Here is a 57671-nt window from a genome sequence, read left to right on the forward strand (position 1 = left end):
AGGCCCGAAGGTCCCCCTCTTTGGTCTTGCGACGTTATGCGGTATTAGCTACCGTTTCCAGTAGTTATCCCCCTCCATCAGGCAGTTTCCCAGACATTACTCACCCGTCCGCCACTCGTCACCCGAGAGCAAGCTCTCTGTGCTACCGTTCGACTTGCATGTGTTAGGCCTGCCGCCAGCGTTCAATCTGAGCCATGATCAAACTCTTCAATTTAAGTTTGATGCTCGTGAATTAAACTTCGTAATGAATTACGTATGTTCACTCAGAGACTTGGTATTCATTTATTGTCCGAAGACATTAAGAATCCATGTCACTTTGAGTGCCCACACAGATTGTCTGATAAATTGTTAAAGAGCAGTGCAACGCGGCTTTCGCTCACCGTTGCGAGGTGGCGTATATTACGCCTTCCTCTTTCAGAGTCAACCCTGAATCTCAGGATTTTTTCTCTTCAACCGACCGGTTGTTGTGTGAAGTGATTCACATCTGCCGTGTCGATGGAGGCGCATTATAGGGAGCCGCCGTGGAATGACAAGCGGAAAAATGCATTTTTATTTCAACCGCTCACCTTTTCGCCAAAAAGCCTATTTCTGATGCTTTTTTATCTCTTTTGGCAGCTCGGCCAGACTATTAATTACCCAGTCGGCTGCGTTTTCTGCTTCGGGGGTAACAGGTTTGCCGGTGCGCACTAATATTTTGGTCCCCACACCCGCCGCCGTTGCCGCCTGCATATCTTCCAGCTTGTCGCCCACCATATAAGAGGCGGCCATATCGATATTCAGAAATTCCTGCGCAGAGATAAACATCCCCGGGTGCGGCTTACGGCAATCACACGTCTGGCGATACTCTTCTACTGTTCCCTGGGGATGATGCGGACAATAGTAGATACCATCAAGGTCAACGCCCCGATCCGCCAGCGACCAGTCCATCCATTCTGTTAACGTCTCGAACTGTGCTTCGGTAAATTTTCCACGCGCAATACCAGACTGGTTGGTGACAACCACCAGCGCATAGCCCATCTCTTTCAGCTGGCGCATGGCCTCTATTACACCCTCGATAAACTCGAACTCATCAATCTCATGAACGTAACCGTGATCCACATTAATGGTGCCATCACGATCGAGAAAAATTGCGGGTACTGATTTTGCCACCGGTTTGCTCCTGAAAAAGGCATGTTCGGCTAGTATCTCATGAATCGCAGCGCAATAAAGTGCTCATCGCACAGAGTTGGATTGATTTAGACGTCTGGATGCCTTAACATCCGTTTTGTTTACGGTCATCACCCGTATCTGGCAGAACAAAATGCCACGGCTAACTTACATACGATAAAAATAATCTAATGATTAAACTTTCCAATATCACCAAAGTGTTCCAGCAGGGGAACCGAACCATTCAGGCGCTGAACAACGTCAGCCTGCATGTTCCTGCTGGTCAAATTTATGGCGTCATTGGCGCATCGGGTGCAGGTAAAAGTACGCTGATCCGTTGTGTTAACCTGCTTGAACGCCCAACCCAGGGCAATGTAGAAGTTGGCGGTCAGGAACTTACCGCGCTCTCAGAGAAAGAACTCACTAAAGCACGCCGCCAGATCGGCATGATCTTCCAGCACTTTAATCTGTTGGCCTCCCGCACCGTTTTTGGCAACGTCGCATTGCCGCTGGAGCTGGACAATACGCCGAAAGAAGAAGTGAAGCGTCGCGTGACCGAGCTGCTCGACCTCGTAGGTCTGGGCGATAAACATGATAGCTATCCGGCTAACCTGTCCGGCGGTCAAAAGCAGCGCGTCGCCATTGCCCGAGCCCTGGCAAGCAACCCAAAAGTGCTGCTGTGCGATGAAGCCACCAGCGCATTAGACCCGGCCACAACCCGTTCGATTCTCGAACTCCTGAAAGACATCAACCGTCGTCTGGGGCTGACCATCCTTCTTATTACGCACGAGATGGATGTGGTGAAACGCATCTGTGATTGTGTGGCAGTGATCAGCAATGGTGAATTGATTGAGCAGGATACGGTGAGCGAAGTGTTCTCTCACCCGAAAACGCCGCTGGCGCAGCAGTTTATCCAGTCAACGCTGCACCTGGATATTCCCGAAGATTATCTGGAACGTTTAAAAACAGACGCAACGCCTGACAGCGTCCCGATGCTGCGCATGGAGTTTACCGGCCAGTCGGTCGATGCGCCGCTGCTTTCGGAAACCGCGCGCCGCTTCAACGTGAATAACAACATTATCAGCGCGCAGATGGATTACGCCGGTGGCGTGAAGTTCGGCATCATGCTGACGGAAATGCACGGCACACAGGAAGAAACCCAGGCGGCAATTGCCTGGCTGCAAGAACATCATGTAAAAGTAGAGGTACTGGGTTATGTCTGAGCCGATGATTTGGCTGCTGGTTCGCGGCGTTTGGGAAACGCTGGCAATGACCTTCGTATCGGGTTTCTTTGGCTTTGTGATTGGCCTGCCGGTCGGCGTGCTGCTGTACGTGACGCGCCCGGGGCAAATCATTGAGAACGCGAAGCTCTACCGTACGCTCTCCGCATTAGTGAACATCTTCCGTTCTATCCCGTTCATCATTCTGCTGGTCTGGATGATTCCGTTTACCCGCGTGATCGTCGGCACCTCTATCGGTCTGCAGGCGGCTATCGTGCCATTGACCGTCGGTGCGGCACCGTTTATCGCCCGAATGGTGGAAAACGCCCTGCTTGAAATCCCAACGGGCCTGATTGAAGCGTCCCGCGCAATGGGTGCCACGCCAATGCAGATCGTACGTAAAGTCCTGCTGCCTGAAGCATTGCCGGGCCTGGTAAACGCAGCCACCATTACGCTGATTACCCTGGTGGGCTATTCTGCGATGGGTGGTGCAGTCGGTGCCGGCGGTTTAGGCCAGATTGGCTACCAGTACGGTTATATTGGTTATAACGCTACCGTAATGAATACCGTTCTGGTATTGCTGGTTGTTCTGGTTTATTTAATTCAGTTCTCTGGCGATCGCATCGTCCGGGCTGTTACGCATAAATAACGTTACACACAACACAAACTCGATGAGTTAAGGATAAAACATGGCGTTTAAATTAAAGACCTTTGCAGCGGTTGGCGCGCTAATTGGCTCTCTGGCACTGGTGGGTTGCGGTCAGGACGAAAAAGATCCAAACCACATTAAAGTGGGCGTTATTGTCGGTGCTGAGCAGCAGGTTGCAGAAGCCGCCCAGAAAGTGGCGAAAGAGAAATATGGCCTGGACGTTGAGCTGGTGACCTTCAACGATTACGTTCTGCCAAACGAAGCGCTGAGCAAAGGCGATATCGACGCCAACGCCTTCCAGCACAAACCGTACCTGGATCAGCAGATCAAAGACCGTGGCTACAAGCTGGTTGCAGCGGGCAATACTTTTGTTTACCCGATTGCCGGTTACTCCAAGAAGATTAAATCGCTGGACGAACTGCAGCCAGGCTCTCAGGTGGCCATTCCAAACGATCCAACCAACCTTGGCCGTTCCCTGCTGCTGCTTCAAAAAGTGGGTCTGATCAAACTGAAAGAGGGTGTAGGTCTGCTGCCGACCGTACTGGACGTGACCGAGAATCCGAAAAATCTGAAACTGGTTGAGCTGGAAGCCCCTCAGCTGCCGCGTTCACTGGACGATGCGCAGATTGCGCTGGCCGTGATCAACACCACCTACGCCAGCCAGATTGGCCTGACGCCAGCGAAAGACGGTATCTTTGTTGAAGACAAAGACTCCCCGTACGTTAACCTGATCGTTACCCGTGAAGATAACAAAGACGCGGAAAACGTGAAGAAATTCGTGCAGGCATACCAGTCAGAAGAAGTTTACCAGGAAGCGAATAAAGTGTTTAACGGCGGCGCTGTTAAAGGCTGGTAATCTGACTTCAGTGTAATATCATCAAGACGGGCTTATGCCCGTCTTGTCATTTGTGCGGGCAACTGATTCAATATCTGACGTTTTGATTATCCACTGAGGAACTATTATGCGTGCTTTACCGATCTGTCTTTTAGCACTCATGCTGAGCGGCTGTTCTATGCTAAGCAGATCTCCTGTTGAACCTGTTCAAAGCACTGCAACCCCGCCAAAAGCGGAGCCAGCGAAACCAAAAGCCCCTCGACCTGCCCCGGTTCGCATTATTACCAAAGCAGACGATCTCGTCGGAAAACCATTCCGTGAGCTGGGTGAAGTCAGCGGCGAATCCTGCCAGGCAACGAACCAGGACTCTCCACCGAATATCCCGACAGCTCGTAAACGTATGCAGATTAACGCGTCAAAAATGAAAGCCAACGCGGTGCTGCTGCACAGCTGTGAAGTGACCAGCGGTACGCCAGGCTGCTACCGTCAGGCGGTTTGCATCGGTTCTGCGCTGAACATTACGGCGAAATGAGTTCGTTTCAGTTCGAGCAGATAGGCGTTATCCGCTCCCCCTATAAAGAGAAGTTCGCCGTCCCGCGCCAGCCTGGTCTGGTGACCAGCGGCAGCGGCGAGCTTCACTTAATCGCGCCTTATAATCAGGCCGATGCGGTACGCGGACTTGAGGCGTTCAGCCACCTGTGGGTTGTCTTTGTCTTTCACCAGACAATGGATGGCGGCTGGCGTCCTACCGTTCGCCCTCCTCGTCTGGGCGGAAATGCGAGAATGGGCGTGTTCGCGACCCGCTCAACCTTCCGTCCAAACCCGGTTGGCATGTCGCTGGTCGAACTGAAAGGCATACGCTGTGAAAAGGATCGGGTGATACTGGCGTTAGGCAGTCTCGACCTGGTGGATGGCACACCGGTTATCGACATCAAGCCGTATCTGCCTTTTGCTGAGGCCCTGCCGGAGGCCCGTGCGAGCTATGCACAGGACGCGCCTCATGCGGACATGCCCGTCTCTTTCACACCGGCGTTGACGGACACGCTCAATCAGCTTGAAAAACGCTATCCTCGTCTGCGGGACTTTATCACGGAAGTGCTGGCTCAGGACCCCCGTCCCGCCTACCGCAAAGAAGAGGAGTCAGGGAAAACGTACGCCGTCTGGCTGCTGGATTTTAACGTTCGCTGGCGCGTCACCGAGGCCGGTTTTGAAGTGTTTGCCCTGGAACCCAGGTAATTTTAATCTCCTCTCTTTTGGCATCTTTGCCACACTGGTAAACTAAACCACTTTTTTTGTGTCAGGCTGGCGTTTCAGCCTGTTCCAATAGTCGAAATGGAACCGTAACAACATGCGTACTAGCCAATATCTGCTCTCCACTCTGAAGGAGACACCTGCCGACGCCGAGGTGATCAGCCACCAGCTGATGCTGCGCGCCGGGATGATCCGCAAGCTGGCCTCCGGGTTGTACACCTGGTTGCCGACCGGCGTGCGCGTCCTGAAAAAAGTCGAAAACATCGTGCGTGAAGAGATGAACAACGCCGGTGCAATCGAGGTGTTAATGCCCGTGGTTCAGCCCTCTGAACTGTGGCAGGAGAGTGGTCGCTGGGAGCAGTACGGTCCCGAACTGCTGCGTATTGCCGATCGCGGCGATCGTCCGTTTGTTCTCGGTCCAACGCATGAAGAGGTCATTACCGATCTGATCCGCAACGAGCTGAGCTCTTACAAGCAGTTGCCGTTGAACTTCTTCCAGATCCAGACCAAGTTCCGTGACGAAGTGCGTCCACGTTTTGGCGTTATGCGCTCCCGCGAATTCCTGATGAAAGATGCTTACTCTTTCCACACCTCTCAGGGATCTCTGCAGGAGACCTACGACAAAATGTATGAGGCTTACAGCAAAATCTTCTCCCGTATGGGTCTGGATTTCCGTGCTGTACAGGCTGATACCGGTTCAATCGGCGGTAGCGCATCCCACGAGTTCCAGGTTCTGGCGCAGAGCGGCGAAGACGATGTGATCTTCTCTGACTCCTCTGATTACGCCGCTAACATCGAGTTTGCAGAAGCTCTGGCACCAAAAGCGCCACGCGCCGCCGCAACCGAAGAGATGACGCTGGTTGATACGCCGAACGCCAAAACCATCGCCGAGCTGGTTGAGCAGTTCAATCTGCCGATTGAGAAAACGGTTAAAACGCTGCTGGTTAAATCGGCCGAAGGCAGCGCATACCCGCTGGTTGCCCTTCTGGTGCGCGGCGATCACGAGCTGAACGAAGTGAAAGCAGAAAAACTGCCACAGGTTGCCAGCCCGCTGACGTTTGCTACGGAAGCGGAAATCCGTGCCGTCGTGAACGCCGGTCCTGGCTCGCTGGGTCCAGTAAATATGCCCGTTCCCGTGGTTGTTGACCGTACGGTTGCTGCAATGAGCGACTTCTCTGCAGGTGCCAACATCGACGGCAAGCACTACTTTGGCATTAACTGGGATCGCGACGTCGCAACACCAGAAGTTGCGGACATCCGTAACGTGGTGGCGGGCGATCCAAGCCCGGACGGCCAGGGTACGCTGATGATTAAACGCGGTATCGAAGTGGGCCATATCTTCCAGCTGGGCGATAAGTACTCCCGCGCCATGAATGCGGCTGTTCAGGGCGAAGACGGTCGTAACCAGGTGCTGACCATGGGTTGCTACGGTATCGGGGTCACGCGCGTGGTTGCCGCCGCTATCGAGCAGAACTTCGACGAGCGCGGTATCGTCTGGCCGGACAACATTGCGCCGTTCCAGGTAGCCATCCTGCCAATGAACATGCACAAGTCTTACCGCGTTCAGGAGCTGGCCGAGAAGCTGTACGCTGAGCTGCGCGCGCAGGGCGTTGACGTGCTGATGGACGACCGTAAAGAGCGTCCGGGCGTGATGTTCGCCGATATGGAACTGATCGGCATTCCGCACACCATCGTTATTGGCGATCGTAACCTCGACAGCGACGAAATCGAATACAAATACCGTCGTAGCGGCGAAAAACAGATGATCAAGACCGGCGACATCCTTGATTACCTGATGAAAGCCATCAAAGGCTAAAAAACAAAAACCCCGCTCAGGCGGGGTTTTTTATTGGCTCACGAAGACGCTATTTACTGCTACAGTCTTTACCCGCAGCAAAGCTCGCGTCTTTATCAACCACCAGCGTTTTCACCATCTCACCGCTATCCGGGTTAGGCTCCAGCGTAAAGTGACCGTCAACCGTCAGTAAAACCGGCTTACTGTCATTCCCGCGCGCGACGGCATAATCCCGCTCCAGCTGAGCATTGTTTGCCACGCTGACTTTCTTACCGGTGGCGCAGTCGGTGAAGATCGCCGCATCCGCCATATAGAAGTACATTCCCCGCATCGCCATTGGCGTAGCAGGCAGCGCCGCTTTCACCGGCGCGAGCGTGTAATTAAATTGCGACTCAATCGGGTTGCCCTCGCGATCGAGCATCTCCATCCCCTCACCTTTAGCGCGGAAATAGGTTTTATCACCCGTGGTATCGGTCAGCACCAGCTTCTCGGCGGTACGTGCCCATTTTCCGTAGCTCGCAAAAGAAGATGGCTCCTTTGCGCCCTGATAGCGCTGGTTCATGACCCAGGTGCCATCTTTTTCCAGGAAGAGCGTGGTTTCGATTCCTTCGCAATCCGCACACGGCAGTACGCCGCGCCAGCTCTGCTGCATCGGTTTTAACGCTTCAGTAGGCGCGGCCTGCAAGGCCTGCGTTTCCGAACGGTTGTTACACCCGAAGAGTGCGAACAGCGTGCTGACGGCTAATGCTGAAAATAGTGCTTTTTTCACGATGGATCCCTTATGAAAAGTGTGTTCCTTTTCGTCACTCCACAGGGCGACGAACTTTTCCGCGTAGTGCTTTTACCGAGGATTTTTGCGACTTCGTTGATAACCGGCGCTCTTTCGACGCGCGGGTTGGTCGCGTAGCCCGACGGCTTTTTTGCTCTGCGGTTAACTCTTTTATGACGGCCACCAGCCGGGAAAGCGCCGCTTCGCGGTTCAGTTCCTGACTGCGATATTCCTGCGCTTTGATAATTATCACGCCATCGCTGGTAATCAGATGATGGCTGGCGGCAAGCAAACGTTCTTTGTAATACTCTGGCAGGCTGGAGGCCCGAATGTCAAAGCGCAAATGGATAGCGGTTGAAGCCTTGTTAACATGCTGTCCGCCCGCGCCCTGCGCGCGGATCGCCGTGATCTCCAGCTCGTTATCAGGAATGCTGACGTTTCGGGACAAATCAATCATGACGCTGGTTGCCACGCGGTTAAATGGATTTCCAGATTATTCTGAGAATCAGAGAGCCAGATCGCACCATCCTGAATAGTTGCCTGCAACACCATGGTCCTGCTGGCGAACGCGCTCAGCTGCGCCAGCTGCTCGTCATCCAGATACCAGACGGTGAGATTGGCAAACTGCGCACATTTTTTCTTGTTCTGCTGCCACCAAATCTCCGCAGCACGTTGATTATACGCAAATAACGCCACTTCCGCTGACTGCGTACACGCTTTTTTTATCCGACGTTCATCCGGCAGACCGAGTTCGATCCACAAATCAATGCCCAGATGATCGTTGCGCAGCCAGGCTTCTGGTTCATCTTCCGCGCTTAGGCCACGGGTAAATTGCAAACGGTCATCAGCATACTTCACCCACGCCAGCAGGCGAAGCATCATGCGCTCCTGGGTTTCAGACGGATGACGCGCCAGCGTCAGTGACGCATCCAGAAACTGGTTGCGGTCGAGATCCGCCACGTTAACCACAGCTTTATAAATTGTCGCTTTCAGCGCCATGAGAGAACTCCTTTCGTATAAGGCGCACAGTGTAGCGAAAATAGCGGCAAAAGGCTGTTACGAGGTGATGAACAGGCCGCTATCAAGGCTCTGATATTGCTTAAATGAGTATGGTATAGTCACCTTGCTAAACCGAGTTTATCTTCGTAGGCTTAATGTTATCTCACAGTAAGCCAGTGCGCTGGCAGGAGGGGATGTGAACAATTATTGTGAGCTAATTCGCAAACGGTATGCGGAAATTGCCAGCGGCGATCTGGGCTATATCCCGGATGCGTTGGGTTGTGTACTCAAAGTGCTAAATGAAGTGGCCTCTGATGAGAGTCTTTCAGAATCGGTCAGGGAAAAAGCAGCGTATGCTGCAGCGAATCTACTGGTGAGCGATTATGTCGATGAATGAAACTTATCAACCCATCAATTGTGATGACTATGACAACCTCGAACTCGCCTGCCAGCATCATTTAATACTGACGCTGGAACTCAAAGATGGCGAAGTGCTGAAGGCGAAAGCCAGCGACCTGGTTTCACGTAAGAACGTGGAATACCTGGTAGTGGAAGATGCCGGCGCGACGCGCGAGCTTCGCCTGGATAAAATCGCCAGCTTCAGTCACCCGGAAATAGGCACCGTTGTGGTGAGCGAATCCTGATGAACATTAACGGGCAGCCCCGCTGCCCGTTACACCGTCCACTGAAAACCACCCCCCTCTTCTGCCCACCCGTCTTTCGTCACGAATACGCCCGCCGCCGCAATCAACGTCTCGCCGTAAAACAGTAGCGGTGTGGTATCGCGCAGCCAGGGCGGCACGTTGTTCTCCTGCCAGATTTTCTTCAGCTTACGCCCGCCGTTGCGCCCGACAATGTGCAGCACACCGCTGGCCTTAAAGCGCACGGTAACAGGTTCATCGGCATTGGGTAGCCGCACGTGGCCCGACGCGGTCAACGAAACGGTTCCCCTCTGATAAGGCAGTTCCAGCGCGTCATGGGGTGACGGCCAGGCCAGCACCACATCGGTAAGCGAAGGGGTGGATTTTACCCACCACAGCCGGCCTTTGTAGCGCCTGACCTCAAAGCCATTGAGATACACACACGGGGCGGCATCTTCCCGCGCCTGAGCAACCTCCTCCCAAATACGGTGTAGCATGGCGCGCGACGGCATAGCCGCATTGTGCATGGCCAGCCAGCGGCGCAGAAGCGCCGCGCGCCGCACTGGGGTCATCGACTCAAGCGGCGTAATCGCCAGCGCCCCGTCACCGGATGTCAGGTCGGATAGCGCGTCGCTCAGCAACTCATCCAGCAGCGTTTCCTGCTCAGCGCAGAGTGCTGCGCTGCGGGCGGTTGCTTCAGCAAAGTGCCCCCATCGCTGCGTCAACAGCGGCAAGACGTGCAGACGCAGGAAATTGCGATCGTAGCTGTCGTCCTGATTGCTCTCATCTTCAATCCAGCTCAGCTGATGCTGCTGCGCCCAGGTTTCAAGAGACGCGCGCGTTTCGCCCAGCAGAGGGCGAAGTAATTCTGTGCCGTCAAACGCGGTACGCTCAGGCATGGCGGATAGCCCTGCCGGGCCACTCCCCCGCTTGAGCGCCAGCAGGAATGTCTCACACTGATCATCAAGGTGTTGCGCCGTCACCAGCGCCTCGCCGGGCTTTAACGCGCGGGCAAACGCGGCATAGCGGGCTTTACGCGCCTGCGCCTCAATGCCCAGCCCTTCATTTTCGAGTACGACACGCTCCACGTGCAGCGGGATCCCCCACGCCGCGCACAGGGCGTCGCAGTGCGCAACCCACTCATCTGCATAAGGACTCAACCCATGATGAACATGAATAGCCCGAATCTGAACGTCGGGCTCTCGATCGCGCCAGTGCATCAGGCGATGAAGTAACACCGTGGAATCCAGCCCACCGCTAAACCCCACCAGCAGCTGGCGGTACGGCGAAACGGCTTGCGCAATATCAGATGAGATCATAAGCAATTACACGTAAAAAAATGCCCGAACTGGTCGGGCATTATCACACATACCGGCGTTTACTGCTGGTAAAGCTCCAGCGGCAGACCGTCCGGGTCGTTGAAAAAGGTGAAACGTTTACCGGTAAACGGATCGACACGTATGGCTTCGCATGCCACACCGTGCGCCTCCAGATGCATCACCGCGCTATCAATGTCCTCTACGCTGAAAGCAAGATGGCGCAGGCCACAGGCTTCCGGACGAGAAGGACGCGCAGGCGGGAAAGGAAAGGAGAACAGCTCAATGACATACTGGCCGTTTAACGCCAAATCGCCTTTCCAGGAATCACGCTCTTCACGGTACGCCTCGCTTAACAGCTCAAAGCCGAGAATGTCACAATAGAAAGCCTTACTTTGCGCGTAATCGGTGGCAATGATCGCAATATGGTGAACCTGTTTTAAACCCAGCATAGCTTCTCCTTTTCATGATGCCTGAACGTTACAACCGGGAACCTGCGCCTGGCAAGCGGCCAGCTTCATTTTAGGACCCGTACCCAGTACACGCCGTTTTCATCCCGTTTGGCACCGTGAATGTCGGTCTCAAAACCAGGGTAGTGTCGCCCAACCGAACACAGCATCAGCAGGAAATCGAGAACCGCCCGGCTCTCTTCGACAATCATCTCACCCGGCATCAGCAGCGGCACGCCCGGCGGATACGGCAGGATCATATTGGCCGACACGCGCCCGACCAGGTTTTCCAGCTCGACGGTCTCTACCTCGCCTTTCACCTGATGCTGCCAGGCCTTGTGCGGCGTCAGCTTCATTTCAGGCAGAACGTCGAACGCCTGCAGCATCAGACGCGGCAGATCGTGCTGGCGGATCAATTTGTGGATCCCCTGCGCCAAATCCTGAATGCGCATGTTGCGATAGAAATCAGGATCTTCCGCGTAGAGATCCGGCAGCATGTTCTTCACCCGCAGGTTCAGATCGTAGGCGCGTTTAAACTCCATCAGACCACGCAGCAGCCCCATTGCGCGGGTTTTATCGATCCCGATGCTGAACAGGAACAGCAGGTTGTACGGCCCGGTTTTCTCCACCACGACGCCACGCTCATCGAGGAACTTCGCCACCAGCGCGGCGGGGATCCCTTCATCGCTCATCACCCCCTTCTCGTCCATGCCCGGCGTCAGGATCGTCACTTTCACCGGATCGAGGAACATATGCTCCGGGTCGGCATCCCGAAAGCCGTGCCAGCTTTCGCCGGGCGCGACCTGCCAGCACTCGGCCTCATCAATCTGTTCAGGCTGCCAGATGTCGAAGAACCAGCCGTCCGCTTCATCTTTTAGCCGCTGAACTTCTTTGCGGAAATGCAGCGCCCGTTCCACTGAACGATTGATGAGACGCTTGCCGGGATTACCCCGCAGCATCGCCGCCGCCGTTTCAATCGAGGCCACCAGCGGATAACTTGGCGAGGTGGTGGTGTGCATCATAAAGGCTTCGTTGAAGGTGTCCTCGTCGTATTCGCCTTTAATGTGGATCAGCGAGGCCTGAGAAAACGCCGCCAGCATCTTGTGCGTCGACTGCGTTTCGAAAAACACTTTGCCCGGCACCCGCTCGCCGCTCATCCCGCTTTTCCCTTCGTAAATCGGGTGGAAATTGGTGTACGGCACCCACGCGGAGTCAAAGTGGATCGACGGCACGTCCAGGGTCTGCTTGATCCAGTTGGTGTTGTAGAGCAGACCGTCATAGGTGGAGTTAGTGATCACCGCGTGGATCGGCCAGCTTGCCTGCGGGACGGACGCCACTTTGGTTTCAATCGCCGCATGCGTAAACTCACGGCGCGGAATACCGCCCAGAATGCCGAGCGCGTTGCGCGTCGGCGACAGCCAGATCGGCACCACATCGCTCATCATCAGCAAATGCGCCAGAGATTTATGGCAGTTACGGTCGATGAGCAGCGTGCTTCCGGCTGGGGCCGCGTACATCCCGACGATTTTATTTGATGTCGAGGTACCGTTGGTCACCATGTAGCTCTGCTCGGCACCAAACGTGCGGGCGATATACTCTTCGGCTTCCAGATGCGGGCCGGTGTGGTCGAGCAAAGAGCCCAGCTCGGTGACCGAAATCGATACATCCGCTTTAAGCGTGTTGCCGCCGAAGAAATCATAGAACAGGCAGCCGACCGGGCTTTTCTGATACGCCGTGCCCGCCATATGCCCCGGCGTACAGAAGGTATATTTGCCTTCTTTCACGTAGGTAAAAAGCGCGCAGGTAAACGGCGGGGTGATGTTATCGAGATACTCTCCCGCGTACTGCTGAATGCGGGTGGCAATGTCTTCCGCCACGCCAAGCGAGTATTCAAAGAACCACAGCGCCATGCGCATATCGTGGGCGCTGACGTCCATTGTCGAATGCGTATTGATAAAAGCGTACAGCGGAAGATACTCGTTCAACCTGTTGATGTCGCTGCACAGCTCCAGGTCGTATTCGTCCCAGTCAAAAATGACGCCGCAGATGCGCGGGTTATGTTCAATGAACTTCAGCAAATCCGCACTGTTATGCGGCCAGATAAGCTGGTATCCGCGGGACTGCAGGGCTTGCTCCAGCTCCTTGATGGGCTCGTCTTTATAAAAGACGCCGTGCGGCCCCATAATGGCAATGATATTCACGGGCTACCTCCTTGAAAAACATTAGGTAAGCATAGCCCGGCTAAACCGCAGGTATAAAAAAAGCCGCAACACTGTGCGGCTTTTCAGATAAATGTCGCGCTTACGCGTAACCGTAGGTCATCAGACGCTGGTAACGACGGTCGAGCAATTCTTCTTTGCTCAACACGTCCAGATCGGCCAGATCGGCCAGCAGCTGTGCTTTCAGGGACGCGGCCATCGCTTCAGGCTTACGGTGCGCACCGCCCAACGGCTCTGGGATCACGGAGTCGATAAGCTTCAGCTCTTTCAGACGCGGGGCAATGATGCCCATCGCTTCTGCTGCCAGCGGCGCTTTATCGGCGCTTTTCCACAGAATGGACGCACAGCCTTCCGGGGAGATAACGGAATAGGTGCTGTACTGCAGCATATTCACTTTATCGCCCACGCCAATCGCCAGCGCACCACCAGAACCCCCTTCACCGATAACGGTGCAGATGACCGGTACGCGCAGGCGAGACATCTCACGCAGGTTGCGTGCGATGGCTTCAGACTGACCGCGCTCTTCCGCGCCAACACCCGGGTATGCCCCCGGAGTGTCGATGAAGGTGATGATAGGCATATTAAAACGCTCAGCCATCTCCATCAGACGCAGGGCCTTACGGTAGCCTTCTGGAGCAGGCATACCAAAGTTACGACGGATTTTCTCTTTGGTTTCGCGACCTTTTTGATGACCAATGATCATCACCGGACGCCCGTCGAGACGCGCAATCCCGCCGACGATAGCTTTATCGTCTGCGTAAGCGCGATCGCCTGCCAGTTCGTCAAATTCATCAAACGCCAGGCGGACATAATCCAGGGTGTACGGGCGCTGAGGATGACGCGCCAGCTGGGCAATCTGCCATGCGCCAAGATCGGCGAAGATTTTGCGCGTCAGCTCTACGCTTTTTTCGCGCAGACGATGCACTTCCTCGTCGATGTTTATATCCAGTTTTTCATCCTGACGGCTTACGGCTGTCAGAGAATCGATTTTCGCTTCCAGCTCTGCAATCGGCTGTTCGAAATCAAGGAAATTCAGACTCATAGTATTCCTGTATTAGTCAAACTCCAGTTCCACCTGCTCCGAACCAATGAGGCCACGGAGATCGTTCAGTAAACGATCGCTCGGAGAGACACGCCACGCTGCACCAAAGCGCAACCGCGCGCGTGCATCCGCCCTCTGATAGTAGAGATGTACTGGAATTGTCCCCGAGCGGTGGGGTTCCAGAGACTGACGGAGTCGGTTTAAAAGCTGGTCATCAATTTGCCTGTCCGTCAGCGAGATAGCAAGCCCGCGAGCATATTTTTCACGGGCTTCGTCAATATCCATCACTTCGCGGGCGGTCATTTTAAGCCCCCCACTGAAGTCATCAAAGCTGACCTGTCCGCTGACGATAAGTATGCGGTCTTTTTCCAGCAATTGCTGGTATTTATCCAGCGCGTCGGTGAACAACATCACCTCCAGACGCCCGGAACGGTCATCCAATGTACAGATGCCAATACGATTGCCGCGCTTGGTGACCATTACCCTTGCAGCAATCACGAGCCCCGCAGCCGTGGTGATTTTACCACGATCTGTCGGATGCATGTCTTTTAGCCTGTTGCCTCCGACATAGCGCTCAATTTCTTTAATGTACTGGTTGATCGGGTGCCCCGTCAGGTACAAGCCTAACGTTTCACGCTCGCCATCCAGCACCACCTGTTCTGGCCAGGGCTGGCAGTTGGAATACGACTGCTCAATCTGCTCTGGCTCTTCCGCCAGGACGCCAAACATATCGGCCTGGCCTATCGCTTCTGCTTTCGCGTGCTGATCGGCCGCTTTCAACGCATCGCCCAGCGAGTTCATCAGCGCGGCGCGGTGCGGCCCCAGCCTGTCGAACGCCCCGGACATTATCAGTTTTTCGAGCACGCGGCGGTTAAGCTTTTTAGTGTCAGTCCGGGCGCAGAGGTCGAACAGCTCGCGGAAATAGCCGCCATTGTTACGCGCCTCGATGATCGCCTCGATTGGACCTTCACCGACACCTTTGATCGCGCCGATCCCGTAGACAATCTCCCCGTGCTCGTTCACGTGGAAATGGTAAAGCCCGGAGTTGATATCCGGCGGCAGGATCTTAAGCCCCATGCGCCAGCACTCGTCGACCAGGCCAACCACCTTCTCGGTGTTGTCCATATCGGCCGTCATCACCGCCGCCATAAACTCAGCCGGATAGTGGGCCTTCAGCCACAGCGTCTGATAGGAGACCAGTGCATAGGCAGCGGAGTGGGATTTGTTGAACCCGTACCCGGCGAATTTCTCCACCAGGTCGAAGATTTTCATCGCCAGTTCGCCGTCAACGCCGTTCTTTTTCGCCCCGTCCTCAAAGATAGAACGCTGCTTGGCCATCTCTTCAGGCTTTTTCTTACCCATTGCACGACGCAGCATGTCCGCGCCGCCAAGGGTGTAACCCGACAGGACCTGGGCAATCTGCATGACCTGTTCCTGGTACAGGATGATGCCGTAGGTAGGCTCCAGTACCGGTTTCAGGCTTTCATGCTGCCACTGCACGTCAGGGTAGGAAATCTCTTCGCGCCCGTGCTTACGGTCGATAAAGTTATCCACCATCCCTGACTGCAGCGGCCCCGGACGGAACAACGCCACCAGCGCGATCATATCTTCGAAGCAGTCGGGCTGCAGGCGCTTAATCAGGTCTTTCATGCCGCGGGATTCAAGCTGGAAGACGGCGGTGGTCTCCGAGCGCTGCAGCATGTCGAAACTTTTTTTATCATCCAGCGGGATGGCGGCGATGTCTATCGGCTCCAGCCCCTGCTTCTCGCGGCGCGGGTTAATCATCTTCAGCGCCCAGTCGATGATCGTCAGGGTGCGCAGGCCAAGGAAGTCGAACTTCACCAGCCCGGCGTATTCCACGTCGTTTTTATCGAACTGTGTGACCGGGTGATGGCCCGCCTCATCGCAATAGAGCGGCGCAAAATCGGTAATTTTCGTCGGGGCAATCACCACCCCGCCCGCATGTTTACCGGCGTTACGCGTGACGCCTTCGAGCTTACGCGCCATGTCGATCAGCGCTTTAACTTCTTCATCTGCTTCGTAGATTTCCGGCAGCTGCGGCTCGGCTTCAAAGGCTTTTGCCAGCGTCATACCGGGATCGGGCGGCACCAGCTTGGAGATGCGATCGACGAAGCCGTACGGATGCCCCAGCACGCGGCCAACGTCGCGGATAACCGCTTTCGCCGCCATCGTACCGAAGGTAATAATCTGCGATACCGCATCGCGGCCATACATGTCTGCAACGTGCTCAATCACCTGGTCACGTTTCTCCATGCAGAAGTCGACGTCGAAGTCGGGCATGGAGACACGTTCAGGGTTAAGGAAACGTTCGAACAGCAGGTCAAACTCCAGCGGATCGAGGTCAGTGATTTTGAGCGCGTACGCCACCAGCGAACCAGCACCGGAACCACGGCCCGGGCCTACCGGCACGCCGTTATCCTTCGACCACTGGATAAACTCCATCACGATCAGGAAGTAGCCGGGGAACCCCATCTGGTTGATAACCTGCAGCTCAATATCCAGACGTTCGTCGTAGGGTGGGCGCTTCTCTTTACGTTCCGCTTCATCCGGGAAGAGAAATTCCAGGCGTTCTTCCAGCCCTTCTTTCGATTTCACAACCAGGAAATCTTCCGTGGTCATGTCGCCCGTCGGGAACTGCGGCAGGAAGTACTCGCCGAGACGCACGGTCACGTTACAGCGTTTGGCAATCTCTACGCTGTTTTCCAGCGCTTCCGGGATATCAGAGAAGAGTTCACACATCTCCTCTTCCGTGCGCATGTACTGCTGCGGGGAATAATTACGCGGACGTTTCGGATCGTCGAGCGTGAAGCCGTCATGAATAGCGACGCGGATCTCGTGCGCGTCAAAATCGCCTGATTCCAGGAAACGCACATCGTTGGTTGCCACAACGGGCAGCCCGCGCTGTTCCGCCAGGGCCACGGCGGCATGCAGATAGCTCTCTTCGTCCGCGCGACCGGTGCGGATCAGCTCAAGGTAATAGCGATCCGGGAAATGTTCTTCGTAGAACGACACGCACTGGTCCACCAGTGCGCTGTTGCCGCGCAGCAGGCATTTGCCGACGTCACCCACGCGGCCGCCGGAGATCAGCAGCAGGCCTTCATTCAGCTCGGCCAGCCAGTCTCTGTCGATCCACGGCCCCTGCGCGCCATAGCCGCGCTGATAGGCTTTTGAGATAAGCAGGGTAAGGTTCTGATAACCCGTGTTGTTCATCGCCAGCACGGAGATTTGCGTCATCTCATCGCCAAGCAGTTCGCTTTGCACATGAAAATCCGCGCCGACAATAGGTTTCATTCCCACGCCATGCGCCGTTCCGTAGAACTTCACCAGGCCACACAGGTTGGTAAAATCGGTGATCGCCAGCGCAGGCATGCCAAGCGCGGCCGCCTTTTTTACCAGCGGCCCGGTCTTTGCCAGCCCATCGATCATGGAGTAGTCGCTATGCACCCGCAGGTGTACGAAACGTGGTTCAGCCATCTTCAGATTCCGCGTTACTTAATTGCTTGCGTCTTGATTCAGGACACCCGTGCCAGCGCACGTTTTACCGGACCAAAACTACGACGGTGGTGTTCGGTGGCGCCATGTTCAGCCAGCTTTTCCAGATGGAAAGGCGTAGGATATCCCTTGTGCTGAGCGAAACCATACAGGGGATAAGTGAGATCCAGCGCAGCCATTTCGGCATCGCGCGTCACTTTAGCAATGATTGACGCCGCGCTAATTTCCGGGACCCGGCTATCCCCTTTCACTACCGCCATTGAAGGCACAGGCAGTGCCGGACAACGGTTGCCGTCAATCAGGACGTATTCAGGGGTTATTTTCAGCCCCGCCACCGCCCGCTGCATCGCCAGCATGGTGGCATGAAGAATGTTCAGCTCGTCAATTTCATGCGGTTCAGCACGCCCCAGACTCCAGGCCAGCGCCTTTTCCTGAATCTCATCAAAGAGCGCCAGTCGGCGCTTTTCAGATAATTTTTTTGAATCATTCAGCCCAACAATCGGGCGAGCAGGGTCGAGTATTACCGCTGCAGTAACCACAGCACCGACGAGCGGGCCCCGCCCCACTTCATCCACGCCCGCCACGAGGTGCGTGTGTGGATAAACAAATTCCATCATTTTGCTAACTCCAGCACCGCTTCAGCCGCTTGCTCATCGGCATTACAGCGGATCTGCTGATGCAGTTCACGGAACATCTCGTGCATAAGATGGCTGGTCTTGCCATTCGCCAGCAGCGGAAGTAGCGCATCGGCTAATGCCTGCGGCTGACACTCATCTTGCAGCAGCTCTTTTACCAGCTCGCGCCCGGCGAGTAAATTAGGCAAGGAGACATAGTCGGTTTTCACCAGACGTTTCGCCAGCCAGAAGGTGAAGGGCTTCATGCGGTAACCCACTACCATCGGGCATTTCGCCAGCATACACTCCAGCGCGGCCGTACCGGAGGCCAGCAGAGCGGCATCGCTCGCGACCATCGCCTCACGGCCCTTTCCATCCAGAAGATGAATGTGCAGATCCGGCGCAACCTCCGCTTTGATGCGTTCAAACTGCTCGCGGCGTTTCGCATTAACCAGCGGCACCACCACTTCAAGATCGGGATAGGTCTGGCGTAGGATCTGCGCCGTTTTCAGGAAATCGGCGCTCAGCATCTCAACTTCTGCGCCACGGCTGCCCGGCAGCAGAGCCAGACAGTGGGCATCATGGGGGATGCCCAGCACGTCACGCGCCGCGTTTTTATCCGGGTCCAGCGGCATGGCATCTGCCATTGTGTGACCTATAAAACGGCATGGCACGTTGAATCTGTCGTAAAACGCCTTTTCGAAAGGCAGGAAAGCCAGTACCAGGTTGGTAGACCGTCCGATTTTGAAAACGCGTTTCTGTCGCCACGCCCAAACGGACGGACTGACGTAGTGAATGGTTTTGATGCCCTGTTTTTTCAGGTTCCCTTCGAGGGTAATATTGAAATCGGGCGCATCGATACCGACAAACACATCGGGTTTGAGATCGGTAAAACGGCGAGTGAGATCGGCACGAATATGTAACAGGCGACGCAGGCGGCCCAGCACCTCAACGATGCCCATCACGGCCAGCTCTTCCATCTCATACCAGGCTTCGCAGCCTTCGGCCTGCATCAGCGGGCCTGCCACACCCACAAAGCGCGCATTGGGTACACGAGCCTTGAGGGCACGGATGAGACCTGCACCAAGAATATCGCCGGAGGTTTCTCCGGCGACCAGGGCTATCGTAAGCGGACGACTGTCGACCATTAACGAATCAGACCCCTTGTTGAACGGTCAAAGAATTCCATGAACGCGTTCACTTCCGGGTGCTTATTCGCCAGCTCGGCAATTTCCGGCTTCGCCTCTTCCAGCGTTTTACCGTTACGGTACAACTGTTTGTACGCGTTGCGGATCGCTGTAATCGCTTCGCGGCTAAAGCCACGACGCTTGAGGCCTTCGATGTTCACGCCAAACGGCGTAGCATGGTTGCCCTGCGCAATCACGTAAGGTGGGACGTCCTGCGCCACACCGGAGCATCCGCCGACCATCACGTGTGCACCAATGATGCAGAACTGATGGACAGCCGTCATGCCGCCAATGATTGCGAAATCATCAACCGATACGTGTCCCGCCAGCGTTGCGTTGTTGGCGAGAATACAGCGATTACCCACGGTACAGTCATGCGCAATATGTGCATTCACCATAAAGAGGTTGTCGCTGCCCACCTTCGTCAATCCACCGCCCTGAGTTGTTCCACGATGAATGGTGACGCTTTCGCGAATGCGGTTACGATCGCCGATTTCCACACGGGTCGGCTCACCAGCATATTTAAGATCCTGGTTTACTTCGCCGATGGAGGCGAACTGATAGATCTCGTTTTTGCAGCCAATAGTCGTATGACCATTCACCACGACATGAGATTTCAGTACTGTACCCTCACCAATTTCGACATGGGGTCCAACAACACAAAACGGGCCAATGTGAACGTTAGCACCAATAATGGCGCCGGTTTCCACAATCGCGGTAGGATGAATAAAGGCGGATTTATCAATCACGTATCAGGCCTCCCGGCTACGCGCGCACATCATAGTCGCTTCACAAACAACTTTGCCGTCAACCGTTGCAACGCCTTTAAAGCGAGTCAGGCCACGACGCGTTTTTTCAAAAGTGACTTCCATGATCATCTGATCGCCAGGCACAACCGGACGCTTGAATCGCGCTTCGTCGATGCCGGCGAAGTAATAGAGTTCACCCGGCTCCAGTTTACCTACGCTTTTAAACGCAAGGATACCGGTAGCCTGCGCCATGGCTTCCAGGATCAACACACCCGGGAAGATAGGCTTACCAGGGAAGTGCCCCTGGAAGAACGGCTCGTTAACGGAGACATTTTTCACTGCGCGCAGAAAACGACCTTCTTCAAAATCCAGCACACGGTCTACCAGCAAAAACGGGTAGCGGTGCGGCAGAAGTTCTAAAATCTCTTCAATATGCAGAGTATGAGTGTCAGTAGTCAAAATACTCTTCCTGTCAAATGTACTAAGTAGCAATAATAACACGGCCTGCCGGTTTATAAAAAAGCCGACAGGCCGAGAAAATGAGCGTTAAACGGGTGAACGCTTAGTCTTGTTGATCGATCTTGCGCTCAATAGCCTTGAGTCGCTTGCTCATATCATCAATATTCATCACCAGTGCTGCTGTTTTACGCCATACCTTGTTCGGTTGCAGCGGAATGCCAGAGGAATAGACGCCGGGTTCAGTAATAGGACGCATCACCATGCCCATTCCCGTTACCGTTACCTTGTCGCATATTTCCATATGGCCATTGATCACGCTGGCACCGCCAATCATGCAGTAGCGACCAATTTTCAGGCTGCCAGCCATGATCACGCCGCCCGCAACGGCAGTATTGTCGCCAATCACAACGTTATGTGCAATCTGACACTGGTTATCAATGATAACACCGTTGCCAATGATGGTGTCGTCCAGCGCGCCGCGGTCGATGGTCGTACATGCACCGATCTCAACACGATCGCCAATAATAACGCGACCAAGCTGCGGGATCTTAACCCAATTGCCACGATCGTTGGCATAGCCGAAACCGTCAGAGCCAATCACCGTGCTGGATTGAACGAGGCAATTCTCGCCCATCTCAACGTCATGATAAATGGACACATTGGCCCAAAGACGGGAGCCTGCGCCAATTTTGGTATTTTTTCCAACGAAGCAGCCCGGACCAATGGCCACGTTATCGCCCAGCACAACGCCAGATTCGATAACGGCATTTGCGCCAACTGCCACGTTGTTACCCAGCTGAGCCGTCGGGTCGATCGCTGCGCTGGCAGCAATGTTTTGCGCCGGCTGCGGCGTGGTATCAAGAATTTGGGCCATGCGTGCGTAAGTCAGGTAGGGATTTTTAACTACCAGTGCAGCGCCTGTGGCAAACGGAAGATCGTCCTGCGTCATCACAACGGCGGACGCCTGGCACTGGGCCAGATGTTCACGGTACTTAGGGCTTACTATAAAGGTAATGTTGCCCGCTTTAGCAGATTGCATGGACGCAACAGCGGTGATGACGATATCGCCATCACCGTGTAATTCTGCATCCAACTGCTGAGCTAAATCAGCCAGTCGAATTGAAGGCATTACTTATTTAACCTGTTTCAGAACATCAGCGGTGATGTCTTTAACATCGCTGCTGTTGAAAGCGACGGCATTCGCATCCACAACCAGATCGATGCTCTGATCGGCTGCTACTGCTTTGACAGCAGACTGAATACGAGTAACCAGTTTACCGCGCTCTTCGTTAGAACGACGCTGACGATCCTGCTCGAAAGCCTGCGCTTTCTGGGAGAAAGTCTGGCGCTGTGCCATTACGTCTTTTTCCAGCTTGCTACGGTCGCTCGCTTTCATGGTAGAACCATCACGCTGCAGACGCTGCATTTTAGTCTGGAGGTCGCCTTCCATACGTTGCAGTTCGCCAGCACGGCCTTTAAATTCGTTTTCCAGAGTCGCAGAAACACCCGTTTTCTGTGCAACCTGCTGGAACAAATTACCCATGTTGACGATTGCAATTTTGTCTGCTGCCTGAGCAGAGGTTGCCATCGCTAAACCGAGACCTGCAGCTAATAACCACTTTTTCACAATTAACTCCTTACCATCCCATTGGCACCCGAAGGTACCGTTCTTTGCGTGGCAAGGCGATCGTTTTACCGATCGCCGGTTGTCAGCGCTACACTGCCAACGCATTCCATTGCAGCGGATTATTACCAGGTTTTACCAATGTTAAACTGGAACTGTTCCGCTTTATCTCCATCATATTTCTTAAACGGCTGGGCGTAGGAGAAGACCAACGGCCCCAGCGGTGACATCCATTGTAATGCGATACCTGCAGACATGCGAATATTGCTCGGATCGCTGTAGTCCGGAACACCTGCTGCACGCATCTGGGCAGTGTTCTCCCAGTTGGTATCCCACACCGTACCGGCATCCCAGAAGATGGAGGTACGAACAGAGTTCGCATACTTGTCACTGATGAACGGCGTCGGCGTGATGAACTCGAGGCTGGCGACGCCCATGGCGTTACCGCCCACTGCATCATCAGAGCTACATACTTCGGAAGATGACGATTTGTAGCAGTTATCCTTATCGTTCCCACCGTAGTAAACCGCTTTCGGACCAATGTTATTGGACTGGAAGCCACGAACGGTGCTTGAACCACCGGCGTAGAAGTTTTCATAGAACGGCAGTTCTTTGCCGCCCAGACCATCACCGTAGCCCCAGCGGGTACGACCCAGAACCACCCATTTGTGATCGTCATCAATTGGGAAGTAGGATGCGGTATCCAGCGTCACCTTGTAGAACTCGTTATCGGAACCCGGAACGGTCACTTTACCGTTCAGGTTAACGCGGGAGCCCTGCGTCGGGAAGAAGCCACGGTCCAGACGGTTGTACGTCCAGCCATAGTTGAACGTGAAGTCATCGGCGGCAAAGCCGTTGTTATCGCTGCTCTTACTCGCTGACTGACCGATGGAGTCCAGATAACGCCACATCGCCACCTGCGGTTGCATATTGGACAGGTCGTTATGCACATAACCTAAGCCCGCACGCAGGGTGTTGTATTCGTTGACCGGGAAGCCGAGCGTACCGTCTACACCATAACTTTTGTTGGTATAGGAGGACAGATCCGCGTCGTCTGCTTTAAAGTCGTTATAGAAGATACGACCGCCCAGACTCACACCGTCAACGGTGAAGTATGGGTTGGTAACAGAGAACTCAGAGTAGGTCTGGTAGTCGTTTTTGGTACCGTTGATGCCGACAGAGTAACCAGTACCCAGCCAGTTATCCTGCTGGACACCGACCTGGAAGCTGACGCCACTTTCGGTACCGTAGCCAACACCGAAGTTGAAGCTACCGGTGTTACGCTCTTTAACCTTGTAAACGACATCCACCTGGTCCGGGCTTCCTGGTACACGCTGCGTATCGGTATCAACCGTTTCGAAGTAACCCAGACGGTTCAGACGCTCTTTACCCTGGTCGACCAGGTCGCTGCCCAGCCAAGCCCCTTCCATCTGGCGCATTTCGCGACGCAGAACGGAATCTTTAGAGGTGTCGTTCCCTTCAAAGCGGATCTTACGCACGTAGAAACGGTTGCCCGCATCAACGTTGACGTGAAGCTTAACGGTTTTCTCAGCATCGTTAATTTCTGGCTGAGTCTGCACGCGTGGATAAGCATAACCATAACGGCCGAGCAGCTTCTTAATGCTGTCTTCCATTTTGGTCACTTTAGACCCGCTGTACAGATCGCCTGGCTGAATCTTCGTCAGTGATTCGATTTCAGCAGAATGTCCCGCCAGGTTGCCACTGACTTCAACACCTGAAAGCTTGTACTGCTCGCCTTCAGTGATGTTAACCGTAATGTAGATCCCTTTCTTGTCCGGCGTCAGACTGACCTGGGTCGAATCAATGTTGAAACGCGCGTAGCCGCGATCCAGGTAGTAGCTGCGCAGGGTTTCGAGATCGCCCGCCAGCTTCTGCTTCTGGTATTTACGATCGCCAACGACGTTCCACCACGGCACTTCGTCACGCAACTGGAACGTTGAGATCAGTTCATCAGTGCTGAACGCGTGGTTGCCCACGATGTTGATCTGCTGGATCTTCGCAGAAACACCTTCCTGGAAGACCAGCTTCAGGTCAACACGGTTACGCGGCAGCGGTGTCACAACCGCTTTCACGCTGGCGCTGTATTTACCGACGCTGTAATAGAAATCTTCCAGACCTTTTTCAATGTCTGAAAGGGTTGTGCGGTCCAGAGATTCCCCCACACGAACGCCGGATGCTTCAAGGTTTTGCTTGAGCATGTCATCTTTCACCGACTTGTTGCCGGAGAAAGTGATACTGGCGATCGTTGGACGTTCTTTTACCTGAACCAGCAGCGTATCACCATCGCGCAGGACGCGGACGTCCTCAAAGTTGCCAGTGGCAAACAGAGCGCGGATGGTGTTACTGATGTCTTCATCATTAACCGTATCGCCGGGGCGCACAGGCATACTGAGGAGGGCCGCACCAACGGCGACACGCTGAAGGCCTTCGAAATGAATATCTTTCACTACGAACCCGTCAGCACCGTATACGGTGGCGCTGCTAAACAGCAGCGACGCTATGAGCAACTTTTTCATCGCCATCGTTATTATGCGTTCTTCCTAACTAACTCTCTTACAACCGAGAGAAATCATTGAAAAGTGCAAGCCCCATTAACAGCACCAGCAAAATCGAGCCAATGCGGTAACTAAAGTCTTGAACTCGCTCGGATACCGGTCCGCCTTTTAGCTTTTCAATCGCTAAAAACAGCAGATGGCCCCCGTCTAAAACGGGAAGCGGGAACAGGTTGATTATCCCGAGGTTCACGCTAATGAGCGCGAGAAACATGAGATAGTAAATCACCCCGAACTCCGCTGACATTCCAGCCCCCTGAGCAATCGAAATAGGCCCACTGAGGTTGTTCAGTTTGACATCACCGGTTATCAATTTCCCCAACATGTTGACCGTTAGCTTCATCAGTTGCCATGTTTTATCCGTGGCTTCAAGGATGGCGCTAAACGGCCCATACTGGCGTATTGTCTTGTACTCGTCTGGCAGTGGGATCACTTTCGGCACGACGCCAGCAAACCCTTCCGCCTTTCCGCTACCTGATTTGGTATCCGGAATCAGCGTCAGTGAGAGCGGACTCCCCTGCCTTTCCACGTCCAGCGCGAGCGATGTACCTGGATTATCGCGCACCAGAGTAACAAAGGTCATCCACTCTGTTAATGGCTGACCATTGACTTTAACGATCCTGTCACCCGCTTGCAAACCCGCTTTACTTGCCGCCGAATGCGCTTGTACTTCGGCTAATACCGGCTCGATCTGCGCGCCACGCGGGCGAATCCCCAGTGCAGCGACCGGATCTTCTTTGTCAGGCTCGAAACTCCAGTGGCGTAAATCCAGCACTTTTTTCTGCCGCTGGTCAGATCCAAAATCCGAGACGCTGAGCGTTGTCTGCTCATCGCCAATTTTGGAAACCAGTTGCAGTCGCACAGCATCCCAATCAGGGGTTTCGATACCATCAATGGCTTTAAGTTCCATCCCCGACGTAATTTGCGCATTTGCCGCGATGGAGTGAGGGGCAATTTCCCCCACAACCGGACGCACGCCAGGCACACCGATGATAAACACCAGCCAATACGCGAAGATAGCAAAGATGAAGTTAGCTACCGGACCGGCAGCAATGATGGCAGCACGTTGCCCAACCGTTTTGTTGTTGAACGCGCTGTGGCGAAGTTCCGGGGCAACAGGCTCAACACGTTCGTCGAGCATTTTGACATAGCCGCCCAGCGGAATAAGCGCGATGACAAACTCGGTACCATGGCGGTCGGTGCGCTTCCAGAGCGACTTACCGAAACCGATCGAGAATCGCTCTACCCGCACTCCGCAGCGACGAGCAACCCAGAAATGGCCAAATTCATGCACGGTAATCAGTACACCCAGTGCAACTATGAACGCCGCCAGATTCCAGAGAATGCTCAGCATAAAACCTTCCGTTAAATCGTCCCGAATACCAGTAAAAGCAGGCAAGCAAACACTGGAACAGCTGCCGTCAGGCTGTCAATACGGTCCAGTATACCGCCGTGTCCTGGAATAAGGTGACCACTGTCTTTTATCCCTGCTTCACGCTTGAACATACTTTCGGTGAGATCGCCCAGTACCGAGGCCAGCGCAGCAAAAATAGAGCACACCAGCAGCGTTGACGGCGCAACCTCAAGATTCGCCCAGACGCCGTAGCCCCAGGAGATGATTGCTGCGGTAAACAGACCGCCAATAAAGCCCTGCCAGGTTTTGCCCGGCGACACTTTCGGTGCCAGCTTATGTTTGCCGAACAGTTTACCAAACATATAGGCCCCAGAGTCAGCCCCCCACACGAGAATCATCACATAAAGCAGCCATAACGCGCCGCTGTAGTGGTTTTCGTCGTAGTGCCAGGCGCGAAGGGCAATCATACCCCAGAAAAAAGGCACGATGGTGAGCAGACCAAAAATCAGGCGCAGCACTTTAGAATGACGCCATATGGCCGCCGAACCGGGATAGAATAGCACCAGTAACAGCGCAGCCACCCACCAGGCCAGCGATATCCACAGGGATCCGGCCACCAGCGGCTGATGAATATCATGGTGATACTCAGGCAACGTAAACAGCATCAGAGCCAGCACAAAGCCACAGAGCACCGCCAGCCAGACTCGCTGAGTGCGCGAGGTAAAGCCGCTAAGCTGTCCCCATTCCCACGCGGCCAGCATGCACACGACCAGCGTCACAATAGCAAATCCCACCGGTGGCAGTAAAAACAGTGCCGCAATGACAATGGGTATTAATACAAAAGCGGAAATCAGGCGATACTTCAGCAAAAGCTACCCCCATCAGGCTTTGTCGCCACCAGGCTCGGTGCCGCCGAAGCGACGCTCTCGATTGGCAAAGGCATGCAGCGCACCTTCAAAGTCTTGTTCATCAAAATCGGGCCAAAGAACATCAGTAAAGTAAAGTTCGGCGTAGGCTATTTGCCAAAGCAAAAAGTTACTTATGCGATGTTCTCCCCCTGTCCTAATTACTAAATCTACAGGTGCCAGTTCATTCATGCAGATTTGCTTATTCAGCGCCTCTTCATCAATTTGGTCCGGTCTCAGTAACCCTTCCTGAACCTGTTCGGCCAAATGCCGAACGCCCTGGATAATATCCCAGCGTCCGCCGTAATTCGCCGCGATGTTGAGCGTCAGGCCGGTGTTATTTTCCGTCAGCGCTTCTGCTTTGCGAATCCGTTCTTGCAAACGTGAGTTAAAACGACTGGTCTCACCGATAATCCGCAGACGGACGTTGTGGCGGTGCAGGCTTTTTACTTCGCTGTCGAGCGCCCACACGAACAGTTCCATCAACGCAGTCACTTCCTGCGCGGGTCGATTCCAGTTTTCACTGCTAAAAGCATAGAGCGTTAACGCATCAATGCCGTTGTTGGCGGCAAAAGAAACGGCGCGGCGAACAGATTTCGCCCCGGCTTTATGCCCAAAGGCTCGTATCTTCCCTTGTCTTTTCGCCCAGCGGCCATTGCCATCCATAATGATTGCAACATGGCGACAGCCATGCGCTGGCAAGTTCTCGCTTATTGGTTGGTTCGCAGACAACATAACGCGTTTTTAGTCCCTGAAAAGGATGTAACGGTACTCAGGAATACTGAAGCCTGTACATAAAAAAGCCGTGTCAAACCACGGCTTACCTGACCACATAAAGTCAAATGCCTGCGATCAGGTGGCGCTGACTATATCACTGAAGCCCAACGCTAACAAATGGCACAGCCACTACCGCTTGCTTTATCACCAGCTTGCGAGACGTGTCACCTGTTTACGCGCAATAATACGCGCTTGTGCATCGACCGCCAGCACCTCCTCCACGCTTTGTGGCTCGCGCAAATCCATCATCTCCAGCACCGTCAAATTAAGCGAGGCGATGTCGGTAAAACGAATCTGCTGATTGAGGAAGGCATCAACGGTAATTTCATTGGCCGCATTGAGCGCCGTTGTCGCAGCTTGCCCTTGATCGAAGGCCGTCATCGCCAGCCTGAGGCAGGGATAACGCTCATAGTCAGGCTCGCTAAAGGTCAGTGCGCTCAGCTTACAAAAATCGAGCGGTTTAACCCCGGATTTGACGCGCTCTGGCCACGCCATGGCGTGTGCAATCGGTGTGCGCATATCCGGTTCGCCCAACTGTGCCAGCACACTGCCATCCTGATAGCGCACCATGGAGTGAATCACCGACTGCGGGTGGATCAGCACTTCCATCTGTTTCGCTGACGCATTGAACAGCCAGCGAGCTTCAATGTATTCCAGACCTTTGTTCATCATGGTGGCGGAGTCGACAGAGATCTTACGTCCCATCGACCAGTTCGGATGACGGCATGCCTGATCCGGCGTCATGGCGCTCAGTTCAGACAGCGGCGTCTCGCGGAACGGGCCACCAGACCCGGTAAGCAGAATCGACACAACGCCATTCTGCTCCAGGTCAGCGTACCCCAGGTTCTGTTGAAAAGGTTGCGGCAAACTCTGAAAAATCGCGTTGTGCTCGCTGTCGACCGGCAAAAGGCGTGCGCCACGCGCTTTTACCGCCTCCATGAACAGGCGTCCACAGGTGACCAGCGACTCTTTATTGGCCAGCAGAACATCTTTACCGGCATCAATCGCGGAAAGCGTCGGCAACAGCCCTGCCGCCCCGACGATAGCCGCCATAACCTGATCGACCTCATCCAGCGCCGCCATATCACAGGCCGCCTGCTGTCCGCTCAGCACCTCGGTGCGGCTGCCCTTTTCCAGCAGTTGGGCTTTTACCTGGCGAGCGCTCTCCTCGTCATCCATCACCGCAAAGCGGGGCGTAAACTCCAGGCACTGCTCGACCATACGCTGCACGTTCTTGCCCGCCACGAGCGCGGTCACGGTGTAGTGTTCAGGGTTATGGCGAACGACGTCGAGAGTGCTGCAACCGATAGAGCCGGTCGAGCCAAGGAGTGTTAAATGCTTCATGAGATGCCCGAAAAAAAGTTAGACCCGATAAAAGCAAAACGCCGCCAGCAAGACACAAGGCCTCTCTGAACGGCGTTTTATCAGTGTACGACAGAAATCAGAACTGCATCAGTTCCGCTTCTTTATCTGCCAGCGCCGCATCAATTTTCTTGATCGCTGCGTCAGTCATTTTCTGCACGTCGTCCTGAGAACGACGGTCATCATCTTCACTGATCTCTTTTTCTTTCAGCAGTGCTTTCACTTTGTCGTTCGCATCACGGCGTACGTTACGCACAGAAACACGACCCTGTTCAGCTTCGCCACGCACCACTTTGATCAGGTCTTTACGACGTTCTTCGGTCAGCGCTGGCAGTGGAACGCGAATGTCGGCGCCCGCAGAGCTTGGGTTCAGACCCAGGTCAGAGGCCATGATCGCTTTCTCGATCGCCGGGCTCATTGAACGGTCGAATACGTTGATTTTCAGCGTACGGGTGTCTTCTACCGTGACGCTCGCCAGCTGACGCAGTGGGGTTGGCGTACCGTAATATTCTACGATGATGCCATCCAGCAGGCTTGGAGAAGCACGGCCAGTACGGATTTTGCTGATTTGGTTTTTGAACGCTTCTACGCATTTGTCCATGCGTACTTCAGCATCTTTTCTGATGTCGTTAATCACGTTACGAATCCTTGAAAACTTGTCTCAGGCAGACTATCCGCCAGCACAGCGCTACAGGTGTGCTAAGTATAGTCGCGTTTAATTCATGACAACGCCAAAGGCGCGCCCGGGTAAGATACCACTACAAAATAAAGCGGAATCTTACCTGTATTTATCGCCGACGGAAATTATTCCGTGATCAAAGTGCCTTCTTTTTCACCCATGACGACGCGACGGAGCGCGCCAGGCTTATTCATGTTGAAGACACGGATCGGCAGTTTGTGGTCACGAGCCAGCGTGAAGGCGGCAAGATCCATTACTTTCAGCTCTTTATCCAGCACTTCACTGTAGGACAGCTGATCGTACATGGTCGCAGACGGATCTTTTGCCGGATCGGCGGTAAACACGCCATCCACTTTGGTCGCTTTCAGCACCACATCGGCTTCGATCTCGATACCGCGCAGGCAGGCAGCGGAATCGGTGGTAAAGAACGGGTTACCCGTACCGGCGGAGAGGATCACCACGCGGTTGTTGCGCAGCAGGCTGATAGCTTCTGCCCAGCTGTAGTTATCGCATACGCCATTCAGCGGAATAGCGGACATCAGGCGAGCGTTCACATAGGCGCGATGAAGCGCATCACGCATTGCCAGGCCATTCATGACGGTTGCCAGCATCCCCATGTGGTCGCCCACAACGCGGTTCATCCCCGCTTTCGCCAGACCAGCACCACGGAAAAGGTTGCCACCGCCAATGACCACGCCAACCTGAATGCCCAGTTCGACAAGTTCTTTGATTTCCTGTGCCATGCGGTCAAGGATGCTTGCGTCAATACCGAAGCCTTCCGTTCCTTGCAGCGCTTCGCCACTCAGCTTAAGCAGAATGCGTTTGTACACGGGTTTTGCATTGGTAGCCATGTTTCTTTCCTGAGACTGTCAACGATTAAGATGGGGGTTAATTCTGGCGACATGTTATGTCGCAAACCAGCACAGCGGTAGTAGAGCCTGTCTGATTTTGTATGACGGGTGACAAAAAGAAGCCGCCCTCAGGCGGCTCCTTTTCAATCATTAAGACTGCTTGGACATTGCAGCAACTTCTGCTGCGAAGTCAGTCTCAACTTTCTCGATGCCTTCGCCCACTTCGAAGCGGATGAATCCAGTTACGTCAGCGTTGTGCTCTTTCAGCAGCTGAGCAACAGACTTGCTTGGGTCCATTACGAAAGGCTGGCCAGTCAGAGAAACTTCGCCGGTGAATTTCTTCATGCGGCCTTCAACCATTTTCTCTGCGATTTCTTTTGGCTTACCAGACTGCATCGCGATGTCCAGCTGAACCTGGTACTCTTTCTCTACCACTTCAGCAGACACGTCTTCTGGCTTAACGAATTCTGGTTTGCTTGCAGCGATGTGCATTGCCAGCTGTTTAACCAGCTCTTCGTCAGCGCCTTTAGCCGCAACCAGAACACCGATACGTGCACCGTGCTGGTAAGAACCCAGCACGTCGCCTTCCAGGGAAGATACGCGACGGATGTTGATGTTCTCACCGATTTTAGCAACCAGCGCAACACGCTCTTCTTCGAACTGTGCTTTCAGCACTTCAACGTCGGTGATTTTACCTGCAATAGCTGCGTCCAGTACTTTGTTCGCAAATGCCTGGAAACCGCCATCTTTAGCAACGAAGTCAGTCTGGCAGTTAACTTCCAGAATGATGCCGTAGGTGCCGTCGATTTTGGTGATGATCACGCCGTCAGCAGCCACGTTGCCTGCTTTTTTAGCTGCTTTGATCGCACCGGATTTACGCATGTTTTCGATTGCCAGCTCGATGTCGCCGTTCGCTTCGGTCAGCGCTTTTTTGCAATCCATCATGCCTGCGCCAGTACGCTCACGCAGCTCTTTTACCAGGGATGCGGTAATTTCAGCCATTCTTAAATCCTCGGGAGATGTGAACTGCCCGGCCAGAAGCCAAACAGTATAAATTGAAAAAAGGGGCCGAGAATTGGCCCCTATTCATACACGGTACTAATAAGGGGTAAAACCTTATTATTCAGCTTCTACGAAGCTTTCTTCCGCCTGAGTAGCCAGATCCTGAGAACGGCCTTCACGAACGGTAGCAGCTACAGCGCCCAGGTACAGGCTGATAGCACGGATTGCATCGTCGTTACCCGGGATAACGAAGTCAACACCGTCCGGATCGGAGTTGGTATCAACGATAGCAAATACCGGGATACCCAGGTTGTTAGCTTCTTTGATTGCGATGTGCTCGTGGTCTGCATCGATAACGAACAGCGCGTCTGGCAGGCCGCCCATATCTTTGATACCGCCCAGGCTGTTTTCCAGCTTGTCCAGTTCACGAGTACGCATCAGCGCTTCTTTCTTGGTCAGCTTGTCGAAAGTACCGTCCTGAGACTGAGTTTCCAGATCTTTCAGGCGTTTGATTGACTGACGAACGGTTTTCCAGTTGGTCAGCATGCCGCCCAACCAGCGATGGTTCACGAAGAACTGATCGCAGCTGTTAGCAGCTTCTTTCACAGCTTCGCTTGCAGCGCGTTTAGTACCAACCATCAGAATCTTACCTTTACGGGAAGAGATCTTGCTCAGCTCAGCCAGGGCTTCGTTGAACATTGGTACAGTTTTCTCAAGGTTGATGATGTGAACTTTGTTACGTGCGCCGAAGATGAAAGGCTTCATTTTCGGGTTCCAGTAACGGGTCTGGTGACCAAAGTGAACACCAGCCTTGAGCATGTCGCGCATGGAAACAGTTGCCATGTTTAAAACCTCTATAGTAAAAGTTGGGGTTATGCCTCCACGTATCCCATATTACCGACCCCGAAGGGCACCCCGGAATATGTGCCGATACGTGTGTGTTGTTACACATAGTGAGATTATCGCTTCCGTCCAGACTGTGTATCTGAAATGGATCGGAAGTCCGGCGCGCTTTATACCACAAAACACGACCAGAAACCAACAGTTGTTGGCTGAGTGTGCTGTTAATGATTCTCAATTTGGCACGGGACGCGCCGGGCTGATACCATTGACCCTACTCAGACTAGTATTGTCGAAAAAATCGACACCGATGGACAGATTACATGGCTATCTCTATTAAGACCCCTGAAGAAATTGAAAAGATGCGCGTCGCCGGTCGTCTGGCCGCGGAAGTGCTTGAAATGATCGAGCCGTTCGTCAAACCGGGCGTGAGCACGGGCGAACTGGACCGCATCTGTAATGATTACATCGTGAATGAGCAGCATGCGGTCTCCGCCTGCCTCGGCTACCACGGTTTCCCGAAATCCGTCTGCATCTCTATTAATGAAGTGGTGTGCCACGGTATCCCGGATGACGAAAAACTGCTGAAAGATGGCGACATCGTCAACATCGACGTGACCGTCATTAAAGACGAATACCACGGCGATACCTCGAAGATGTTTATTGTCGGCAAGCCAACCATTCTTGGCGAGCGTCTGTGCAAAGTGACGCAAGAGAGCCTCTACCTGGCGCTGAAGATGGTCAAGCCGGGCATTCGCCTGCGCACGCTTGGCGCGGCCATTCAGAAATTCGTTGAAGCGGAAGGTTTCTCCGTGGTTCGCGAATACTGTGGTCACGGCATTGGTCGCGTCTTCCACGAAGAGCCACAGGTGCTGCACTACGATGCGGATGACGGCGGCGTGGTACTGCAAAAAGGCATGACCTTCACCATTGAGCCGATGGTCAACGCAGGCGATTACCGCATCCGCACCATGAAAGACGGCTGGACGGTGAAAACCAAAGACAGAAGCTTGTCTGCACAGTACGAGCATACTATTGTGGTAACAGACAACGGCTGCGAAATTATGACGTTGCGCAAGGATGACACCATCCCGGCGATACTGACGAATATTGAGTGATGAAAAGCCGGCGATTGCCGGCTTTTTTAATGGCGATAGTTTTTTCTTATGGGTGGCGCACGATGAGTAATCTTTTACCCGAACAGTATGCTAACACAGCCCTTCCCACCCTCCCCGACCAGCCTGATAACCCGGGCGTCTGGCCGCCGCACGAACTGACCTGCGCCCACATCAAAGCCCACATGGAGGTGTTCCATCGCTGGCTGGGCAGCGCGTTCGACGCGGGTATTTCTGCCGAGCAGCTGATCGAAGCGCGCACCGAATTTATTGACCAGCTTCTGCAGCGCCTGTGGATCGACTATGGCTTCGGGCAGATTGGCGACCTGGCACTGGTTGCCGTGGGGGGCTATGGCCGCGGTGAACTGCATCCGCTTTCGGATATCGACTTACTGATCTTAAGCCGCAAAAGGCTGCCGGACGACCAGGCTCAAAAAGTGGGTGAACTGCTGACCCTGCTGTGGGACGTGAAGCTCGAAGTGGGCCACAGCGTGCGCACGCTGGAAGAGTGTCTGCTCGAAGGACTATCGGACCTCACCGTCGCGACCAACCTGATTGAAACCCGCCTGCTGATTGGTGACGTTGCGCTGTTCCTTGAACTGCAAAAACACGTCTTCAGCGACGGCTTCTGGCCCTCGGAAAAATTCTTTGCGGCCAAGGTCGAGGAGCAGAATCAGCGCCACCAGCGCTACCACGGCACCAGCTACAATCTTGAGCCGGATGTTAAAAGCAGCCCTGGCGGCCTGCGCGATATCCATACGCTGCAGTGGGTCGCCCGCCGGCATTTTGGCGCCACCTCGATGGACGAGATGGTCGGTTTTGGCTTTTTGACCGAAGCCGAGCGCAACGAACTGAACGAGTGTCTGCACCTGCTCTGGCGCATCCGTTTTGCGCTCCATCTGGAACTCACCCGCTACGATAACCGCCTGCTGTTCGATCGTCAGCTCAGCGTCGCCCAGCGCCTGAACTATCGCGGTGAAGGCAACGAGCCGGTTGAGCAGATGATGAAGGATTTCTTCCGCGTCACCCGCCGCGTCAGCGAGCTGAACCAGATGCTGCTCCAGCTTTTCGATGAAGCGATCCTGGCGCTGACGGCTGACGAAAAGCCGCGCCCGATCGATGATGAATTCCAGCTGCGCGGCACGCTTATCGATCTGCGTGACGAAACGCTGTTTATGCGCGAACCGGAAGCGATCCTGCGCATGTTCTATACCATGGTTCGCAACAGCACCATTACCGGCATCTACTCCACGACCTTGCGCCACCTGCGCCATGCGCGTCGTCACCTGCGCCAGCCGCTGTGTTACATCCCGGAAGCACGCGCCCTGTTCCTGAGCATGCTGCGCCACCCGGGAGCCGTCAGCCGCGGCCTGCTGCCCATGCACCGTCACAGCGTGCTGTGGGCCTATATGCCGCAGTGGTCGCATATCGTCGGCCAGATGCAGTTCGATCTGTTCCACGCCTACACGGTGGATGAACACACCATCCGCGTGATGCTTAAGCTTGAGAGCTTTGCCCAGGAAGAGACACGCTCCCGCCATCCGCTGTGCGTCGAGCTGTGGCCGCGTCTGGCGCATCCGGAACTGATCCTCATCGCCGCGCTGTTCCACGACATCGCCAAAGGGCGCGGAGGCGATCACTCGGTGCTGGGCGCACAGGACATTCTCAAATTTGCCGAGCTGCACGGGCTGAACTCCCGCGAGACGCAGCTCGTCGCCTGGCTGGTGCGTCATCATCTGCTGATGTCCGTTACCGCTCAGCGTCGTGACATTCAGGATCCTGAAGTCATTAAGCAGTTCGCCGAAGCGGTCCAGACGGAGAACAGGCTGCGCTATCTGGTGTGCCTGACCGTGGCTGATATCTGCGCCACCAACGAAACGCTGTGGAACAGCTGGAAGCAGAGCCTGCTGCGCGAGCTCTATTTCGCCACGGAAAAACAGCTGCGCCGCGGGATGCAAAACACGCCGGACATGCGCGAGCGCGTGCGCCATCATCAGGTTCAGGCGCTGGCGTTGCTGCGTATGGAAAATATTAACGAAGAGGCGCTGCATCAGATTTGGGCGCGCTGTCGCGCCAACTACTTTGTGCGCCACAGCCCAAACCAGCTCGCCTGGCATGCGCGGCACCTGCTTAAACATAATTTGTCAGAGCCGATGATCCTGCTCAGCCCGCAGGCAACGCGCGGCGGGACGGAGATCTTCATCTGGAGCCCTGACCGGCCATATCTGTTTGCCGCCGTTTGCGCCGAACTGGACAGGCGAAACCTGAGCGTTCACGACGCACAGATTTTCACCACCCGCGACGGCATGGCGATGGATACCTTTATCGTACTGGAGCCGGACGGCAGCCCGCTGTCGTCGGACAGGCATGAAGCGATACGCTTTGGGCTTGAACAGGCGATCACCCAGCGCAGCTGGCAGCCACCGCAGCCGCGCAGGCAACCGGCCAAACTGCGACCTTTTAACGTCGATACCGAGGTCAATTTCCTGCCGACACATACCGACCGCAAATCGTTCCTCGAACTCATTGCGCTCGATCAGCCAGGGCTGCTCGCCCGGGTCGGCCAGGTTTTTGCCGATCTGGGAATTTCGCTCCATGGCGCCCGAATTACAACCATTGGCGAGCGAGTAGAAGATTTATTTATAATCGCCACCGCCGACCGGCGTGCCCTTAATAATGAGCTGCAACTTGAAGTACAACAACGGTTGACAGCGGCCCTCAATCCAAACGATAAAGGGTGACGTGTTTTTTAGTGAAATGGAAAGAGTAAACAATGCAGCAGTTACAGAACGTTATTGAGTCCGCCTTTGAGCGTCGCGCCGAGATCACTCCGGCAAATGTGGATACCGTTACCCGTGAAGCCGTAAACCAGGTGATTTCTCTGCTGGATTCCGGCGCACTGCGTGTCGCAGAGAAAATTGACGGTCAGTGGGTGACTCATCAATGGCTGAAGAAGGCCGTGCTGCTCTCTTTCCGTATCAACGATAACCAGGTTATCGACGGAGCAGAAAGCCGCTACTTCGACAAAGTGCCCATGAAATTCGCGGACTACGACGAAGCGCGTTTCCAGAAAGAAGGTTTCCGCGTGGTGCCACCTGCGGCCGTGCGTCAGGGCGCGTTCATCGCACGCAATACCGTGCTGATGCCCTCCTACGTGAACATCGGTGCTTACGTTGACGAAGGCACCATGGTGGACACCTGGGCGACCGTGGGTTCTTGCGCGCAGATCGGTAAAAACGTTCACCTTTCCGGCGGCGTCGGCATCGGTGGCGTTCTGGAGCCGCTGCAGGCTAACCCAACCATCATCGAAGACAACTGCTTCATCGGCGCACGCTCTGAAGTGGTTGAAGGCGTGATCGTTGAAGAAGGCTCCGTGATCTCCATGGGCGTGTACATCGGTCAGAGCACCCGTATTTACGATCGTGAAACCGGCGAAGTGCATTATGGCCGCGTACCGGCTGGCTCCGTGGTGGTTTCCGGCAACCTGCCGTCAAAAGATGGCAAATACAGCCTGTACTGTGCGGTTATCGTGAAGAAAGTGGACGCGAAAACGCGCGGTAAAGTGGGCATCAACGAACTGCTGCGCACCATCGATTAATCCGTTCGACAATACGCCAGACGTAAAAAACCCGCCTTCTGGCGGGTTTTGTTTTACCGGGCTTTCGCGATAACGACCGGCACGCTTTTATAGGCTGGCGTCAGGCTTTCCTTATCGACCGCCTCCAGCGACAGCAGGACATTCGCCTCCGGCAGATACGCCCCTATCGATCCGGCTGCCATGTTGTAGATCACCACCGTCAGCCCCCGCATTTCGCGCCCTTCTGCTGGCAAACCCTCTTCATTTAGCGCCTGAACGTTGACGACATCGCCCTCCACCAGCCCGCGCGCCGTAGCTTCGACCTTGCTCAGGAAGACGACATCACGGCGACCGGTGATCCCGCGATACCTATCGTTCAGCCCGTAGATCGTGGTGTTGTACTGATCGTGGCTGCGCAGCGTCGCCAGGATCAGCGTATCGTCAGGCCGATGCGGATGCTCAGCACAGACATGACGCCCGACAACAAAGTTTGCTTTGCCATTCGGCGTGTGCCACTCCCGACGTGACGCTGGCGTGTCCATACGAAAACCGCCGGGCCGGGCAATACGCGCGTTGTAATCGGCAAACGCCGGGATAACGGCCTCAATGGCCTCGCGGATCAGCGCATAGTTCCCGCACATCGCCTCCCAGTTCACCGGGGAGTTCGGCAGCGTGGCGCGTGCCATTCCGGCGACGATAGCAGGCTCTGACTTTAACGCGCGCGAGGCCGGCTTTAACCCGCCGCATGAAGCATGGACCATCGACATAGAATCTTCGACGGTCACGGACTGGATGCCCGTCGCCTGCATATCACGCTCGGTTCTGCCCAGCGCAGGTAACAGGTAGTTATGCTTCGCCAGCAGCAGGTGCGAGCGGTTAAGCTTTGTGGCTATGTGGACCTGCATATCCAGCTTTTTCATTGCCGCAAAGGTGCGCTGTGGTTCCGGCATGGCCACCGCCAGGTTGCCGCCCATGCAGATAAGCGCTTTGGCATCGCCACGCTCGATCGCCCGGATACTCTCCACGCTGGAACGCCCGTGCTTACGCGAAACCTGAATGGAAAAATGCTCTTCCAGACGCTGCAGGAACGCTTCCGGCGCGGCTTCGTTGATCCCGACCGACCGGTCACCCTGCACGTTAGAGTGACCGCGCAGCGGGCAGATCCCCGCGCCGGGTTTACCTATGTTGCCCTTGAGCAGCAAAAGGTTAACGAGCTGCTGGACGTTTTCCGTGCCGTTTTTATGCTGGGTGATCCCAAGCCCGTAGCAGACGATCGTCGCGCGCGACTTGTTGTAGCTTTCCGCCAGGTCTTCCATCTGGCTGCGCGTCAGCCCGCTTGCCTGCTCCAGTTCAGCCCATTTGCACTGTCGCAAATCCTGATACAACGCCGGATAGCCGTCGGTATGTTCTGCGATAAACGCATGGTCAAGGCAGGGCGACTGGTTAAGCAAGGCCCGGGCTTCATCCCTCTCAATGAGGGCTTTCATTATCCCTTTGAGCAGCGCCGCATCGCCCCCCATTTTGACCTGGTAATAACGATGGCTCAGCGTCGTTACCTGCCCGGTAAGCATCTCTTTCGGGCTTTGCGGGAAACTGAAACGCTCAAGTCCCCGCTCAGTCAGCGGATTAATCGAGATAATTTTGGCGCCGCGTTTAGCCACCTCCCGCAGGGTAGTCAGCATTCTCGGATGGTTGGTCCCGGGGTTGTGCCCGATGCAGATCACCAGATCGCAGTGCTCAAAGTCGTCCAGTTCCACCGTCCCTTTTCCCAGGCCAATCGAGCGCGTCAGGCCTGCGCTGGTGGGGCCGTGGCACATGTTGGAACAATCCGGGAAGTTAGTGCTGCCGTATTCGCGCGCAAAAAGCTGGTACAGGAACGCCGCCTCGTTAGAGGTACGCCCGGAGGTATAAAACTCTACCTGTTCCGGGGAAGCGTAGCTGCCAAGGCGCTCGCCGATTTCCCGGAACGCCACGTCCCATTCCACCGCCTGCCAGCAGTCCGTCGCGGCGTCATACTTCATGGGATGGGTCAGACGCCCCACGTTTTCCAGTTCATAGTCGCTGTAATGCCAGAGGGCAGAAACCGGATGGCGGCTAAAAAACGCAGGCGAGGCTTTCTTGCTGGTGGTCTCCCAGGAAACGGCCTTCACACCGTTTTCACACAGCTCCATGGATGCCCGATGGCCTGGGTCAGGCCATGCGCACCCCGGACAATCAAAGCCCGAGACCTGGTTCATCTTAAACATGGCGATAATATCGCGGGCCACGGCACGCTGTGAAAACACCGACGCCGCGACGGCTTTTACCGCGCCCCAACCCCCTGCCGGGCCCTGATAGCCACCGATCCCCTGAACACCTTTTTTCATTGCGACTGCTTATTTACCGACAATTTCTGATGGCGGCTACGGTAGCAATTTCACTCTCATATTGATTTCCTCTTGACGAGGTAGCCAAAAACTACAATAAACGAGTTAGATTACTGTTCCCTCCCTGAGCGCAGGCAGGCGAATACTGAGTATGGATTTTCAAAGATGCGCCCGTTTCTGGCCTGCTCTTTTACGTGCAGTCGGGAAGCAATCAGGATCGACTCCGCGAATTTTGAATCGGAGAGTGGCAAAAAGGGATTTTTTCGTTAATTATTCAAAGGTTATGTTGAGATAAAGGGTACCGCTATGTACGACAATCTGAAAAGTCTGGGCATTACCAATCCTGATGAAATTGATCGTTACAGCCTTCGCCAGGAAGCCAACAACGATATTTTGAAAATCTATTTTCACAAGGACAAAGGAGAGTTTTTCGCCAAAAGCGTGAAGTTTAAATACCCGCGCCAGCGTAAGACCGTTGTAGCCGACGGGATCGGCCAGGGGTACAAAGAAGTTCAGGAAATCAGCCCTAACCTGCGCTACGTGATCGATGAACTTGATCAGATCTGCCAGCGCGATCGTACTGAAGTCGATCTCAAACGTAAGATCCTGGATGACCTCCGTCATCTGGAAAGCGTTGTCACCCATAAGATCAGCGAGATTGAAGCGGATCTTGAGAAGCTTACGCGCAATAAGTAACGGTGCGGCCCGATGCCCTCACCCCGGCCCTCTCCCACAGGGAGAGGGTGAAAACCGCACACAGCATCATCTCTGCTCATCCAGCTGAAGCGCCACGTACAGCAGCAGCCGGTCGTCGAAATTCCCCAGATCCAACCCCGTCAGCTCCGAAATTCGATTAAGCCGATACTCCAGCGTATTACGATGAATAAACAGCGCTTTTGACGTCGCCAGGGGCTGCACGTTATGGCGGAACCACGCCTGCAACGTCCGGCGCAGCAGGCCGTTATTATCCATCGCTTTCAGACGCACCAGCGGGCGCGCCAGCTCGTTGGCCTGCCAGCCGCCGCGCAGGCTGTCGAGCAGCACCGGCAGCATCAGATCCTGATAGAAATAACTCCGGCTCTCCGGCATGCGCTGCTTCCCCACCATCATGGTGGTACGCGCGGTGCGCCACGATCGGGCAATGCTTCCTGGTCCTGTGAAGTAATTTCCCAACGCCACGCGAAAACGCAGCTGACCGTTCTCTTTCATGCGCGCAATCAGCTGATCCACGCGGCGGCGGTGGTCTTCCGCATCCCAGCGGCCAAAGGCATTCAGCGCGGGCTTCAGCACCACCATTTCGGTCAGGGAGACGATCGCCACCAGGTTATTGCGCTCCGGCGTCGCCAGGGCATTTTGCAGCTGTTGCAGCTCCGCCATCGCGCTGTCCACGCCAAGCTGGCCGCTGTCAACTTCAATAACCGCTACCACGCGCGGCTGATTAAGATCGATACCCAGCCGCTGTGCCCACTCGCTCAGCGCCGGGGTGTGCACCTCCGCCTGAATCAGGTTCATGACCAGCTCTTCACGCAGGCGGCTGTCCTGCGCCAGCAGGTGCATCAGGCGCGACTGCTCCAGCATCATCTCAGCGGTCATGCACACCAGTTCGCCGTATTTACGCAGCGATTCAGGTTCGCCGGTCAGGCCGATCACGCCAACGATTTCGCCTTCGAGACGCAGCGGCAGGTTGATCCCCTGGCGCACGCCGTGCAGGTGTTTCGCCACCGCATCGTCGATATCCACCACGCGGCCCTGGGAGAGCACCAGCAGCGCCCCTTCGTGCAATTCACCAATCCGCTCACGGTCGCCGCTGCCAATAATGCGCCCGCGGGCATCCATTACGTTGATATTGGTATCAATGATGCGCATGGTGCGCGCCACGATATCCTGCGCCATTTTGGTATCGAGATGCCAGCCAGCCATGTAACCCTCCTGTGAGCAGAGCTCAAGCATAGGGGAGTACCGACAGCGCTGCATTGTGCAGATGCACAAACTCAGGGAGAGAAGTATGGACTTGTGGAAAGGGTCACAGAAAAGTGAAAAGCCCCTGCACGCAGTGTGCAGGGGCTTGAGGGAATTACTGCATCAGCAGATAGATAGAGGTATCACCACGCTGAATATTCAGCGCCAGCACGGAAGGTTTGCTGTCGAGAATTTTGCGCAGTTCAGCAATGTTTTTCACCGGCTGCTGGTTAGCACCCATGATGACATCGCCTTTTTTCAGGCCGATACGGGCAGCCGGTGAATTCGCCTTCACGTTATTCACCACCACGCCTTTATCCTGGCCTTTGTTGCTCATCTCAGCCCCTTCGATACCGCTGAAGATGGTGCTGGAATCTACCTGATTCTGGCTGCTCTGCTGCAGCTCAAGGCTCACGTTAACCGGCTTACCGTCACGCAGCAGGCCAAGGGTCACTTTGCTGCCGATAGGCATGGAACCCACTTCGGCGCGCAGAGCGGCAAAGCTGCTGATCGGCTTACCGTTCAGGGAAGTGATCACATCACCCGCTTTGATGCCCGCTTTCGCCGCAGACGAGTTCGCCATGACCTGGCTTACGAATGCGCCGCGCTGAGCGTCAACTTTCATGGCTTTCGCCAGTTCGGAGTTCAGCTCGGTGCCCATAATCCCCAGCTCACCGCGTTTCACCTGGCCATACTGCACCATCTGCGCGGTCAGGTTTTTCACCATATTGCTTGGGATAGCAAAGCCGATCCCGATGTTGCCGCCGTCCGGGGCGAGGATCGCGGTGTTGATACCAATCAGCTCGCCGTTCAGGTTCACCAGCGCACCGCCGGAGTTACCACGGTTGATGGCCGCATCCGTCTGAATGAAGTTTTCGTAGTTTTCCGCGTTAAGGCCGCTACGGCCCAGCGCAGAAACGATACCGGAGGTCACGGTTTCACCCAGACCAAACGGGTTACCGATAGCGACCGTGTAGTCACCGACGCGCAGGGCATCAGAGTCAGCAAGCTTAATCGCCGTCAGGTTTTTCGGATCCTGAATCTGGATCAGCGCGATATCCGAGCGCGGATCTTTGCCGACGACTTTGGCGTCGAACTTACGGCCATCGCTCAACTGCACTTTGATGGTGCTGGCGTTATCAACAACGTGGTTGTTGGTCACGACATAGCCTTTCGCGGCGTCAATAATAACGCCCGAACCGAGCGCCATGAATTTCTGCTGCTGGCCGCCACCGCCCTGACCGTCATCCCCTGGGCCACCGCCCTGACAGAATGGGGAGCTCTGGAATGGCGAACCGTCCTGGCAGAACGGTGAGTTATCACCAAAGAACTGCTGGAAGTTACGCGGCATGCGCGGCGTATTGACGGTGGTGCTGCCCTCAACGTTGATACTCACCACCGATGGCATCACCTTCTCGAGCATCGGTGCCAGGCTTGGCATCTGCTGCGCGGTTGCTGCCGAAGACGCGGTCTCGGCTGCAGTAGCAGACAGAGGAGACAGCGCTAAACCTAAACTCAGAGCCAGTGCACTCATTGCTAACGTGGTTTTTTTCATGTTTCTCAATCTCAATTTACAGATAACGCAAAATTGCTGTGTAACTCAGATTCGTTTTATACCGCTTAGTTCCGGGATTAAGTTTATGGAAAAAGTAAAAATTTATTGGTCGTCTTTACAAAACTCCTGGCTTATTCAACCGCCATCAGCTTGCGGTATTCATCCCAGGCATACAAATCTGTCATGCCGCTGATATAGTCCTGAATAAGGCGGCAGCGATAATAATATTCCATCACCGGCCATTGAGCAGCGTTCCTGTCCAGTTTACTGATGGCTTCGACATAGGCCAGACGATGGCGGGTCGACAGTTTTTGATACAGCCGGGATTCAATCGGAATTCGCCGCACGCGCTCGTTTTCCACCAGCTCGCTAAATTCATCGACGGATAATTGCAGCAGGGGTTGATAAATGTCGAGCAAACCGCTGATCACCCGGTATCCCTGCAGCTCCAGTTGCTCCACGTCCGGGTGGCTGAAAACGTGGCGCACCGCGACATTTTTATAGAGCTCAAGCAGTTGGCTATAGCTGCTGTCATCTTCCAGCAACGCGTGATTAAATTCGCCGCTGTAGACCATCGGCAGGTTATCAATAAAACGCGAGGCGGCATACGGCACCAGTTTATTTAATGTATTGACCCGCAAATACATAAAGAACTGATCTTCCGTGCTGCGGCTCAGCGTATTCGCACGCGATTTCTCCCAGGCATTTTCTACGACCTGCGCAAACAAAGACCCTTTTTCATGTTTACCCCAGGCGTCATAAAGATGCTGATAAAGTTCTTCGACGCTAAATATTCTTTTCTCTACGGCGTCTTCAAGGTCGGCCACACAATAGGAGATGTCGTCGGCAGCCTCCATAATCCACGTCAATGGAAAGCGCCCGTTCGGGGTCAATGACAACGCATTACGCAGCCGCGCTATATACTCTTCTTCGGATAAATAATACCCCGGTTTCTTCATCAGATAGCTGTGGGTGGCGGGCGTTTCCCCCATCCACCAGGCCGGGCGCGTATATTTGAGGATGCAGCCCACCTGTGCCCACGTCAGGTTCATGCGCATCAGGGTGTGCACCAGACGAATGCCCTGAGCATTCCCTTCGAAATGACACAGATCCTGACGCACCTTGCGCCGCAGATCGTTTAGCCCCTCTTCCCCTTCGCGAAGGCGTAAATCTCGCACCACGCAGCGGTCGTCGCTGAGCGGCTGGCTGCTCGCGTCCGTGGGGAAAAGTCGCTGTTTAAACCAGTCATTGATGGCCGCCTCGCCGAAATGACCAAACGGCGGATTGCCGATATCGTGCATCAGGCAGGCCATCTCGACGATGCTTTCGAAAGGCCCGGTCAGCTCGTCAAGGTGATAGGTCTCCAGCAGCCGCTGCTCTTTGAGGCGGCTCAAAATTTCTTTGGCGATGTAACGCCCCACCTGCTGAACTTCCATAGAGTGCGTCAGGCGCGTGCGCACCGCCGCGTTACGTTCCAGCGGGAACACCTGCGTTTTTTGCTGCAGACGGCGGATCGCCGGAGAGTTAATGATGCGCCCACGGTCGCTTTCGAAGATGCGCAAAATCTCATGTTCGCTCTTTTCGCCCTGCGGCGAACGGAAACGACGGTGCCAGTTAATTTTGGTTCGAAAATCGATTGGTGACATGTGCTCCCCCGCGTGAGAATGCGTTTCCTCTTAACCGCATGATAGACTATGCCCCTTAACAAGGCACATCGCGAGTAAATCTATGAAAATCGGCATTATTGGTGCAATGGAAGAAGAAGTTACGCTGCTGCGTGACAAAATCGAGAACCGTCAGACCCTTTCGCTGGGTGGCTGTGAGATTTATACCGGCCAGCTGAACGGCGTTGACGTTGCTCTGCTGAAATCAGGCATCGGTAAAGTGGCTGCGGCGCTGGGCGCCACGCTGCTGCTCGAACGCTGCAAACCGGACCTCATCATTAATACCGGTTCTGCGGGCGGTCTGGCACCGACGCTGAAAGTGGGTGATATCGTCGTGTCTGACGAAGCGCGTTATCACGATGCGGACGTGACGGCCTTTGGCTACGAGTACGGCCAGCTTCCGGGCTGCCCGGCAGGCTTTAAAGCCGACGATAAACTGGTTGCCGCCGCGGAAAACTGCATTGCTGAGCTGAACCTCAACGCGGTTCGCGGGCTGATCGTCAGCGGTGATGCCTTTATCAACGGTTCTGTAGGCCTGGCGAAAATTCGCCATAACTTCCCGCAGGCCGTGGCCGTTGAGATGGAAGCCACCGCTATCGCCCACGTTTGCCATAACTTCAGCGTGCCGTTCGTGGTGGTTCGCGCCATCTCTGACGTGGCCGACCAGCAGTCGCACCTGAGCTTCGACGAGTTCCTGGCCGTTGCGGCAAAACAGTCCACCGTGATGGTGGAAACCCTGGTGCAGAAACTGGCTCGTGGGTAAAGGGATCGTAAGGGCGCTGAGCGCCCTGCTTCTGCTCGCCCCGGCCTGGCTGCTCGCTGCGCCGCGCGTCATTACCCTCTCGCCGGCAAATACCGAACTGGCCTTCGCGGCCGGGATCGTCCCCGTCGGCGTCAGCAGCTTTTCAGATTACCCAGAGCAGGCCGTAGGCATCGAACAGGTCGCCACCTGGCAGGGAATGAATCTGGAGCGCATTGTGGCGCTAAAGCCGGACCTGGTGCTGGCCTGGCGCGGCGGCAATGCCGAACGTCAGGTTAACCAGCTTGCGTCGCTTGGGATCAAGGTGATGTGGGTAGATGCAGTGAGCGTCGAGCAAGTTGCCCAGGCGCTGCGCGCCCTCGCCCCTTTTAGCCCTACGCCGAAAAAAGCCGAACAGGCTGCACAGCAGATGCTCAGCGACTATGCGGCGCTGAAAGCCAGATATGATACTCCCGCCAAAAAACGGGTCTTCCTGCAGTTTGGCAGCCAGCCGCTGTTCACCACTGGCAAAGGCTCCATCCAGAACCAGGTGCTTGAACTCTGCGGTGGCGAAAATATCTTTGCCGCAAGCCGCGTGCCGTGGCCGCAGGTCAGTCGGGAACAGGTACTCGCCCGGCAGCCGCAGGCAATTGTGGTGGTCGGAAATGCGAGTGAGATTCCTAAAATAGAACAATTCTGGCAACGCCAGCTCAAAATTCCGGTAATCGCCCTAAACAGCGACTGGTTTGAACGCGCCAGCCCGCGTATTATCCTCGCCGCAAAACAACTCTGTGCCGCGCTGGCAGAGAGCCATTAACATCGTTACAGGCCCCCTTTCGAGGATTTCAGGATGCTCGTGTATTGGCTGGATATACTTGGCACAGCCGTTTTTGCTATCTCCGGCGTGTTACTCGCCGGGAAACTGCGCATGGATCCGTTTGGCGTATTAGTCCTGGGCGTGGTCACGGCGGTTGGCGGTGGGACGATCCGCGACATGGCGCTGGCCAACGGTCCGGTATTTTGGGTCAAAGACCCAACCGATATGGTGGTGGCGATGGTCACCTGTCTGTTAACCATTGTCCTGGTGCGACAGCCCCGCAGGCTACCCAAATGGGTGCTTCCGGTGCTGGATGCCGTCGGCCTGGCCGTGTTTGTGGGCATCGGCGTAAACAAAGCATTTCTTGCCGGAACCGGCCCGATGGTGGCGATCTGTATGGGGGTGTTAACCGGCGTAGGCGGCGGCATCATTCGCGATATTCTGGCGCGTGAAGTCCCGATGATCCTGCGAACGGAAATCTACGCGACGGCCTGTATTATCGGCGGGATCGTTCATGCGACGGCGTATTACACCTTTGCCGTTCCGCTGGAAAATGCGGCGATGCTGGGAATGGTGGTGACGCTGGTGATACGTTTAGCGGCGATACGCTGGCACCTGAAACTGCCGACGTTTGCGCTGGATGAAAATGCTAGATAACTGTCGTTGATAAGCCCGGTGGCGCTACGCTAACCGGGCCTGTATGTGCATTCAGCTTTAGATGCTGAACGAAGAACCACACCCGCAGGTGCTTGTCGCATTTGGGTTGGTCACCACAAAACGCGAACCTTCCAGACCTTCGGTGTAGTCAACCGCACCGCCCACCAGATATTGCAGGCTCATCGGGTCAACCACCAGCGCGACGCCCTGCTTCTCGATAGTCATATCACCATCGTTCACCTGGTCGTCAAAGGTAAAACCGTACTGGAAGCCGCTACAGCCGCCGCCCGTAATATAGACACGCAGTTTCAGATCCGGATTGTCTTCGTCGGCAATCAGGGTTTTCACTTTGTTGGCTGCTGCTTCGGTAAATTGCAGCGGCAGCGCTACGTCATCACTCATCTTATGCTCCCATGAATACTGCTTACTGCGATTGGGTAAAAATCACCCAATTCTTTTGTTCATTATCTAATACCCTGGTAATTCATTCAAGTATTCTGCGTCGAGGCCTGTTCAGCCTCCTGTTTCGCCAGGGTACGGGCAAGAATGGTGGAGTATAGCGGTTTTCCACCGAGGAATTGGGCTAATAGTGTCGCGCCGAGGCAGGTAATGATCATTGGCAAAATGAGCTGATAATTGTCGGTCATCTCAAGAACCAGCACGATCCCGGTCAACGGGGCGCGAAGCGAGGCCGCCAGCAGCGCCCCCATTCCCGCCACCGCAAAGGTCCCTGCCTCGAGATGATACGCCGGAAAACCCGAGGCCGCCGCCATGCCAAACGCGGTACCCAGCAGCGTGCCAAGCGCCAGCATGGGGGCGAAAATGCCGCCTGGCGCGCCGGAGGAAAAGCACAGCACCGTGGTAATAACGCGCGAGATAAACATAAACAACAGCAGCCCAACGCTGAAATTTCCCGCCACCGCGATGGGGATCAGCCCGAACCCGCCGCCAACCGCATTCGGCTCGATAAACCCAAGGATGCCGCAGGCCCCACCCAGCAGTCCGCCTACCAGCACCCATTTGGTCGTATTGCCGCCGTGAATGCGCTGGAACATATCCTGCGCGCGCAAAATAAGCGTGTTGAAAAGCGGGCCGACGACGCCAAAAATCATCCCGAGCACCAGGTAAAGCCACAGAGTATTGACCGGCGCATTGGTCAACTTACCGACTTCAATGACGGCTCCTTCGCCATTGAAAATCCGAAAGACAATGCTCGACATGATTACGCCGGTGAACACCGCTTTAATCGAAATCAGGTTATAGCGAAACTGGGCGCGCATCTCCTCAATAATAAACAGGATGCCCGCCAGCGGCGCATTAAACGCCGCGGAAAGCCCCGCCGCCGCACCGGTTGCCAGAAGCGTATGACGCGCCTCGGCGCTGCGCATGCGGAACAGATCGCCGATCATGCGCCCGACGTTACCCCCGAGCTGCACCGTCGGCCCTTCCCTGCCGAGAACCATGCCCGCCCCGAGCGTGCCCATGCCGCCGATGAATTTCACCGGGATTACGCGCCACCAGCGCACCGGACGCATCTCTTCGAGCGCCCCCTCAATTTCCGGGATACCGGATCCGCCCGCCTCCGGCGCGAATTTGCGCACCAGAAAATACCCCACCATCGCCAGCAGTGCCGACAGGCCAAACGCCCATACCCAGACCAGCCACTCGCGATCCGCATACCCGGCGATGGTGCCGATACGCCAGTTGAGGACGCTATTGACCGCCCTTTCGAACGCCACGCCCAGCAGCCCCGCAACGGTGCCTACCACGGCGGCGGCCAGCAAAATAGCCAGCGGAGTCTTATCGCGGTTAAGCAATCGACGAATGCTGATGCGTCGCTGCGCACGCGTAAACTGTTGTTCTTCAAAAGAAGGAGAGTCTGATTTCATGTCCGGTTCTTTTATCGTCATACAAATTGCCGCAAGGATTTTATCAGAGACTGCGCCATCGTCCTCTGAATAATCCTTAACAATTGTTTAGGCGTTATTAGGGCAAACATTTCATAACCCTCCGCGGATCACTTAGAATAGTGTGCTTAATCATTTTATACGAACCAGGAACCACGCCATGAGCAAGTCAGAAAACCTCTACAGTGCAGCCCGCGAGCTTATTCCAGGCGGCGTGAACTCGCCGGTTCGCGCCTTTACCGGCGTAGGTGGAACGCCGCTGTTTATTGAACGCGCTGACGGCGCGTACCTGTTTGATGTCGATGGCAAAGCCTATATCGATTATGTCGGTTCCTGGGGTCCGATGGTGCTGGGGCATAACCACTCGGCTATCCGCAACGCGGTGATTGAAGCGGCCCAGCGCGGTCTGAGCTTCGGCGCGCCAACCGAGATGGAAGTCAAAATGGCGGCGCTGGTGACCGAACTGGTGCCGACGATGGACATGGTGCGCATGGTGAACTCGGGCACGGAAGCGACCATGAGCGCGATCCGTCTGGCGCGCGGGTTTACCGGCCGCGACAAGATCATCAAATTTGAAGGCTGCTACCACGGCCACGCGGACTGCCTGCTGGTAAAAGCCGGCTCCGGCGCGCTGACCCTCGGCCAGCCAAACTCTCCGGGCGTACCTGCGGACTTCGCTAAGCACACCCTGACCTGCACCTATAACGATCTCAACACCGTTCGCGAAGCGTTCGAGCAGTATCCACAGGAGATCGCCTGCATTATCGTTGAACCGGTCGCGGGCAACATGAACTGTATTCCGCCTCAGCCCGAGTTCCTGCCGGGCCTGCGCGCCCTGTGCGACGAATTTGGCGCGCTGCTGATTATCGATGAAGTGATGACCGGCTTCCGCGTGGCGCTGGCGGGCGCGCAGTCTTACTACGACGTCGTCCCGGATCTGACCTGCCTTGGCAAAATCATCGGCGGCGGTATGCCGGTAGGTGCGTTTGGCGGGCGCAAAGAGGTGATGGAAGCGCTCGCGCCAACCGGCCCGGTGTACCAGGCGGGAACGCTCTCCGGTAACCCGATTGCCATGGCGGCGGGCTTTGCCTGTCTGACCGAGGTCGCGCAGCCGGGTATTCATAACACCCTCACCGACCTGACCACCCAGCTTGCCGACGGCCTGCTGGAGGCGGCTGAAGAAGCGGGTATTCCGCTGGTGGTGAACCACGTTGGCGGCATGTTCGGGATCTTCTTCACCGAGGCGAAAACCGTGACCTGCTATCAGGACGTGGTGAAGTGCGACGTGGAACGCTTCAAGCGCTTCTTCCACCTGATGCTGGAAGAAGGCGTGTATCTGGCACCGTCAGCGTTTGAGGCGGGCTTTATGTCCGTGGCGCACAGCAAAGACGATATCAATAAGACCATCGACGCAGCGCGTAAGGTGTTTGCGAAGCTGTAATGATGTGCGGCCTGATGCCCTCACCCCGGCCCTCTCCCACAGGGAGAGGGAGAAGGTAGGTAAACACCCTCTCCCGCAGGGAGAGGGTGAAATACATCCTACCGACTCTGCTTTCTCAGCAGATAAATAAAGTACGGCGCACCGATAAAGGTCGACAGCAGCCCGGCTGGGATCTGATACGGGAACAGCACCATTCTTCCGCACCAGTCAGCAAAGACCAGCATCACGCCGCCCGTCAGGGCAGACATGACGATGTGTGGCATCGTCCGGCGGAACCCCATCATTCTGGCGATATGCGGCGCCATTAACCCCACAAAGCTCAGCGGGCCGATGGTCATGGTCGCCGTGGCCGTCAGACATGCCGCCAGCAGCAGCAGTCCCACCCGCGTTGGCGTCAGCGCCATCCCCACCGCACGCGCGGTTTCACCGCCAAGCGGCAGGATAGTCATCCAGCGTCGACACAGCGGCACAATGGCCAACAGCACGATCATCACGATCCCGGTGTGAATCACCTGGCTGCCGGTGGCTCCATAGGTAGAGCCGGCGATCCAGGTCAGGATCTGCGCCATACGTGGATCACCGCTGGCCTGTAACATCATCAGCAGCATCGTAAACGCCGTACTGAGCGCCATCCCGGCCAGCAGCATACGGTGCGGGGAGAAGCCGCCGCGACCGGAGGCAATCAAAATGATCAGCAGCGTCACCGCCGCGCCGATACTCCCGGCAGGCATCAGCCAGCCAAAGGCATCTCCCGGCACGAGGAACAGCATTAGCACCACACCGAACGCAGCGCCGGAGCTGATCCCCAGCACTTCCGGGCTGGCCATCGGGTTACCGGTCAGACGCTGAATAATACAGCCCGCAACCGCCAGCATCACACCCGCAATCAGCGCGGAGAAGATCCGCGGCCAGCGCCATTGCAACAGTTCGTGGAGCAGGTCGCCCGTCGCCCAGTGCCAGCCTGTCGCATCACGTCCCAGAGAAAGCGCCGCGAAGGCGGCGATAATCAGCACCGCCAGCCCGGCCAGGCTAAACCACAGCACCGACTGCCGCTCTGCATGTATTTTATCCCCGGCATCCATGGCCGGTGCGCTGATGCTGCGCAGGCGTGGCAGCAGCCACAGCAGCAGCGGCGCGCCGATCAGCGCCGTCACCGAACCGGTCGAGACTTCCATCCACACGCGCGCCAGCCAGAGGATAAGCTGATCGGAAAGCCAGAGGATCAGCGCCCCGATGAGCGGGGCCAGCATCAGGCGCGCCAGCAGACGGCGCGCACCGAGCATTTTCGCCAGCAGCGGTGCAAATAGCCCGATAAAGCCGATGATGCCCACCGCGTTTACCAGCAGCGCACTGAGCACAATCGCCAGGGTCAGCGCGGCCAGACGTGCCAGCGACAGCGCCAGCCCGAGATTACGCGCGACGCCATCATCCAGCCCCATCAGCGTCAGCGGACGTAAAAGCAGCAGCGTCAACACCACACCGCCGATCAGCTGCGGCCACAGACGCTGCACCACGCTCCAGTCGGTTTGCGTGAGCGTGCCGGTACTCCACAGGAACATGCTTTGCAGCTGATCGTGATGGAACAGAACCAGCAGCTGGTTAATCGCCCCGCAGTAGAGGCTCACTACCAGACCGGCCAGAATCAAGGTGACCGGCGAGAGACGTTTACCCCAGGCGACGCCGAACACCAGCGCGCCGACCACACATGCTCCGGCAAGCGCGGCAAACTGCGTGGTTAACGCCCCAGGCAGCGCCCAAAGCGTCGTGATGGTGATCCCAAGCTGCGCGCCCGTCGCGACGCCGAGCGTCGTCGGTTCTGCCAGCGGGTTACGCAGCACCTGCTGGAACAAGACGCCGACAAGCCCCAGCCCGGCTCCCACCAGCAGCGAAATCGCCAGGCGCGGCAGCAGGCTGTAGTGGAACAGCATCTGTTGAATGTTATCGATATCCGGCGCGGCGAGGGCTGCGCCCCACTGGTTGCGGGGCAAAGCCGTCGACAGATTGAACCCGGTCAACGTTAGCGCCGCGATAAAAATCAGCGTCAGCAGCAGGGCCGGAAAACGTGCAATACGTGAACTCATGCTTTGCCTCCCAGCGCCGTGTCCAGCACGCGGGCGAAATGCATGGCCGACAGCGTTGCACCGTAGAACCACACCGCTGGCGCACGCAGGAAACGTTGAGAGCGCACAAACGGCATCGCCTGCCACAGCGGGGTTGCCATCAGGGTTTGCATCTCGCGCTCGTTGCCATGGTCGAAGCACAGAACGTCAACATCACGAAACGCCGCCAGACGGTCGATACCCACGGTGGTGCTGCCCCAGAAGGTCATCTCCCCTTCCCAGGCATTGCGGATCCCAAAGCTGTCGAGCACTTCCTGGAACAGGCAGTTTTTACCAAAGACCAGCATATGACGGGCGTCCAGCAGCGTGACCATCAGCAAAGGCCGATCGCCACGGTGGGCAAAGCGCGGTTTGAGGGAGTCAATCAGGGCATCGAATTCGTCAAGATGGCGTTTCGCCGCCGCTTCGCGGTTCAGGAACTGCGCCATCTCGTTAATGGAATTTTTCGCCATTGTCAGCGGTTTTTTCCCGTCGCTAAAGGAAAAACCCCGGCCAGGCGCGATACGCGCCAGCGTCTCTTCCGACGGCCCATATCCCGCTGACCAGAACAGATATGATGGTTTCATCTGCGTGAGCAGTTCAAGATTCGGTTCGGTGCGCAGACCGATGTCGATCACCGAATCGGGTAATTTTGGCTCGTTCACCCACAGGGTATAGTTCGGAATATCGGCCACACCGTAGGGCGTGATGCCCAACGCCAGCATCAGCTCGACCGGCAGCCACTCCAGGGCAACGATGCGGTGCGGATCGATCGCAGCCGCCTGAGCCCTGTTCATGTTGAACAGCAGGGGTGAGAGCGCCATCGCCGTTAACAGACGGCGGCGGCTAAGTGAGATGGGATCCTGCATCAGTAGACGAAGCTCACCGGTGCGGCCCCGGCAGGGTGAGGCAAAATACCCATTGGAATACCGTAAATGTGCTCCAGCGTGTCGCTGCGCATCAGTTCAGAAGGTGTGCCCTGGGCAATCATCTCTCCGCCACGCAGCGCCACCAGATAATCGCAGTAGCGCGCGGCCATATTAATATCATGCAGCACCGCGATCACCGTCAGGCCACGCTGCTGGCTTAAGCGATGCACCAGCGCAAGAACGTCAACCTGGTGGGCGATATCCAGCGCCGAGGTCGGTTCATCAAGCAGCAGGCAGCGGCTGTCCTGCGCCACCAGCATCGCAATCCACGCCCGCTGGCGTTCGCCGCCGGACAGGCTATCCACCAGACGGTGCGCCAGCGGCTTTAAGCCTACCAGCGCAATCGCCTCGTCCACTTTCTCTCTGTCGGCGACACCAAAACGACCGAGCGCACCGTGCCACGGATAACGCCCAATCGCCACCAGCTCGCGCACCGTCATCCCTTCTGCCTGCGGTAACTGCTGCGGCAGATACGCCACCTTGCGGGCAAAGGCTTTACTGCTCCAGCTCTCCAGCGGTTGACCGTCCAGCAGGATCTCGCCTTCCGACGGCGGCTGATGACGCCCCAGCATTTTGAGCAACGTTGATTTGCCTGAGCCGTTATGACCAATCAGGCCCGTCACTTTCCCGGCAGGGAATGTCAAAGAGAGCGGATGCAGCAGCGTGCGCCCGGGTACGCGAAAGGAGAGGTTGTTGAGAGCAAAGGTGGTGTCGGAGCGCGTTTTATTGTCCTGCATGTCAGCCAACTTTAATAAAAAGGGCACGGAAAACCGTGCCCGAAGAGAGATTAGAAGCGGAAGGTCGCAGTCGCGACAACCTGACGTTCAGCACCCCAGAAGCAACCGTAGGTGTTGAAGCAGCTGGCAACGTATTCACGATCGAACAGGTTGTTCACGTGCAGCGCCACGTTGGAACCCGCCAGACCAACACGGGCCAGATCGTAACGGACCAGCGCATCCACCACGGTGTAGCTGCCCACGGTGAAGCTGTTCGCCGGGTCACCTTTGCTGGAGCCGGTGTAACGTACGCCTGTTCCCAGGGTCAGGCCGGACAGCGCGCCGTCAAACAGGGTGTAATCGCCCCATACTGACGCCATGTGTTTTGGCACCTGAGCCGGCGTGTTGCCTTTGTAATTGGTGTCGGTGGTGTATTCAGCGTCGGTGTAGGTGTAAGAACCGACAACGTTCACGCTGGCAGACAACGCCGCTTTCGCTTCAAGCTCGACGCCGCGAGCACGGATCTCGCCGCCTTCTACGGAGAAAATGCCCCCCGCCGGATCGGCCATCAGGTTGTTAGATTTGGTAAGCTGGTACAGCGCACCGGTCACGACGACAGGACGATCGCTTGGCACGTATTTCACGCCCGCTTCGTACTGTTTGCCTTTAGACGGTGCAAAGATCTTACCGCCCTCACCTGCCTGAGAAGAAGGTTCAAAGGATTCGCTGTAGCTGAAGTAAGGCGTTACCCCGTTATCGAACAGGTAGTTAACACCGCCACGCCAGGTAAACTCTTTGTCGTTACGGGAATCCGTCGTGCCGGCAACGCGATTCAGGGAATCCTGTTTCGCCCAGTCATAACGTCCGCCCAGCGTCACCAGAACTTTATCCCACTCGATCTGATCCTGTGCGTATACCCCGGTCTGCTTCTGCTTGTTCAGCACCTGATAAGCCCCGGATGGGCCAGGGTGCGAACCGAAATCGAAGTCACCGCGATCCAGGTTGTAGATATCCGAAGGCGCAACGGAGCCGGCATAGCCGAACCAGGAGTCGATATCATTACGCATACGCATGAAATCAACGCCGGTCAGCAAGGTATGATCGACAGCACCCGTCGCGAACTTGCTTTGCAGTTGGGTATCGACAGAGAAGTTTTCCAGCTTCTCATTATCAATGACGTACTGACGCGTCAGCGTATGACCCCACTGGGACTGTGGAACGCTCGCACACGGGCTGGTTGCCGGATTGCTTGAATAGAGCGGATCGGAGCACATACCGTAGCCATACACGCTGTTCTGCGAGGTTTTATTCTGCGCATAACGCAGGTTCTGACGCACGGTAAAGGTATCGTTGAAGGCGTGATCGAAGCTATATCCCACCATTTTCTGGTTACGGGAATAGGTGTTGTTCTTCGCACCTTCGTTGAAATTGGTCGGCAGACGGCTGCCGTTTGGCAGCGGATCAACCGTGCCCTCTTTTGGCAACCAGCCGTAGTAGCCCGTTTCCGGCTCGTTCTGGAAGTAAGAGAGGAAGGTGAAGGTGGTTTTATCGTCCGGACGCCAGGAGAACGCTGGCGCGATGGCGTAACGCTGCTCGCCTTTATCATCCTGCTGCGCATTGTTGGAGCGCGCCACGCCGGTCAGACGGTAAGAGTAAACGCCGTCGTCATCGATCGCATCGCTGAAGTCGAAGCCGGTCTGGAACAGGTTGTCGGTGCCCATTTTGAACTGGATCTCGCGCAGCTGCTCCGTGGTTGGGCGCTTGCTCACCATGTTCAGCAGGCCGCCAGGGCTGCTTTTTCCGTACAGAACGGAAACCGGACCGCGCATGATTTCAGCGCGCTCCAGCATATAAGGGTCGATCACCGCGTCGTTATAGAAGTTGCCCTGCATCTTCAGGCCATCCAGATAGTTGTTCTGGCTTTGGCCGTCGGCAGCGAAACCACGGATGATCAGATAGTCATAGGTATTGGATGCACCACGCGTGCCCACCGCAACGCCCGGGGTATAGCTGAGGGCTTCTTTCACGGATTTAGGCTGATGCAGCGCCATCTCTTCTGCAGTGACCACTGAAATGGACTGCGGAACTTTTTGAATAGGGGTATCCGTTTTGGTCCCGGTAGCGGATTGTCTTGCGGCAATCGTCGCAGCAGGGCCCCAGGCACTTTCCTGTGCAGCCGGCGCGGCAGTAACGGTGATGGTGTCTTCTTTTTTCGGGGTTTCAGCCGCCTGTGCATATGCAGACATGCCGGTAACCGCTGTGGCGACAACAACTGCGATTTTACGCAGCGTCGTATTTATTGGCTGAGCAGTATTGGAAAGCGCCATGATGGTTCTCTGATGAAAGAGTGAATGATAACGTAAACGAGAATTATTATTATGACCGCAGAATAATATGCGAAACGCTGGCGGCATAGCAAGCAGTAAGCGGCCCTACGAGAATTAAGGGTTTAAGAAATAACCAGATGAAAAGAGAGGGTTAATGAGGTTAGAAAATTGATCGCACTTAACCCGCTGGCGCGGGTGTGGTGCATTTATCGGTAGAACACATCAAATGTCGCAACGGCATCGACTTTGCCAGGTCTCACATCACCCGTTTTGATGTACCGCGCTTTCAATGGAATATCCACGGCCTCTTTATCGCCCGTGCTGGTGGTGGCGGTGTAGTCCTGGTCGAACGTCAGCAGAGTATTATTCTTATCCAGAATCTGGATACCTATCCCCGAGGCGGCCTGGGCGCTATCGGCAATGTTCAGGGTGTGACCATTGGTTACCCCGGTAGAACCGCTACTGGTGAACCGGAAGTCCACACGGGTATCCGCCGAGCACTCGGTCAGGGAGATTTTGAAACGCTCATCAGTGAGAATGTCGGAATAGTTATTATCAAAATCCCCGGCATTCACCGTTTTCAGTGGGACATAGATATTTTTATCCACCAGATTGCAGGTATGCGATGCCGTTACGATTTGCACACTGCCGGGGGAGAGGCGCATCTGCGCTACCACATCCTGTCCCCACTTCTCTTCTGCTGACAGCCTTGACGTATCCAGATACCCCTCTTTCACCTCTCCCGTGACAACCAGCTGAAGCGCGCCATGGAAGGTGGTATCAATGATGCTCCATCCGCTGCCACCGTAACTGACAAAATGCATCGGCGTGATAATGTCTGAAGAGGTAAAGGTCGCGGTGCTGTCCTGGGCTTGCGCCATACGGATGCCGATGCCCGGAACGTTAGTCTGATAAACGCCCTCCATAACCCCGTTGCGCGCATCGCTGTCGGTTAACGCAACGTAGCCTTTGTATTTATTGCC

The 57671-nt window shown here is 55.5% G+C and carries 51 protein-coding genes and 1 rRNA gene (1 of these 52 running past the window's edge); 16 read left to right on the forward strand and 36 right to left on the reverse strand.

Annotation, left to right across the window (positions count from 1 at the left end; genetic code table 11):
- Positions 1–214: ribosomal RNA gene (locus FFS28_RS10825) — 16S ribosomal RNA — on the reverse strand; the annotation flags it as partial.
- Between the two features lie 368 nt (positions 215–582).
- Complete coding sequence (gmhB, locus tag FFS28_RS10830; protein WP_042319195.1) at positions 583–1149, reverse strand: D-glycero-beta-D-manno-heptose 1,7-bisphosphate 7-phosphatase; 567 nt, start codon at positions 1147–1149, stop codon at positions 583–585.
- 188 nt (positions 1150–1337) lie between these two features.
- On the opposite strand from gmhB, the gene metN reads away from it, so the two are divergent.
- The 6 genes from metN to proS all read left to right on the forward strand — a co-directional run bounded on the left by metN (position 1338) and on the right by proS (position 6917).
- Positions 1338–2369, forward strand: a complete 1032-nt coding sequence (gene metN / locus FFS28_RS10835) for a methionine ABC transporter ATP-binding protein MetN (RefSeq protein ID WP_058609776.1) — start codon at positions 1338–1340, stop codon at positions 2367–2369.
- Entirely contained in the window at positions 2362–3015 is a 654-nt protein-coding gene (locus tag FFS28_RS10840) for a methionine ABC transporter permease MetI (RefSeq protein WP_008501881.1), read from the forward strand. The genes metN and FFS28_RS10840 overlap by 8 nt, the downstream gene beginning before the upstream one ends.
- A 40-nt stretch (positions 3016–3055) precedes the next feature.
- Positions 3056–3871 (forward strand): methionine ABC transporter substrate-binding lipoprotein MetQ, encoded by an 816-nt coding sequence (gene metQ / locus FFS28_RS10845; RefSeq protein ID WP_042319200.1) that lies wholly within the window; start codon positions 3056–3058, stop codon positions 3869–3871.
- A 106-nt stretch (positions 3872–3977) separates the two neighbouring features.
- Positions 3978–4382 carry an envelope stress sensor lipoprotein RcsF gene (rcsF, locus tag FFS28_RS10850; RefSeq protein ID WP_010426664.1) on the forward strand — a complete coding sequence of 135 codons (405 nt, stop codon included), beginning with the start codon at positions 3978–3980 and terminating at the stop codon, positions 4380–4382.
- On the forward strand, positions 4379–5086 hold the full coding sequence (gene tsaA, locus FFS28_RS10855; RefSeq protein WP_042319201.1) for a tRNA (N6-threonylcarbamoyladenosine(37)-N6)-methyltransferase TrmO: 708 nt from the start codon (positions 4379–4381) through the stop codon (positions 5084–5086). Before rcsF ends, tsaA begins: the two co-directional genes overlap by 4 nt.
- A gap of 112 nt (positions 5087–5198) precedes the next feature.
- Complete coding sequence (gene proS / locus FFS28_RS10860; RefSeq protein WP_137849536.1) at positions 5199–6917, forward strand: proline--tRNA ligase; 1719 nt, start codon at positions 5199–5201, stop codon at positions 6915–6917.
- A gap of 49 nt (positions 6918–6966) precedes the next feature.
- Here proS and nlpE read toward each other — a convergent pair whose 3' ends face one another.
- From nlpE to FFS28_RS10875, 3 genes are read right to left on the reverse strand one after another with little or no spacing between them, the layout of a single operon-like run.
- On the reverse strand, positions 6967–7665 hold the full coding sequence (nlpE, locus tag FFS28_RS10865; RefSeq protein WP_042319204.1) for an envelope stress response activation lipoprotein NlpE: 699 nt from the start codon (positions 7663–7665) through the stop codon (positions 6967–6969).
- 34 nt (positions 7666–7699) lie between these two features.
- Positions 7700–8122, reverse strand: coding sequence for an alternative ribosome rescue aminoacyl-tRNA hydrolase ArfB (gene arfB / locus FFS28_RS10870; protein WP_006173578.1), 423 nt, complete (start codon positions 8120–8122; stop codon positions 7700–7702).
- A complete protein-coding gene (locus FFS28_RS10875; RefSeq protein WP_137849537.1) occupies positions 8119–8664 on the reverse strand; it encodes a YaeQ family protein in 546 nt (181 codons plus the stop codon). The genes arfB and FFS28_RS10875 overlap by 4 nt, the downstream gene beginning before the upstream one ends.
- Before the next feature lie 196 nt (positions 8665–8860).
- Here FFS28_RS10875 and FFS28_RS10880 point away from each other — a divergent pair, with 196 nt between their 5' ends.
- Both FFS28_RS10880 and rof read left to right on the forward strand, forming a co-directional pair.
- Positions 8861–9061: a YaeP family protein gene (locus FFS28_RS10880; RefSeq protein ID WP_006173580.1), complete on the forward strand. Its 201-nt coding sequence runs from the start codon at positions 8861–8863 to the stop codon at positions 9059–9061.
- A complete protein-coding gene (rof, locus tag FFS28_RS10885; protein ID WP_006173581.1) occupies positions 9048–9308 on the forward strand; it encodes a Rho-binding antiterminator in 261 nt (86 codons plus the stop codon). Before FFS28_RS10880 ends, rof begins: the two co-directional genes overlap by 14 nt.
- Positions 9309–9337: 29 nt before the next feature.
- Here the strand turns inward: rof and tilS are convergent, their stop codons facing one another.
- From tilS to rpsB, 20 genes are all read right to left on the reverse strand, one after another.
- Positions 9338–10624, reverse strand: a complete 1287-nt coding sequence (gene tilS / locus FFS28_RS10890) for a tRNA lysidine(34) synthetase TilS (RefSeq protein WP_137849538.1) — start codon at positions 10622–10624, stop codon at positions 9338–9340.
- A gap of 59 nt (positions 10625–10683) precedes the next feature.
- A complete protein-coding gene (locus FFS28_RS10895) occupies positions 10684–11073 on the reverse strand; it encodes a VOC family protein (RefSeq protein ID WP_137849539.1) in 390 nt (129 codons plus the stop codon).
- 65 nt (positions 11074–11138) lie between these two features.
- Positions 11139–13271: a lysine decarboxylase LdcC gene (locus FFS28_RS10900; RefSeq protein ID WP_137849540.1), complete on the reverse strand. Its 2133-nt coding sequence runs from the start codon at positions 13269–13271 to the stop codon at positions 11139–11141.
- Positions 13272–13371: 100 nt separating this feature from the next.
- Positions 13372–14331 carry an acetyl-CoA carboxylase carboxyl transferase subunit alpha gene (gene accA / locus FFS28_RS10905; protein WP_006173590.1) on the reverse strand — a complete coding sequence of 320 codons (960 nt, stop codon included), beginning with the start codon at positions 14329–14331 and terminating at the stop codon, positions 13372–13374.
- A 12-nt stretch (positions 14332–14343) separates the two neighbouring features.
- Entirely contained in the window at positions 14344–17826 is a 3483-nt protein-coding gene (gene dnaE / locus FFS28_RS10910) for a DNA polymerase III subunit alpha (protein ID WP_137849541.1), read from the reverse strand.
- 38 nt (positions 17827–17864) lie between these two features.
- Positions 17865–18461 (reverse strand): ribonuclease HII, encoded by a 597-nt coding sequence (rnhB, locus tag FFS28_RS10915; protein ID WP_137849542.1) that lies wholly within the window; start codon positions 18459–18461, stop codon positions 17865–17867.
- Positions 18458–19606 carry a lipid-A-disaccharide synthase gene (gene lpxB, locus FFS28_RS10920; protein WP_137849543.1) on the reverse strand — a complete coding sequence of 383 codons (1149 nt, stop codon included), beginning with the start codon at positions 19604–19606 and terminating at the stop codon, positions 18458–18460. The genes rnhB and lpxB overlap by 4 nt, the downstream gene beginning before the upstream one ends.
- The gene (gene lpxA, locus FFS28_RS10925; protein ID WP_137849544.1) at positions 19606–20394 is read right to left on the reverse strand and encodes an acyl-ACP--UDP-N-acetylglucosamine O-acyltransferase; all 789 of its coding nucleotides are present in this window, start codon (positions 20392–20394) and stop codon (positions 19606–19608) included. Before lpxA ends, lpxB begins: the two co-directional genes overlap by 1 nt.
- Before the next feature lie 3 nt (positions 20395–20397).
- Positions 20398–20853 (reverse strand): 3-hydroxyacyl-ACP dehydratase FabZ, encoded by a 456-nt coding sequence (gene fabZ / locus FFS28_RS10930; RefSeq protein WP_006173598.1) that lies wholly within the window; start codon positions 20851–20853, stop codon positions 20398–20400.
- Positions 20854–20956: 103 nt separating this feature from the next.
- Entirely contained in the window at positions 20957–21982 is a 1026-nt protein-coding gene (gene lpxD, locus FFS28_RS10935; protein ID WP_137849545.1) for a UDP-3-O-(3-hydroxymyristoyl)glucosamine N-acyltransferase, read from the reverse strand.
- Positions 21983–21985: 3 nt separating this feature from the next.
- A complete protein-coding gene (gene skp / locus FFS28_RS10940) occupies positions 21986–22480 on the reverse strand; it encodes a molecular chaperone Skp (protein WP_119938444.1) in 495 nt (164 codons plus the stop codon).
- A 122-nt stretch (positions 22481–22602) separates the two neighbouring features.
- Positions 22603–25020 (reverse strand): outer membrane protein assembly factor BamA, encoded by a 2418-nt coding sequence (bamA, locus tag FFS28_RS10945; RefSeq protein ID WP_137849546.1) that lies wholly within the window; start codon positions 25018–25020, stop codon positions 22603–22605.
- Between the two features lie 31 nt (positions 25021–25051).
- A complete protein-coding gene (gene rseP, locus FFS28_RS10950) occupies positions 25052–26404 on the reverse strand; it encodes a sigma E protease regulator RseP (RefSeq protein ID WP_137849547.1) in 1353 nt (450 codons plus the stop codon).
- Between the two features lie 11 nt (positions 26405–26415).
- On the reverse strand, positions 26416–27273 hold the full coding sequence (cdsA, locus tag FFS28_RS10955; RefSeq protein WP_006173603.1) for a phosphatidate cytidylyltransferase: 858 nt from the start codon (positions 27271–27273) through the stop codon (positions 26416–26418).
- Positions 27274–27285: 12 nt separating this feature from the next.
- Positions 27286–28044, reverse strand: a complete 759-nt coding sequence (gene ispU / locus FFS28_RS10960; RefSeq protein ID WP_006173604.1) for a (2E,6E)-farnesyl-diphosphate-specific ditrans,polycis-undecaprenyl-diphosphate synthase — start codon at positions 28042–28044, stop codon at positions 27286–27288.
- Between the two features lie 186 nt (positions 28045–28230).
- Positions 28231–29430 (reverse strand): 1-deoxy-D-xylulose-5-phosphate reductoisomerase, encoded by a 1200-nt coding sequence (ispC, locus tag FFS28_RS10965; protein WP_006173606.1) that lies wholly within the window; start codon positions 29428–29430, stop codon positions 28231–28233.
- 97 nt (positions 29431–29527) lie between these two features.
- Positions 29528–30085: a ribosome recycling factor gene (frr, locus tag FFS28_RS10970; protein WP_006173607.1), complete on the reverse strand. Its 558-nt coding sequence runs from the start codon at positions 30083–30085 to the stop codon at positions 29528–29530.
- Positions 30086–30252: 167 nt separating this feature from the next.
- Positions 30253–30978 carry a UMP kinase gene (gene pyrH / locus FFS28_RS10975; RefSeq protein ID WP_006173609.1) on the reverse strand — a complete coding sequence of 242 codons (726 nt, stop codon included), beginning with the start codon at positions 30976–30978 and terminating at the stop codon, positions 30253–30255.
- 150 nt (positions 30979–31128) lie between these two features.
- Entirely contained in the window at positions 31129–31980 is an 852-nt protein-coding gene (tsf, locus tag FFS28_RS10980; protein ID WP_032616612.1) for a translation elongation factor Ts, read from the reverse strand.
- Between the two features lie 117 nt (positions 31981–32097).
- Entirely contained in the window at positions 32098–32823 is a 726-nt protein-coding gene (rpsB, locus tag FFS28_RS10985) for a 30S ribosomal protein S2 (protein WP_006173614.1), read from the reverse strand.
- Positions 32824–33143: 320 nt separating this feature from the next.
- On the opposite strand from rpsB, the gene map reads away from it, so the two are divergent.
- The 3 genes from map (at position 33144) to dapD (ending at position 37533) form a co-directional block, all read left to right on the forward strand.
- On the forward strand, positions 33144–33938 hold the full coding sequence (gene map / locus FFS28_RS10990) for a type I methionyl aminopeptidase (RefSeq protein WP_028015578.1): 795 nt from the start codon (positions 33144–33146) through the stop codon (positions 33936–33938).
- 62 nt (positions 33939–34000) lie between these two features.
- Positions 34001–36676, forward strand: a complete 2676-nt coding sequence (glnD, locus tag FFS28_RS10995; protein WP_101738203.1) for a bifunctional uridylyltransferase/uridylyl-removing protein GlnD — start codon at positions 34001–34003, stop codon at positions 36674–36676.
- Positions 36677–36708: 32 nt separating this feature from the next.
- Complete coding sequence (gene dapD, locus FFS28_RS11000) at positions 36709–37533, forward strand: 2,3,4,5-tetrahydropyridine-2,6-dicarboxylate N-succinyltransferase (RefSeq protein ID WP_008501915.1); 825 nt, start codon at positions 36709–36711, stop codon at positions 37531–37533.
- Positions 37534–37586: 53 nt separating this feature from the next.
- Here dapD and FFS28_RS11005 read toward each other — a convergent pair whose 3' ends face one another.
- Positions 37587–39878: an FdhF/YdeP family oxidoreductase gene (locus FFS28_RS11005; protein ID WP_137849548.1), complete on the reverse strand. Its 2292-nt coding sequence runs from the start codon at positions 39876–39878 to the stop codon at positions 37587–37589.
- A gap of 306 nt (positions 39879–40184) precedes the next feature.
- Here FFS28_RS11005 and FFS28_RS11010 point away from each other — a divergent pair, with 306 nt between their 5' ends.
- Positions 40185–40574: a DUF3461 family protein gene (locus tag FFS28_RS11010; protein ID WP_006173625.1), complete on the forward strand. Its 390-nt coding sequence runs from the start codon at positions 40185–40187 to the stop codon at positions 40572–40574.
- A gap of 66 nt (positions 40575–40640) precedes the next feature.
- Here the strand turns inward: FFS28_RS11010 and cdaR are convergent, their stop codons facing one another.
- The 3 genes from cdaR to dgt form a co-directional block, all read right to left on the reverse strand.
- Positions 40641–41798: a DNA-binding transcriptional regulator CdaR gene (gene cdaR, locus FFS28_RS11015; protein WP_137849549.1), complete on the reverse strand. Its 1158-nt coding sequence runs from the start codon at positions 41796–41798 to the stop codon at positions 40641–40643.
- Between the two features lie 154 nt (positions 41799–41952).
- Positions 41953–43392, reverse strand: a complete 1440-nt coding sequence (gene degP, locus FFS28_RS11020) for a serine endoprotease DegP (RefSeq protein ID WP_006173627.1) — start codon at positions 43390–43392, stop codon at positions 41953–41955.
- A gap of 131 nt (positions 43393–43523) precedes the next feature.
- Positions 43524–45038, reverse strand: a complete 1515-nt coding sequence (gene dgt / locus FFS28_RS11025) for a dGTPase (RefSeq protein WP_088208902.1) — start codon at positions 45036–45038, stop codon at positions 43524–43526.
- Between the two features lie 82 nt (positions 45039–45120).
- Between dgt and mtnN the strand changes: the two genes are divergently transcribed.
- The 3 genes from mtnN to FFS28_RS11040 are packed head-to-tail and all read left to right on the forward strand — an operon-like array spanning position 45121 to position 47269.
- On the forward strand, positions 45121–45819 hold the full coding sequence (mtnN, locus tag FFS28_RS11030; protein WP_058609716.1) for a 5'-methylthioadenosine/S-adenosylhomocysteine nucleosidase: 699 nt from the start codon (positions 45121–45123) through the stop codon (positions 45817–45819).
- Positions 45812–46612, forward strand: a complete 801-nt coding sequence (gene btuF, locus FFS28_RS11035; protein ID WP_137849550.1) for a vitamin B12 ABC transporter substrate-binding protein BtuF — start codon at positions 45812–45814, stop codon at positions 46610–46612. The genes mtnN and btuF overlap by 8 nt, the downstream gene beginning before the upstream one ends.
- A 33-nt stretch (positions 46613–46645) precedes the next feature.
- Positions 46646–47269 (forward strand): TRIC cation channel family protein, encoded by a 624-nt coding sequence (locus FFS28_RS11040; RefSeq protein ID WP_006173631.1) that lies wholly within the window; start codon positions 46646–46648, stop codon positions 47267–47269.
- A gap of 57 nt (positions 47270–47326) precedes the next feature.
- Here the strand turns inward: FFS28_RS11040 and erpA are convergent, their stop codons facing one another.
- Complete coding sequence (gene erpA / locus FFS28_RS11045; protein WP_006173633.1) at positions 47327–47671, reverse strand: iron-sulfur cluster insertion protein ErpA; 345 nt, start codon at positions 47669–47671, stop codon at positions 47327–47329.
- An 86-nt stretch (positions 47672–47757) separates the two neighbouring features.
- Entirely contained in the window at positions 47758–49158 is a 1401-nt protein-coding gene (clcA, locus tag FFS28_RS11050; protein WP_042320453.1) for a H(+)/Cl(-) exchange transporter ClcA, read from the reverse strand.
- 178 nt (positions 49159–49336) lie between these two features.
- Between clcA and hemL the strand changes: the two genes are divergently transcribed.
- Positions 49337–50617, forward strand: coding sequence for a glutamate-1-semialdehyde 2,1-aminomutase (gene hemL, locus FFS28_RS11055; RefSeq protein WP_137849551.1), 1281 nt, complete (start codon positions 49337–49339; stop codon positions 50615–50617).
- Positions 50618–50715: 98 nt separating this feature from the next.
- Here hemL and fhuB read toward each other — a convergent pair whose 3' ends face one another.
- The 5 genes from fhuB to FFS28_RS11080 all read right to left on the reverse strand — a co-directional run.
- The gene (gene fhuB, locus FFS28_RS11060; RefSeq protein ID WP_137849552.1) at positions 50716–52698 is read right to left on the reverse strand and encodes a Fe(3+)-hydroxamate ABC transporter permease FhuB; all 1983 of its coding nucleotides are present in this window, start codon (positions 52696–52698) and stop codon (positions 50716–50718) included.
- Entirely contained in the window at positions 52695–53585 is an 891-nt protein-coding gene (gene fhuD, locus FFS28_RS11065) for a Fe(3+)-hydroxamate ABC transporter substrate-binding protein FhuD (RefSeq protein ID WP_102891404.1), read from the reverse strand. The genes fhuB and fhuD overlap by 4 nt, the downstream gene beginning before the upstream one ends.
- Positions 53585–54382: a Fe3+-hydroxamate ABC transporter ATP-binding protein FhuC gene (gene fhuC / locus FFS28_RS11070; RefSeq protein WP_006173646.1), complete on the reverse strand. Its 798-nt coding sequence runs from the start codon at positions 54380–54382 to the stop codon at positions 53585–53587. The genes fhuD and fhuC overlap by 1 nt, the downstream gene beginning before the upstream one ends.
- A gap of 50 nt (positions 54383–54432) precedes the next feature.
- On the reverse strand, positions 54433–56688 hold the full coding sequence (fhuA, locus tag FFS28_RS11075; protein ID WP_006173651.1) for a ferrichrome porin FhuA: 2256 nt from the start codon (positions 56686–56688) through the stop codon (positions 54433–54435).
- Between the two features lie 206 nt (positions 56689–56894).
- A protein-coding gene (locus FFS28_RS11080; protein WP_249357435.1) for a fimbrial protein crosses the window boundary here: on the reverse strand, positions 56895–57671 show its 3' portion. Its footprint extends 204 nt past the window's final position; only the last 777 of its 981 coding nucleotides appear in the window; its start codon lies beyond the right edge, outside the window; its stop codon occupies positions 56895–56897.

It is taken from the genome of Enterobacter sp. 2VL (genome assembly GCF_005503595.1).
Classification (GTDB): domain Bacteria; phylum Pseudomonadota; class Gammaproteobacteria; order Enterobacterales; family Enterobacteriaceae; genus Enterobacter; species Enterobacter cancerogenus.

Bases quoted from the DNA above. Each gene is read 5' to 3' on its own strand.
- metN (WP_058609776.1), top strand. From the start codon at position 1,338: ATGATTAAACTTTCCAATATCACCAAAGTGTTCCAGCAGGGGAACCGA.
- FFS28_RS10840 (WP_008501881.1), top strand. From the start codon at position 2,362: ATGTCTGAGCCGATGATTTGGCTGCTGGTTCGCGGCGTTTGGGAAACG.
- metQ (WP_042319200.1), top strand. From the start codon at position 3,056: ATGGCGTTTAAATTAAAGACCTTTGCAGCGGTTGGCGCGCTAATTGGC.
- rcsF (WP_010426664.1), top strand. From the start codon at position 3,978: ATGCGTGCTTTACCGATCTGTCTTTTAGCACTCATGCTGAGCGGCTGT.
- tsaA (WP_042319201.1), top strand. From the start codon at position 4,379: ATGAGTTCGTTTCAGTTCGAGCAGATAGGCGTTATCCGCTCCCCCTAT.
- proS (WP_137849536.1), top strand. From the start codon at position 5,199: ATGCGTACTAGCCAATATCTGCTCTCCACTCTGAAGGAGACACCTGCC.
- arfB (WP_006173578.1), bottom strand. From the start codon at position 8,122: ATGATTGATTTGTCCCGAAACGTCAGCATTCCTGATAACGAGCTGGAG.
- FFS28_RS10875 (WP_137849537.1), bottom strand. From the start codon at position 8,664: ATGGCGCTGAAAGCGACAATTTATAAAGCTGTGGTTAACGTGGCGGAT.
- rof (WP_006173581.1), top strand. From the start codon at position 9,048: ATGTCGATGAATGAAACTTATCAACCCATCAATTGTGATGACTATGAC.
- tilS (WP_137849538.1), bottom strand. From the start codon at position 10,624: ATGATCTCATCTGATATTGCGCAAGCCGTTTCGCCGTACCGCCAGCTG.
- FFS28_RS10895 (WP_137849539.1), bottom strand. From the start codon at position 11,073: ATGCTGGGTTTAAAACAGGTTCACCATATTGCGATCATTGCCACCGAT.
- accA (WP_006173590.1), bottom strand. From the start codon at position 14,331: ATGAGTCTGAATTTCCTTGATTTCGAACAGCCGATTGCAGAGCTGGAA.
- dnaE (WP_137849541.1), bottom strand. From the start codon at position 17,826: ATGGCTGAACCACGTTTCGTACACCTGCGGGTGCATAGCGACTACTCC.
- rnhB (WP_137849542.1), bottom strand. From the start codon at position 18,461: ATGATGGAATTTGTTTATCCACACACGCACCTCGTGGCGGGCGTGGAT.
- lpxB (WP_137849543.1), bottom strand. From the start codon at position 19,606: ATGGTCGACAGTCGTCCGCTTACGATAGCCCTGGTCGCCGGAGAAACC.
- lpxD (WP_137849545.1), bottom strand. From the start codon at position 21,982: ATGCCTTCAATTCGACTGGCTGATTTAGCTCAGCAGTTGGATGCAGAA.
- bamA (WP_137849546.1), bottom strand. From the start codon at position 25,020: ATGGCGATGAAAAAGTTGCTCATAGCGTCGCTGCTGTTTAGCAGCGCC.
- rseP (WP_137849547.1), bottom strand. From the start codon at position 26,404: ATGCTGAGCATTCTCTGGAATCTGGCGGCGTTCATAGTTGCACTGGGT.
- ispU (WP_006173604.1), bottom strand. From the start codon at position 28,044: ATGTTGTCTGCGAACCAACCAATAAGCGAGAACTTGCCAGCGCATGGC.
- ispC (WP_006173606.1), bottom strand. From the start codon at position 29,430: ATGAAGCATTTAACACTCCTTGGCTCGACCGGCTCTATCGGTTGCAGC.
- pyrH (WP_006173609.1), bottom strand. From the start codon at position 30,978: ATGGCTACCAATGCAAAACCCGTGTACAAACGCATTCTGCTTAAGCTG.
- tsf (WP_032616612.1), bottom strand. From the start codon at position 31,980: ATGGCTGAAATTACCGCATCCCTGGTAAAAGAGCTGCGTGAGCGTACT.
- rpsB (WP_006173614.1), bottom strand. From the start codon at position 32,823: ATGGCAACTGTTTCCATGCGCGACATGCTCAAGGCTGGTGTTCACTTT.
- map (WP_028015578.1), top strand. From the start codon at position 33,144: ATGGCTATCTCTATTAAGACCCCTGAAGAAATTGAAAAGATGCGCGTC.
- glnD (WP_101738203.1), top strand. From the start codon at position 34,001: ATGAGTAATCTTTTACCCGAACAGTATGCTAACACAGCCCTTCCCACC.
- dapD (WP_008501915.1), top strand. From the start codon at position 36,709: ATGCAGCAGTTACAGAACGTTATTGAGTCCGCCTTTGAGCGTCGCGCC.
- FFS28_RS11005 (WP_137849548.1), bottom strand. From the start codon at position 39,878: ATGAAAAAAGGTGTTCAGGGGATCGGTGGCTATCAGGGCCCGGCAGGG.
- FFS28_RS11010 (WP_006173625.1), top strand. From the start codon at position 40,185: ATGTACGACAATCTGAAAAGTCTGGGCATTACCAATCCTGATGAAATT.
- cdaR (WP_137849549.1), bottom strand. From the start codon at position 41,798: ATGGCTGGCTGGCATCTCGATACCAAAATGGCGCAGGATATCGTGGCG.
- degP (WP_006173627.1), bottom strand. From the start codon at position 43,392: ATGAAAAAAACCACGTTAGCAATGAGTGCACTGGCTCTGAGTTTAGGT.
- dgt (WP_088208902.1), bottom strand. From the start codon at position 45,038: ATGTCACCAATCGATTTTCGAACCAAAATTAACTGGCACCGTCGTTTC.
- mtnN (WP_058609716.1), top strand. From the start codon at position 45,121: ATGAAAATCGGCATTATTGGTGCAATGGAAGAAGAAGTTACGCTGCTG.
- FFS28_RS11040 (WP_006173631.1), top strand. From the start codon at position 46,646: ATGCTCGTGTATTGGCTGGATATACTTGGCACAGCCGTTTTTGCTATC.
- erpA (WP_006173633.1), bottom strand. From the start codon at position 47,671: ATGAGTGATGACGTAGCGCTGCCGCTGCAATTTACCGAAGCAGCAGCC.
- clcA (WP_042320453.1), bottom strand. From the start codon at position 49,158: ATGAAATCAGACTCTCCTTCTTTTGAAGAACAACAGTTTACGCGTGCG.
- hemL (WP_137849551.1), top strand. From the start codon at position 49,337: ATGAGCAAGTCAGAAAACCTCTACAGTGCAGCCCGCGAGCTTATTCCA.
- fhuB (WP_137849552.1), bottom strand. From the start codon at position 52,698: ATGAGTTCACGTATTGCACGTTTTCCGGCCCTGCTGCTGACGCTGATT.
- fhuD (WP_102891404.1), bottom strand. From the start codon at position 53,585: ATGCAGGATCCCATCTCACTTAGCCGCCGCCGTCTGTTAACGGCGATG.
- fhuC (WP_006173646.1), bottom strand. From the start codon at position 54,382: ATGCAGGACAATAAAACGCGCTCCGACACCACCTTTGCTCTCAACAAC.
- fhuA (WP_006173651.1), bottom strand. From the start codon at position 56,688: ATGGCGCTTTCCAATACTGCTCAGCCAATAAATACGACGCTGCGTAAA.